The sequence below is a fragment of the Mycolicibacter sinensis genome (genome assembly GCF_001667375.1).
Taxonomy (GTDB): domain Bacteria; phylum Actinomycetota; class Actinomycetes; order Mycobacteriales; family Mycobacteriaceae; genus Mycobacterium; species Mycobacterium sinense_A.
Map to the genome: position 1 here is coordinate 1 of NZ_LZIN01000105.1, position 56,213 is coordinate 56,213.

54 protein-coding genes and 2 tRNA genes (1 of these 56 running past the window's edge) are annotated in these 56,213 nt (G+C 68.9%); 22 read left to right on the top strand and 34 right to left on the bottom strand.

The window, feature by feature from the left end; genetic code table 11:
• Positions 1-1,172 (bottom strand): DUF7159 family protein (locus tag A5771_RS20705; RefSeq protein WP_131808960.1); only part of this gene is annotated, 1,172 nt, incomplete at its 3' end.
• Between the two features lie 110 nt (positions 1,173-1,282).
• Positions 1,283-1,855: a dCTP deaminase gene (gene dcd / locus A5771_RS20710; RefSeq protein ID WP_064857075.1), complete on the bottom strand. Its 573-nt coding sequence runs from the start codon at positions 1,853-1,855 to the stop codon at positions 1,283-1,285.
• A 149-nt stretch (positions 1,856-2,004) separates the two neighbouring features.
• Here dcd and A5771_RS20715 point away from each other — a divergent pair.
• Positions 2,005-2,078 (top strand) — tRNA-Gly (locus A5771_RS20715).
• A 12-nt stretch (positions 2,079-2,090) separates the two neighbouring features.
• Entirely contained in the window at positions 2,091-2,921 is an 831-nt protein-coding gene (locus tag A5771_RS22895; protein ID WP_234783148.1) for a hypothetical protein, read from the top strand.
• Here A5771_RS22895 and A5771_RS20725 read toward each other — a convergent pair.
• The 5 genes from A5771_RS20725 to A5771_RS20745 form a co-directional block, all read right to left on the bottom strand.
• Complete coding sequence (locus tag A5771_RS20725) at positions 2,918-3,730, bottom strand: glycoside hydrolase family 16 protein (protein WP_428844428.1); 813 nt, start codon at positions 3,728-3,730, stop codon at positions 2,918-2,920. The genes A5771_RS22895 and A5771_RS20725 overlap by 4 nt on opposite strands.
• Positions 3,731-3,775: 45 nt before the next feature.
• Positions 3,776-4,669: a glycoside hydrolase family 16 protein gene (locus tag A5771_RS20730; RefSeq protein WP_064857164.1), complete on the bottom strand. Its 894-nt coding sequence runs from the start codon at positions 4,667-4,669 to the stop codon at positions 3,776-3,778.
• A gap of 75 nt (positions 4,670-4,744) precedes the next feature.
• On the bottom strand, positions 4,745-5,131 hold the full coding sequence (locus tag A5771_RS20735; RefSeq protein ID WP_064857077.1) for a hypothetical protein: 387 nt from the start codon (positions 5,129-5,131) through the stop codon (positions 4,745-4,747).
• A 93-nt stretch (positions 5,132-5,224) separates the two neighbouring features.
• Complete coding sequence (locus A5771_RS23550) at positions 5,225-5,941, bottom strand: hypothetical protein (protein ID WP_064857078.1); 717 nt, start codon at positions 5,939-5,941, stop codon at positions 5,225-5,227.
• Between the two features lie 89 nt (positions 5,942-6,030).
• Positions 6,031-7,257: a hypothetical protein gene (locus A5771_RS20745; RefSeq protein WP_064857079.1), complete on the bottom strand. Its 1,227-nt coding sequence runs from the start codon at positions 7,255-7,257 to the stop codon at positions 6,031-6,033.
• A gap of 38 nt (positions 7,258-7,295) precedes the next feature.
• Here A5771_RS20745 and A5771_RS20750 point away from each other — a divergent pair, with 38 nt between their 5' ends.
• A complete protein-coding gene (locus A5771_RS20750; RefSeq protein WP_064857080.1) occupies positions 7,296-7,910 on the top strand; it encodes a TetR/AcrR family transcriptional regulator in 615 nt (204 codons plus the stop codon).
• A 10-nt stretch (positions 7,911-7,920) separates the two neighbouring features.
• Here A5771_RS20750 and A5771_RS20755 read toward each other — a convergent pair whose 3' ends face one another.
• The 4 genes from A5771_RS20755 to A5771_RS20770 all read right to left on the bottom strand — a co-directional run bounded on the left by A5771_RS20755 (position 7,921) and on the right by A5771_RS20770 (position 9,871).
• Positions 7,921-8,577, bottom strand: a complete 657-nt coding sequence (locus A5771_RS20755) for a L,D-transpeptidase family protein (protein ID WP_064857081.1) — start codon at positions 8,575-8,577, stop codon at positions 7,921-7,923.
• A gap of 61 nt (positions 8,578-8,638) precedes the next feature.
• A complete protein-coding gene (locus tag A5771_RS20760; RefSeq protein WP_064857082.1) occupies positions 8,639-8,875 on the bottom strand; it encodes a hypothetical protein in 237 nt (78 codons plus the stop codon).
• Positions 8,862-9,539, bottom strand: coding sequence for a phosphatase PAP2 family protein (locus A5771_RS20765; RefSeq protein ID WP_064857083.1), 678 nt, complete (start codon positions 9,537-9,539; stop codon positions 8,862-8,864). The genes A5771_RS20760 and A5771_RS20765 overlap by 14 nt, the downstream gene beginning before the upstream one ends.
• Positions 9,536-9,871, bottom strand: coding sequence for a hypothetical protein (locus A5771_RS20770; RefSeq protein ID WP_064857084.1), 336 nt, complete (start codon positions 9,869-9,871; stop codon positions 9,536-9,538). The genes A5771_RS20765 and A5771_RS20770 overlap by 4 nt, the downstream gene beginning before the upstream one ends.
• On the opposite strand from A5771_RS20770, the gene bluB reads away from it, so the two are divergent.
• Genes bluB through A5771_RS20785 form a run of 3 tightly spaced genes read left to right on the top strand, consistent with a single transcriptional unit; the run spans position 9,870 to position 12,701 of the window.
• Positions 9,870-10,559, top strand: a complete 690-nt coding sequence (gene bluB / locus A5771_RS20775; protein ID WP_064857085.1) for a 5,6-dimethylbenzimidazole synthase — start codon at positions 9,870-9,872, stop codon at positions 10,557-10,559. The two genes, A5771_RS20770 and bluB, sit on opposite strands and share 2 nt — an antisense overlap.
• Positions 10,556-11,455, top strand: coding sequence for an amidohydrolase family protein (locus A5771_RS20780; protein WP_064857086.1), 900 nt, complete (start codon positions 10,556-10,558; stop codon positions 11,453-11,455). Before bluB ends, A5771_RS20780 begins: the two co-directional genes overlap by 4 nt.
• 52 nt (positions 11,456-11,507) lie before the next feature.
• A complete protein-coding gene (locus A5771_RS20785) occupies positions 11,508-12,701 on the top strand; it encodes an alpha/beta hydrolase family protein (RefSeq protein ID WP_082947367.1) in 1,194 nt (397 codons plus the stop codon).
• A gap of 9 nt (positions 12,702-12,710) precedes the next feature.
• On the opposite strand, the gene eccE is transcribed toward A5771_RS20785, so the two are convergent.
• The 15 genes from eccE to fdhD all read right to left on the bottom strand — a co-directional run bounded on the left by eccE (position 12,711) and on the right by fdhD (position 30,204).
• On the bottom strand, positions 12,711-13,697 hold the full coding sequence (gene eccE, locus A5771_RS20790) for a type VII secretion protein EccE (protein ID WP_064857087.1): 987 nt from the start codon (positions 13,695-13,697) through the stop codon (positions 12,711-12,713).
• Complete coding sequence (gene mycP / locus A5771_RS20795) at positions 13,694-15,094, bottom strand: type VII secretion-associated serine protease mycosin (protein ID WP_064857088.1); 1,401 nt, start codon at positions 15,092-15,094, stop codon at positions 13,694-13,696. The genes eccE and mycP overlap by 4 nt, the downstream gene beginning before the upstream one ends.
• Positions 15,095-15,195: 101 nt before the next feature.
• Entirely contained in the window at positions 15,196-16,629 is a 1,434-nt protein-coding gene (gene eccD, locus A5771_RS20800) for a type VII secretion integral membrane protein EccD (RefSeq protein ID WP_275084982.1), read from the bottom strand.
• Between the two features lie 24 nt (positions 16,630-16,653).
• Positions 16,654-17,535, bottom strand: coding sequence for an ESX secretion-associated protein EspG (locus tag A5771_RS20805; protein ID WP_064857089.1), 882 nt, complete (start codon positions 17,533-17,535; stop codon positions 16,654-16,656).
• A 37-nt stretch (positions 17,536-17,572) separates the two neighbouring features.
• On the bottom strand, positions 17,573-17,860 hold the full coding sequence (locus A5771_RS20810) for a WXG100 family type VII secretion target (protein WP_064857090.1): 288 nt from the start codon (positions 17,858-17,860) through the stop codon (positions 17,573-17,575).
• A gap of 14 nt (positions 17,861-17,874) precedes the next feature.
• Positions 17,875-18,168 carry a hypothetical protein gene (locus A5771_RS20815; protein WP_064857096.1) on the bottom strand — a complete coding sequence of 98 codons (294 nt, stop codon included), beginning with the start codon at positions 18,166-18,168 and terminating at the stop codon, positions 17,875-17,877.
• On the bottom strand, positions 18,168-19,628 hold the full coding sequence (locus A5771_RS20820; RefSeq protein WP_064857167.1) for a PPE family protein: 1,461 nt from the start codon (positions 19,626-19,628) through the stop codon (positions 18,168-18,170). The genes A5771_RS20815 and A5771_RS20820 overlap by 1 nt, the downstream gene beginning before the upstream one ends.
• Before the next feature lie 2 nt (positions 19,629-19,630).
• The gene (locus tag A5771_RS20825) at positions 19,631-19,945 is read right to left on the bottom strand and encodes a PE family protein (protein WP_064857091.1); all 315 of its coding nucleotides are present in this window, start codon (positions 19,943-19,945) and stop codon (positions 19,631-19,633) included.
• Positions 19,946-19,985: 40 nt separating this feature from the next.
• Positions 19,986-23,939, bottom strand: coding sequence for a type VII secretion protein EccCa (gene eccCa, locus A5771_RS20830; RefSeq protein ID WP_064857092.1), 3,954 nt, complete (start codon positions 23,937-23,939; stop codon positions 19,986-19,988).
• On the bottom strand, positions 23,936-25,552 hold the full coding sequence (eccB, locus tag A5771_RS20835) for a type VII secretion protein EccB (RefSeq protein WP_064857093.1): 1,617 nt from the start codon (positions 25,550-25,552) through the stop codon (positions 23,936-23,938). The genes eccCa and eccB overlap by 4 nt, the downstream gene beginning before the upstream one ends.
• The gene (gene eccA / locus A5771_RS20840; protein WP_064857094.1) at positions 25,549-27,381 is read right to left on the bottom strand and encodes a type VII secretion AAA-ATPase EccA; all 1,833 of its coding nucleotides are present in this window, start codon (positions 27,379-27,381) and stop codon (positions 25,549-25,551) included. Before eccA ends, eccB begins: the two co-directional genes overlap by 4 nt.
• 252 nt (positions 27,382-27,633) lie before the next feature.
• A complete protein-coding gene (locus A5771_RS20845; RefSeq protein ID WP_064857095.1) occupies positions 27,634-28,533 on the bottom strand; it encodes a class I SAM-dependent methyltransferase in 900 nt (299 codons plus the stop codon).
• Between the two features lie 72 nt (positions 28,534-28,605).
• Entirely contained in the window at positions 28,606-28,893 is a 288-nt protein-coding gene (locus A5771_RS20850) for a WXG100 family type VII secretion target (RefSeq protein ID WP_064857090.1), read from the bottom strand.
• A 14-nt stretch (positions 28,894-28,907) separates the two neighbouring features.
• Positions 28,908-29,201 carry a hypothetical protein gene (locus A5771_RS20855; RefSeq protein ID WP_064857096.1) on the bottom strand — a complete coding sequence of 98 codons (294 nt, stop codon included), beginning with the start codon at positions 29,199-29,201 and terminating at the stop codon, positions 28,908-28,910.
• A 178-nt stretch (positions 29,202-29,379) separates the two neighbouring features.
• On the bottom strand, positions 29,380-30,204 hold the full coding sequence (fdhD, locus tag A5771_RS20860; protein ID WP_064857097.1) for a formate dehydrogenase accessory sulfurtransferase FdhD: 825 nt from the start codon (positions 30,202-30,204) through the stop codon (positions 29,380-29,382).
• 88 nt (positions 30,205-30,292) lie between these two features.
• Between fdhD and fdh the strand changes: the two genes are divergently transcribed.
• The 3 genes from fdh (at position 30,293) to nrfD (ending at position 35,582) form a co-directional block, all read left to right on the top strand.
• On the top strand, positions 30,293-33,571 hold the full coding sequence (gene fdh / locus A5771_RS20870) for a formate dehydrogenase (RefSeq protein WP_234783149.1): 3,279 nt from the start codon (positions 30,293-30,295) through the stop codon (positions 33,569-33,571).
• Entirely contained in the window at positions 33,571-34,530 is a 960-nt protein-coding gene (locus A5771_RS20875; RefSeq protein WP_064857100.1) for a 4Fe-4S dicluster domain-containing protein, read from the top strand. The genes fdh and A5771_RS20875 overlap by 1 nt, the downstream gene beginning before the upstream one ends.
• Positions 34,531-34,604: 74 nt before the next feature.
• Positions 34,605-35,582 (top strand): NrfD/PsrC family molybdoenzyme membrane anchor subunit, encoded by a 978-nt coding sequence (gene nrfD / locus A5771_RS20880; protein ID WP_234783152.1) that lies wholly within the window; start codon positions 34,605-34,607, stop codon positions 35,580-35,582.
• A gap of 7 nt (positions 35,583-35,589) precedes the next feature.
• On the opposite strand, the gene A5771_RS20885 is transcribed toward nrfD, so the two are convergent.
• Complete coding sequence (locus tag A5771_RS20885) at positions 35,590-35,802, bottom strand: DUF2945 domain-containing protein (RefSeq protein WP_064857102.1); 213 nt, start codon at positions 35,800-35,802, stop codon at positions 35,590-35,592.
• Positions 35,799-36,785: a selenide, water dikinase SelD gene (selD, locus tag A5771_RS20890; protein ID WP_064857103.1), complete on the bottom strand. Its 987-nt coding sequence runs from the start codon at positions 36,783-36,785 to the stop codon at positions 35,799-35,801. Before selD ends, A5771_RS20885 begins: the two co-directional genes overlap by 4 nt.
• Positions 36,786-36,946: 161 nt before the next feature.
• Here selD and A5771_RS20895 point away from each other — a divergent pair.
• The 3 genes from A5771_RS20895 to selB all read left to right on the top strand — a co-directional run bounded on the left by A5771_RS20895 (position 36,947) and on the right by selB (position 40,171).
• Positions 36,947-37,041: transfer RNA gene (locus A5771_RS20895), tRNA-Sec, on the top strand.
• Positions 37,042-37,053: 12 nt separating this feature from the next.
• Complete coding sequence (gene selA / locus A5771_RS20900; protein WP_064857104.1) at positions 37,054-38,361, top strand: L-seryl-tRNA(Sec) selenium transferase; 1,308 nt, start codon at positions 37,054-37,056, stop codon at positions 38,359-38,361.
• Positions 38,362-38,374: 13 nt separating this feature from the next.
• Entirely contained in the window at positions 38,375-40,171 is a 1,797-nt protein-coding gene (selB, locus tag A5771_RS20905; RefSeq protein WP_064857105.1) for a selenocysteine-specific translation elongation factor, read from the top strand.
• Positions 40,172-40,234: 63 nt separating this feature from the next.
• Here selB and A5771_RS20910 read toward each other — a convergent pair whose 3' ends face one another.
• Positions 40,235-41,200: a hypothetical protein gene (locus A5771_RS20910; protein WP_064857106.1), complete on the bottom strand. Its 966-nt coding sequence runs from the start codon at positions 41,198-41,200 to the stop codon at positions 40,235-40,237.
• 236 nt (positions 41,201-41,436) lie between these two features.
• On the opposite strand from A5771_RS20910, the gene A5771_RS20915 reads away from it, so the two are divergent.
• Positions 41,437-42,558 (top strand): acyl-CoA dehydrogenase family protein, encoded by a 1,122-nt coding sequence (locus A5771_RS20915; protein WP_064857107.1) that lies wholly within the window; start codon positions 41,437-41,439, stop codon positions 42,556-42,558.
• Between the two features lie 27 nt (positions 42,559-42,585).
• Here the strand turns inward: A5771_RS20915 and A5771_RS20920 are convergent, their stop codons facing one another.
• Positions 42,586-43,293: a TetR/AcrR family transcriptional regulator gene (locus A5771_RS20920; RefSeq protein ID WP_082947369.1), complete on the bottom strand. Its 708-nt coding sequence runs from the start codon at positions 43,291-43,293 to the stop codon at positions 42,586-42,588.
• 89 nt (positions 43,294-43,382) lie between these two features.
• Here A5771_RS20920 and A5771_RS20925 point away from each other — a divergent pair, with 89 nt between their 5' ends.
• From A5771_RS20925 to A5771_RS20935, 3 genes are read left to right on the top strand one after another with little or no spacing between them, the layout of a single operon-like run.
• A complete protein-coding gene (locus tag A5771_RS20925; protein ID WP_234783150.1) occupies positions 43,383-43,721 on the top strand; it encodes a DUF2563 family protein in 339 nt (112 codons plus the stop codon).
• A gap of 11 nt (positions 43,722-43,732) precedes the next feature.
• Entirely contained in the window at positions 43,733-45,205 is a 1,473-nt protein-coding gene (locus A5771_RS20930; RefSeq protein ID WP_131808962.1) for a hypothetical protein, read from the top strand.
• Complete coding sequence (locus A5771_RS20935; protein WP_064857109.1) at positions 45,206-45,850, top strand: hypothetical protein; 645 nt, start codon at positions 45,206-45,208, stop codon at positions 45,848-45,850. It begins immediately after the preceding gene.
• 5 nt (positions 45,851-45,855) lie between these two features.
• Here A5771_RS20935 and A5771_RS20940 read toward each other — a convergent pair whose 3' ends face one another.
• A complete protein-coding gene (locus A5771_RS20940; RefSeq protein ID WP_064857170.1) occupies positions 45,856-46,764 on the bottom strand; it encodes an oxygenase MpaB family protein in 909 nt (302 codons plus the stop codon).
• 67 nt (positions 46,765-46,831) lie between these two features.
• Between A5771_RS20940 and A5771_RS20945 the strand changes: the two genes are divergently transcribed.
• The gene (locus A5771_RS20945) at positions 46,832-47,479 is read left to right on the top strand and encodes a TetR/AcrR family transcriptional regulator (RefSeq protein WP_064857110.1); all 648 of its coding nucleotides are present in this window, start codon (positions 46,832-46,834) and stop codon (positions 47,477-47,479) included.
• Here A5771_RS20945 and A5771_RS20950 read toward each other — a convergent pair.
• A complete protein-coding gene (locus A5771_RS20950) occupies positions 47,476-48,051 on the bottom strand; it encodes a VOC family protein (RefSeq protein ID WP_064857111.1) in 576 nt (191 codons plus the stop codon). The genes A5771_RS20945 and A5771_RS20950 overlap by 4 nt on opposite strands.
• Positions 48,052-48,140: 89 nt before the next feature.
• Here A5771_RS20950 and A5771_RS20955 point away from each other — a divergent pair, with 89 nt between their 5' ends.
• The 4 genes from A5771_RS20955 to A5771_RS20970 all read left to right on the top strand — a co-directional run bounded on the left by A5771_RS20955 (position 48,141) and on the right by A5771_RS20970 (position 52,797).
• Positions 48,141-48,800, top strand: coding sequence for a TetR/AcrR family transcriptional regulator (locus A5771_RS20955; protein WP_207545489.1), 660 nt, complete (start codon positions 48,141-48,143; stop codon positions 48,798-48,800).
• Entirely contained in the window at positions 48,797-49,753 is a 957-nt protein-coding gene (locus A5771_RS20960) for a 2-hydroxyacid dehydrogenase (RefSeq protein WP_234783151.1), read from the top strand. Before A5771_RS20955 ends, A5771_RS20960 begins: the two co-directional genes overlap by 4 nt.
• Before the next feature lie 32 nt (positions 49,754-49,785).
• A complete protein-coding gene (locus A5771_RS20965; RefSeq protein ID WP_064857112.1) occupies positions 49,786-51,987 on the top strand; it encodes an acyl-CoA dehydrogenase in 2,202 nt (733 codons plus the stop codon).
• A gap of 99 nt (positions 51,988-52,086) precedes the next feature.
• The gene (locus tag A5771_RS20970; RefSeq protein ID WP_082947370.1) at positions 52,087-52,797 is read left to right on the top strand and encodes a TQO small subunit DoxA domain-containing protein; all 711 of its coding nucleotides are present in this window, start codon (positions 52,087-52,089) and stop codon (positions 52,795-52,797) included.
• Between the two features lie 84 nt (positions 52,798-52,881).
• Here the strand turns inward: A5771_RS20970 and fadD2 are convergent, their stop codons facing one another.
• Positions 52,882-54,552: a long-chain-fatty-acid--CoA ligase FadD2 gene (fadD2, locus tag A5771_RS20975; RefSeq protein WP_064857113.1), complete on the bottom strand. Its 1,671-nt coding sequence runs from the start codon at positions 54,550-54,552 to the stop codon at positions 52,882-52,884.
• A 67-nt stretch (positions 54,553-54,619) separates the two neighbouring features.
• On the opposite strand from fadD2, the gene A5771_RS20980 reads away from it, so the two are divergent.
• Positions 54,620-55,849 (top strand): DNA polymerase domain-containing protein, encoded by a 1,230-nt coding sequence (locus A5771_RS20980; protein WP_064857114.1) that lies wholly within the window; start codon positions 54,620-54,622, stop codon positions 55,847-55,849.
• On the opposite strand, the gene A5771_RS20985 is transcribed toward A5771_RS20980, so the two are convergent.
• Positions 55,846-56,213: the 3' portion of an AMP-binding protein gene (locus A5771_RS20985; RefSeq protein WP_064857115.1), read on the bottom strand. 1,294 nt of this gene lie beyond the right edge of the window; the window shows 368 of its 1,662 coding nt (coding positions 1,295-1,662); the start codon falls outside the window, past its right edge; the stop codon is at positions 55,846-55,848. The genes A5771_RS20980 and A5771_RS20985 overlap by 4 nt on opposite strands.

The window sequence follows — 56,213 nt, forward strand, 5'->3', positions numbered from 1 at the left end:
TGCTCGGGCCGGGCAGGCTCGGCGGCCGGTGCCGGCGGCGCCGAGGGTGGCGGCGCCGGGGGCGGAACAGCGGCCTTGGGTGGCGGGGGCTGGTGAGTGACGACGTTGGCCCGCACGTCCGGGCCCTGGTGGTTGGCCGCCCGCATGCCCACCGCCAGCGCGATCGCCAGGGCCAGCACACCAACCACGAACAATGCCGCCACCCCACCGGTCACCAGCATCGGTTTGCGTTCCCGCTGTTGGATCCCGGTGCTGAAGTCCAGCATTCGGGAGTCGACAAGCTCGGGCTGGTCGACGACGTCCTGGATGCCCGAGGGCAGGTAGCCGCTGTCGGCGAAGTCGGGAACCGCGCTGTAGGCGAGCGGCTCGATGTCCGAGGTGGCGTTGTAATCCACCGCCCCGGGCGGGACGTAGGCGTAGCCGGCACTGACCAGCGCCGGGTCCACTGCGCCGGTGCCGGGATCCTGCGCCCAGGCCAGCGCCCGGGTGGACGAGTTGAACAACGGGGCGTGTGCACTGGCCAGCGCAGCTCCTCGAGCCAGCGCCATGTCCGGTTCTTCGGGGGCGCTGACCGGCAGCGGGCTGGCCTTGTCCAGCTCCGGCTTGATCATGGCGACGTTGACGCCCCCCGATCCGACCACGAACAGCCCGTCGGGACGCGACTCCAGGCGTTGGGCGCCGGCCGCCAGCTCGGTCAGCTCACTGACGGCGCTGGCGTCATCGCTCGACAGCGGCTGCCGGTGGATCTCGGCGATCGAGCCGTCGTCGGAGTTGACCACCGCAAGGGTGGCGGCCTCCGGCTCGACGAACAGCAGTGCCGTCCGGTTGTAGCGGGTCGCGCTGCCGACCGCCTGGGCCAGCGCCGCGGCGGCCAGGAACGCCGACACCAGCATCACGTTCTCGACCTTGTGGCTGACCAGGGCATCGCGCAGCGCGGCGGCCTCGGCGGGATGACTCCAGCTCACCCCGGTCGAGCTGAGCTGATAGCCGCCCTCGCGCGCACCCTCGCGGGTGCCCAGGATCGCCGAAACCACCCGCTCCGGGGCGCCCTCGTTACCGGCGCCGACGTCGAAGTCGTCATGCTCCACCGTCACCCCGTCGGCGGTTTCACCTTCCACCAACACCATGCGGACCGTCGAGGGCGCTACCGACACCCCGAGAACGATGTCCACAAATACCTCCACGCGCTGCTGATCGGCCAGTGATTGAGGGCCAGACCCCCCGCCAAGGCCAGCGGTACCGGCTTCATCCCGGCGGCGCGGCGGCCGTCGCATCCGAAGGGCTAACCGGACTGGATGAAGTTCTGGTACGAGCGGGACGGCGTCGGCCCGCGCTGGCCCTGATATTTCGACCCTACCCGCGTGCTGCCGTAAGGGTGCTCCGCCGGACTCGTCAGCCGCAGCAGACACAGCTGGCCGATCTTCATCCCCGGCCACAACGTGATCGGGAGATTCGCCACGTTGGACAGCTCCAACGTGATGTGCCCGGAGAAGCCCGGGTCGATGAAACCCGCGGTCGAATGGGTCAACAATCCCAGCCGGCCCAGGCTCGATTTGCCCTCCAGCCGGCCGGCCAGATCGTCGGGCAGCGTGCAGTACTCCAGGGTGGAGCCCAGCACGAACTCGCCGGGATGCAGCACGAACGGCTCACCGGGATCGGGCTCGAACAGCGTCGTCAGTTCGTCCTGTTGTTTCGCCGGGTCGATGTGGGTGTAGCGGGTGTTATTGAACACCCGGAACAGGCTGTCGAGGCGGACGTCCACGCTGGACGGCTGTACCAGGGCGTCATCGAAGGGGTCGATGCCCAGCCGGCCGGCGGCGATTTCGGCCCGCAGGTCGCGATCGGAGAGCAGCACCGCACGAGCGTATCCGCTGACCGCTTGGATGGGCTGTACCGCGGGGGCGCCGAGCGTGCGGTTTCATCCGCAACACGCCGCGTCCGGCGGATGAAGATGCACTCTCGCAGGCAGCGAGCGCCCAGATGCTAGCCTGCTAGCGCAGCAATGCCGATGTAGTTCAATGGCAGAACATCAGCTTCCCAAGCTGAATACGCGGGTTCGATTCCCGTCATCGGCTCCACGGTGAGCAGCGATGCACGCCACAATCAACACCATGCGCCTGTTTCCCAAGCCGCACACCGCCCTCACCGACGCCGAGGTCGCCGACGCACTCGGTCGCGCCGTGGCCATCATCAACCCACTGCTCGACCTGCTCGCGCAAGCGGATCCAATCGGCCTGCGCGACCGCACCCATCGGCTGCTCACCCCGCCCCGCGGTCTGATCCAGCGGATCCGCCGCTTGCGGCTGCGGCGGCGCCGCCACGAGGCCGGCCGCGGTCCCGGCAACGCCGACCGGGCCCGCAACGCCGGCGCGCAGTTGATGAACGCCGCCGACCTTCCGGGCACCGCCGCCTGGGAGCGGATGAGCCGGGACGAGCGCGTCCATTGGTGGGTGCACCGGGTCGGCGCGCTGAACACCCTGGTGGTGGCCTCACCGCGCGTCTTCGGATGGCTGGCGCGGCTGCTGCCGGTCGGCGAGCTGGCCGGATTCGTCAACCACGCCGTCGTGCTGTGCGCGCTGGCCCGCGAGTACGGCGTCACCGACCGGCGCGGGCAGGTGCGGTTGCTCGCCTCGGTGCTGTGCCGGCGTGAGCTGCCCGAGAACATCGACGTGCCACCACCGCCCGACCCCGAGCCGCTCCCGCAACGCCGGGCGATCCCGCGGACGCTGTGGCGGCTGGCCGGGATCTTGCGGGCGACATTCGAGGAGGCCGCCAAACGCCCGCAGCCCAACAAGCTCTACCGGCGGCTGAGCGTCCTACCCGGAGTCGGGGCGATCGCCGGCTACTTCGGCGAGCGCGACGCGCTGTTTCGATCCGCCGCCGAAGGTGTCACCTGGCTCGACGAGCACGCCGCCGGCTAGGACACCCGGATCCAGTCGACCAGCATCTCCGCCGGGTAGCTGCCCGCCCCGGGGTCGCCACCGCCCGAGCCGGCGACGGCCAGATTCAGCACCGAAAACACTTGGTAGCCGGGGTCGTTGAACGGCCAGTCGGCGATCGAGTTCGCCGGAACGGTGAAGTACGGCGCGGCGCCGTCGACGTAGTCGCGCCAGAACCGGATGCCCTCGTCATCCCAGCGGCACCGCCAGGTGTGCCAGGCGCTGTCCATGGCGATCTGGTGGGTCGCCCACTCGGCCCCGTTCGCCTTGGTGTGGACGGTGGTCGCCGACGGCCAGTTGCCGTTGCCGTACCACTCCAGCACGTCGATCTCGCCGCGATCGTCATTGCCCATCCACCAGGCCGGCCAGGCGCCGGGGGTCAGGCAGTTGAGTTTGATGCGGGCTTCCCAGGTATGGCCGATGCCGCCGGTCCACCGGCTCTGGACCTTGCCGCTGTAGTAGGTGTTGCCGTCTTTGGCGGCGCGCAGCACCAGGTTGGACTTGCCGTCGAGGAACACGTTCTGGCGATCGTCACGGTATTGCCCGACGTTCTCGGGCCGCTCCCAGAACGTCGGGTCCTTCATGGATTCGCGCGCCCGCGCCACCGTCCACTTCGCCGAATCGGGGGCCGACCCGGCGGGACCGTCGAACTCGTCACTGAACAGGTAGGTCTGGCCTGGGGCGGCGGGCAGCGGACCGGCCGGCGCCGGCTGCGCCCAGGCCTGCGGAACGCGCATCGCGGTGGCCAGCATCCCGACCCCGGTGCTCAACATCAGGTTGCGGCGATTCATCTCGGGCACCTTCGCATGGTGCCACCTATTCCCCGCCGCCGCGCTCTAGAAGACCCGCACCCAGTCGATCAGCATGTCCGCCGGGTAGGACCCCTGCCGAGCGTCGCCGCCCCCGGATCCGCCGACGGCCAGGTTCAGGATCGGGAACACCGTGTAGCCGGGGTCGTTGAACGGCCAGACGCGGACCGGTTCTTCGATGTCTTCGATGCCCACGGCCGGGACGGAAAAGTAGGGCTCCATGCCCTCGACGTAGTCCTGCCAGAAGTACATGCCGCTGGCGTTCCAGGTGACCCGCCAGTTGTGCCAGTTGCCGTCGACGGGAAAAGCGAACGTTTCGAACGCGGTGCCGTACGGGTTGGCGTGCACGGTGGTGCCGGACGGCCATTCGCCGTTGCCGTACCACTCCATGATGTCGATTTCGCCTTCGCGGCCCGGGTCGTCGTTGGACAACCACCAGGCGGGCCAGGCGCCCGCGGTCTGGCAGTTCAGCTTGATCCGCGCTTCCCAGGTGGTGCCGATGCCGCCGCGCCAGTTGCCGTGCACCAGGCCGCCGAAGTAGGTGGTGCCTTCCTGGGTGGCCCGGATGACGAGGTTGGACTTCCCGTCCACGAAGACGTTCTTGCGGCTGTCGCGGTACTGGTAGAAGTACTCCGGTCGATCCCAGCCGACCGGGCGGCGGATCGGGGTGCGGTGGTTGGAGATCGTCCACTTGGACGGGTCCGGGGCCGAACCGGCCGGGCCGTCGAATTCGTCATGCCAGATAAAGCCGCCGGGCTTGGCAGCGGCCGGCGGTGCCGCGGGATCGGCCGGGGAGACCGGCTGCTGCGCCGGGTCGCCGGGCGCTCCGGGAGACGCGGGAACGGCTCTGGCCAGCGGATTCGGGGCGGCGGCGGCCAGCGCCCCGGCACCCAGCATCAACATGACTTGGCGGCGGTTCATCTCGGGCACGGTGGCAATGTAACCCACGCCGCAACGGTGTCAAACCAGGCGAGCCGCGCCTGTCAGTGGGCTATCTCACTCGCTCGCGCCGGCACTGTCGTCGAGCACACCGACCGCAATCCCATAGGGCAAAAACCGTACTTTTCGTTTGGGATCGGGGTTGCGCTGGCTGGCGCGCAGGGCGTCGATCTCGGTGGCGAAGACCTGCTCGACGCGAGCCGCGCCGTCGTCGCCGACGGTGTAGATGGCCCACACCCCGTCCCCGGTCTCGCCGGTGGTCGGCGGCCCGGAACGCGCCGCGTGAGCCAGGTCGGCGAAGAGCGCGCCCCAGCCGGCGCGGTTTCCGGGGGAGCCGAACGTGCCGGAGAAGCGGTCGAACGCCGCGCGCAGCCCCTCACCCGCCTCGCGGAGCACCCGGTCCAAGTCCTCGGCGTCGAATCCGAACGCACCGTCGTCGCTCATGGCTAACCACCCTTCCGGCCGCGATGGCCATACCCCAGTGTGCCTGCCGCGAGCAGAGTCCGACCAGCATCAACCGGCACCTCTGATCGGCGATCAGTTCTCCGGAACGGTGATCGGGATCGGGATCGGCACCAGCGGGATGCGCAGGTACTCGGTCGTCATCGGCACCGTCGTGGTCGGTGGCACCGTGGTAGTCGGCGGCGCCGTGGGCGCCGGGGGTGCGGTGGTGGTCGTCGGCGGCGCCGTCGTCGTCGTGGTACTCGGCGGCGCGATGGTGCTCGTGGTGGGCGGCGCCGTCGTGGTGGTGGTGACCGGAGCCTCGGTGGTGGTCACCGGCGGCGCCGTGGTGGTGGCCACCGGCGGCGGCGGTGGCGCGGGCGTGCTGGGCGCCGGGGGTGGCGGCAATGCACTGGACGCCGGCGGCACCACGACGGCGCTGGTCTCCGGCTGCACCGGTGCCTCGTCCTCGGTGGAGCGCGCCAGGCTGTAGAGGGCGCCGGCGACGGCGATCAGCGCCACCAGGATGCCGATACCGAGCGCGTAGCGCGGCCACTGCGACGGGTGCCGACGGGCCGGGATCGGCGCCGGGGGCGGTGGCGCGACCGGGCGGCGGCCAGTGCCCGGCGCCGGGTCGTAGAAGTCGTCGACGTAGGGCACCGGTTCGGCGCTGGCGCTGCCGTCCTCCTGCGACCAGGCCAGGGCGTCCACCACGGAACCGGTTCCGGGGGCAGACGTCACCGTCGGTGCCATCTCGGTTGCTCCGATTGCGTCGGCTTCCCGGGTGACCTCGTCGCCCTGCGGGTCATACATATGCGGCTTACCTTGGGTCGACAACGGCGGGGAATCGTCACCACGGTAGAGGCAGGTCGGGGTGCGCCGCCACCGCCGAGACCATAGGGTTACACAACCGTTAGCGGCAACGATTTCCGGGGCCGGAACTGGAAGTTCGCCCCGCCACTGACCTTGGTCACCATCACCTCGGGCAGCTCGGACGCCGCGGTGTCAGTCTCGGTCAGCCGGGCTGTCCAGTCGGTGTCCGACCCGTCGACCGTCACCCGCAGGTGCGGGTTGACCGCGGTCGCGATGGCCTGCAGCGGATTGACCTCGGCCGGCGAACACAGCGCGAGCCAAGCGCCGTCATCGTGTGCCGGCGAGTGGCGCACCGCGATCCGGCCCTCGCCGATCTCGGCGCGCACGTAGCCGACCGGGTTGAGCAGCGGGTGCAGCTCAAAGGTGCGCAGCGCCCCGTCGATGTCCTCGGAGAGCCGCAGGGCGTTCTTGATGCGCATCGCGCCCAGCCCGGCGAGCCCGGTGAGCTGGCGCCGGCCCACCGAGGCGGCCAGTTCGTCGGTGGCGGCGCGGGCGCGCACCGCCAGCGCGAAGGACAGGTACAGCAGGTGCATCTGCAGGCACACCTCGTCGGCCAGCCGGACCAGCGCCGAGTGCGAGAACGCGGCGAAGTCGACGTCGGACAGCAGGGGCCCGGTGTAGTCGGCCAGACCGTCGTCGGTGCGGTCGACGTCCGCGAGTTCCCAAGTAGCGGCCCGTGTTTGACCGACCACCTCCAGGGCCGGGATCGGTTGGGCCGGCGGGTAGGACTCGTCGATGATGACGGTCCAGCAGCAGTGCGGCTGCCGGTCCGACGGGGCGCGCGGCGGCCGGTGCACCGGGCGGCACTGCGCCTTGACATTGGTGGCCACCGCGGTGGCGTCGAACGTCGGGTCCTCGATGGTGTGACACATGCCGAAGACGTAGTCGTCACCCATCGGCTCCACGTCGAGCAGCGCACCGCAGCTGGCCAGCTCGAACTCGCCGTGCCAGCGGTCGTGGACGGTGAAGCGGAAGTCCATGAACTGCGGCGGTGAGCCGATGTCGAACTGGATGCCCTTGAAGATGGTCGGCACGTCGTCGCCGACGAAGTTCAGCGCCCGCTGCATCCGCCTGGTGTAGATCGGACTGGAGCCCGCCCACTCCTCGATGGCGATCTGCAGCATCTCCTCGCGGCCGAATTCCTGGATGCACCATGCCATCCCGGAGCGGTCGATCATGTGCCCGATCAGCAGCAGTTCGGGTACTAGCACGGCCAACTCGTCGCGCGACAGCGACGCATACCTGGATTCGGTCACAGAGAAAAAATAGACCGGTCTATGTTATAAAGTCAACAATGGTTATTTCTCCAGGCCCCAGCCCCACTCGACGAACCAGCGCGCCCCGCAAGCGCGGCGACGACACGCGGGCCCGGATCATCGACGAGACGGTGCGCTGCATCCTGGAAGAGGGCTTCGGCGCCGCGAACGCCAAGCACGTCGCCGAACGGGCCGGGGTGACCTGGGGCGTCATCCAGTACCACTTCGGCGATCGCAACGGCCTGCTGATGGCCGTGGTCGACGACGGCGTGGCCCGGTTGTTGGACAGCCTCTCAGCGGTCGATGTCGGCGAACTGAAACTGCGCCAGCGCATCGAGGCCGTCGTCGACACCGCCTGGCGATGCTACGCCAGCCCCACCTCGCTGGCCGCGTTCGAGATCCTGCGGGCCACCCGCGGCAGCCTCGGCGAGCAGTCCCACGAGCACCTGTTGCAGATGAACGACGCGATCAACCGACTGGGCCGGCTGGTCTCCGAGGACCCGGCGGACTCCGGTGTGGCCGAGGTGATTTGGGCATCACTACGGGGAATCGTGTTGGCGCAGATGATCGTCGGCGGCGCCTTCGACTGGCAGGCCGAGCGGCGGACGCTGATCGAGATGGTCAGCTACTACTTGGAACGCGACCGCGGCTAACCCCGGGCGCCTATTGCGCGATGGCCATGACCGCGCCGGGACGCAGCCACTGAATGACCTGCACCAGTTTGGCGTCGTCGATGGCGACGCAGCCCGCGGTCGGGCCGCCGTCGGTGGTGTGAAAGAAGAACGCCGCCCCGTCGCCCGGGGTGCGCGCGGTGTTGACGCCCATCACCACCGCGTGCTTGTACTGCGGGATCTGAAGGTTCTCACTCGCGTTGGTATCGAACGCGCACTGCGCCTTTTTGCAGACCTGCATGGTGTTGAAGGTGGGGCTGTGGTCGTCGCCGTCCCACCAGTGGTCCGGACCGACCTGGACATATTGCAGTCCCCCACCGGGATTCGGTGCGGTGCCGAACGCGTACGGCAGTGTGAAGACGCCCATCGGTGTCGCCGGATAGCCACTCTTGGCCTTCTGCGCCATCCCGGCCGAGCCGACGAAGGTGGGAATTCCCGCGGCGACCGGCTGCCAACCCGTCGCGCTGCGCTGGTAGACGTCCATCTTGGCGTTTGAACCGCCAACTCCGACAACGGAGATCACCTGGTTCGCGTTGCCGACCGACCGGGCGAACCAAGGAGTGACATCGGCTAGGGCGCCCGGCGAAGCACCGAGTGCCGTACCGGCGGCGCATACCGCAGCGCACAACAAGCTCAGCAGTCGGCGCATGGACTCATGATCGGTGCAGACCGGGGTCGGGTCAAACACCGCTCACGGCGTGCCGGGGCTTTTAGGGTTCTGCGCGCCGCTGCAGCTGCTCGACCGGCGTCTCGTCCTTGAGCAGGCCCCGCGACGACAGATAACCGCGGAAGTACTCCCGGTGCTCGGGACAGGTCAGCCAGACCTTGCGCCGTTCGGGGGTGTGCAGCTTCGGGTTGTTCCACAGCATGCCGAAGGTCGCCGCGGCGCTGCAGCCCTTGCGCGAGCAGACGAGCTCCCCTACCGGGTCGGGTTCACAACTGGTCATCAAGATCATCCTGCGGCGCGGACCCGGACCGGTCAACCCGCCACGGTCTCAGCAGCATCGCCCAGAGCGCCAGATAGGCCCAGCCCAGCGCCCAGCCGGCCAGCACATCGGAGGGGTGGTGCACGCCCAGCGCCACCCGGGCGATCCCGACTGCGGCCACCACCAGCACGCCGGCACCCACCGCAGCCACCCGGGCCCGGCGCCGCAGCAACGGCAGCGTCAGTGCCAGCAGCGCGCCGACCGCGACCATCACCCCCAACGCGTGGCCGGAGGGAAACGACGACGACGATGCCGTGGCCAACGCGGTACCCGGACGGGGCCGGTCGACCGAACCCTTGGCCACCACGGTGAGCAGCCAGCTCATCTCGACGGTCACCAGCAGGAACAGCGCCGGCCGCAACCGGCGACGCGCCAGCGCGACCACCAGCGCCACCATCGCCAGCAGCCGGAACACCGCCGGTGCGAAGATCGTGGACAACCCGTCCCAGAACCGAACCCAGCCCCGATGCTTGATCCCGATGTCGTAGCTCGCGTCCAGCGCGGCGGCGTCGGCGGTGGCCAGCCAACCCCAATGCTGCCAATAGCCCACCAGCATCAGCACATACACCGACGCGGCGGCCAGTACCGAGACCAGCGCGGTCGCCCGCATGCTCGACGGCGTCATGAGCCCTCGTCGCCGCGAGCACCGATGGCCCGCAGGTCTGGCCACGGCGGGCGACGCAGCACCGCCAGCGACGCGATCACCGCCGACAGCAGACCGGTGAGCACCCCCACCAACGCGATCCGGTCCGCATCGACCGTGGGCACCCACTTGGCCCGGTCACCGCGGATCACCACCACGCCCAGCGGCGTGGCGGTCATCCCGGAATCGCCCGCGGCCTTCACGCGGGCGGCGGTGATGACCGTGGCGCCGTCGGGGGTCTGGTGAGGTTCGCCGTAGACCAGGCTTCCGGCGGAGTCGGTGGACAGGCGGTCGAGCGGTTCCGAACGTTTCATGGCGGGCGTCCCTTCTCCTGACTCCTACCATGATCGCGTGGCCGATCCTTCCTTCACCGCTCAGGAGCGTCAAGCCGTGTACCGGGTGATCGCCGAACGCCGCGATATGCGCCGGTTCGTTCCCGGCAGCACCGTCGAGCCCGGCGTCCTGGCGCGCCTGCTGGCCGCGGCCCATGCCGCACCTAGCGTGGGGCTCATGCAGCCGTGGCGATTCGTCCGCATCACCGACGAGGACCTGCGGCATCGCATCCACGCGCTGGTCGACGAGGAGCGCCATCGCACCGCCCGGGCGCTCGGGCGGCGCGAACAGGAGTTCCTGGCGCTCAAGGTGGAAGGCATCCGCGACTGCGCCGAGCTGTTGGTGGTGGCGTTGCGCGAGGGCAGGCAGGCGCACATCTTCGGTCGCCGTACCTTGCCGCAGATGGATCTGGCATCGGTGTCGTGCGCGATCCAGAACCTGTGGCTGGCCGCCCGCGCCGAGGGACTGGGCATGGGATGGGTGTCCCTGTTCGAACCACAGCCGCTGGCGGCGCTATTGGGTATGCCCGCCGATGCCGAGCCGGTGGCGATCCTGTGCCTGGGCCCGGTGCCAGAGTTTCCGGACCGGCCGGCGCTGGAACTCGATGACTGGGCCTATCGGAAACCCTTGAGCGAGTTCGTCTCCGAGAACAGCTGGGGACGTTCGTGAGATACGATGACGAAGCCGCCGCGGTGCGGCAGATCTGGTCCAGTCTCGGGCTGCCGGGGATCATCGACGTGCACACGCATTTCATGCCGAAGCCGGTGATGGACAAGGTATGGAACTACTTCGACTCGGCCGGCCCGATGGTGGGACGCAGCTGGCCGATCACCTACCGCACCGAGGAATCCGATCGGGTCGCCACGCTGCGGGCGTTCGGGATCCGGCGATTCACCTCGCTGGTCTACCCGCACAAACCGGAGATGGCCGCCTGGCTGAACCAGTGGTCGGCCGAATTCGCCCGGCAGACACCGGATTGCCTGGCCACCGCGACGTTCTATCCCGAGCCGGGCGCGGCCGACTACGTGGCTGCGGCGATCCGGTCAGGCGCCCAGGTCTTCAAGGCGCACATCCAGGTCGGCGACTACGATCCGAACGACCCGATGCTCGAAGGGGTTTGGGGCGCGCTCGAGGACGCCGGCATTCCGGCCGTCGTCCACTGCGGCTCCGGACCGCAGCCCGGACGCTTCACCGGTCCCGAGCCGATTCGGCGGCTGCTGCGCCGTCACCCGCGGCTGGCCCTCATCGTCGCGCACATGGGCATGCCGGAGTACGGCGAGTTCCTCGACATCTGCCTGAATTCGGCTGCCGTGTACCTGGACACCACGATGGCGTTCACCGCGTTCGTCGACGAGATGATGCCCTTTCCGGCCGGTGCAGAGCCGCGGCTGCGCGCCGCCGGCGAGCGGATCCTGTTCGGCAGCGACTTTCCGAACATCCCGTACGGCTACGGCGACGCGCTGAACGCCATCGCCGCAGTTCCCGGTGTCGACGACGCCTGGCTGCGGGGCGTTCTGCACGACAACGCGGCGCGGCTGTTCGCCATCGGGCTACCATCGGATTGACGGCGCCCCGCGCCACTACGGGGGCGATCTCACCCGAGAAAGGCCGGCGACCGTGAGTTCTGACGTGACCCCGCTGACGCCGCCCATCCCGGTCCCCGACGTCCCGGGCGAGGACGCCGGCGCCCACGGCCTGCCGGATCGCAGCGAGTTGTCGTTGCGGGACAAGCTGATCGTCGACGCCTCGGCGTGGGCGGACATCGGCTTGCGCACCGCGGTCGCGTCCATGGTCGCGGCGGCGATGGTCCCCTCGGTGCTGACCACCGCGGTCGGGCGCGACCAGTCGCGCCGGGAACGGGAACGGCTGGCGTTCTACGCCGAGCTGGCCGCCGAGCGCGACCCGGCCCGCTCGTTTCCCGCCCCCACAGCGCTGCCCAGAATCTCCTCGCGGCGGGCCAATCCGCTCGCTGAACGGGTGGCGCGTGGCGTGGTGGAAAACGTGGCGTTCCACAGCAGTTTCGAGGCGGTCAACCCCGCCATGCGGGATTCCTGGAACGGCCTGGCCCTGAACAACACCGCCCGGTTCCAGCACTGGCGGCACGAGGACGGGCCCCGGCCGACACTGTGCGTCATCCATGGGTTCATGGGGTCGGCCTATCTGTTCAACGGCCTGTTCTTCGCGCTGCCCTGGTTCTACCGGTCCGGCTACGACGTCGTGTTGTACACCCTGCCCTTCCACGGTCGGCGCGCCGAAAAGTATTCGCCCTTCAGCGGATACGGCATCTTCTCGCACGGCATGTCGGGATTCGCCGAGGCGATGGCCCAAGCCGTGCACGACTTCCGTTCGGTGGTCGACTATCTGGAGTTCACCGGTGTCGACCGCATCGCGTTGACCGGCCTGTCGCTGGGCGGCTACACCAGCGCGCTGCTGGCCGCCGTCGAACCCCGACTGCAGGCGGTGATCCCGAACGTTCCGGTGGTCTCGGTGGACGCCGAGATCAGGGACTGGTTCCCGGCCAACATGGTGCTACAGGCCGGACAACTGCTGGGCCGGGTCGATCACGGCGACTTCACCTCCGCCACGGCGTATCACTCCCCGCTGAACTACCCGCCACTGGTGGCCAAGGACCGGCGGCTGATCATCACCGGCCTGGGCGATCGGCTGGCGCCGCCGGAGCAGTCCGAAATGCTGTGGCATCACTGGGATCGTTGCGCGCTGCACTGGTTCCCCGGCAACCACATACTGCACGTCAGCCAGCCGACCTACCTACGCCGGATGACCGCATTCCTGCGCGGGTACATGTTCTAGCCCGATCGCCTATTGCGCGGCGACACCGGCCGCTGCGACCGGCCAGCGCAGGCCGGCGAGGTCATCGTCTGACAGCGCAGTGTGGCCGACGAGACGGCTGCCCGACAGCGGGTGCAAGCCCAGCAGCGCGTCGCGGTGATTGCCCTGCTCGGGCACCAGGCCGACCAGCGGCGCCGCGCCGTCGGGTGCCGACCCGGTGCGCAGAGCGCACGCCGCAGCGACGCTCAGTTGACCGCCGTCGTCGGCGAATTCCACTGCCGTCCAGGTCTCCCCGGCGTTCGCGGCGCGGATCCGGCTCAGCGTGTCCGCCAGCGCCGCGTCGATGGCGACCTGATAGGCGGCGACGTGGTCGCCCGAGCCGTCGACCACCGAGCGCCAGGTTTCCCGGGCACCGGCGTCGAGCAGTGCGGGCACCTCGTCGGCGGCGACCAGAGCGGTATCCCAGCCCAGCTCCCGCAGATGGTCGGCGAGGCGCCGGACCGCGATGTCAGCGGTCCGCTGCAGCGGGATCTGCGACGAACGGGCTTGCAGCGCAGCCAGATTAGGCGCGGCCGAATAGGTCAGGCCGATCCAGGTGTCGGAGGCGGCCGTACCGCCGTCCGGCCGGGTACCGCGGCTGGTGATGCGCACCGCGTCGGCTCGCAGGCCGTAGCGGTTGAGGTAGCCGGCGATCAGCGACAGCGGCAACGCCTCCCCGGCCGCCGACGCCGAGATCCGCAGCGCCGACGTGGCCCGGGCCCCGGAGACCGCTCGCCGGTCGGTGTGCGCGCCGCGCCGCGAGCGCATCATGGCGAGCCGGCGGCGGACGATCGTGGTCAGATGCAGGCCATGCCACCAGCTCAGCAGCAGGATGGCGACGACGACCGCCACGCCGAGCACCCAGCGGTCCCGAGTGGTCGGCCACGGGTAGGCCAGCAGCGCCGGCACGACGGCCAACAGCACCAGGGTGATCCGGGCCGGCCCGGGCCGGGGGATGGTGGAACGGAGCGGGCTCACAGCTGGTTTTCCTTTCGTCGGCGGGCGGCCGCCGCGGCGCCGACGGCGACGACGAGTCCGGCCAGCAGCGCGGTTCCGGCGAAGGCCACGATCCGCGGCGCCGGGTCCTCGGGTTGGGGGGCCGGCGGTGGCGAGAGTTTCTTCGACGGCGGGTCGGCCGGATCGGCGGCCGGCGCCAGTTCCCAGGTCAGGGCGGCTACCGCGTCGACGGCCCCGGCGCCCACCAGGCCCGACGGAGCGCGGGCGCCGTTGTGGGCGGTGGAGACGATCCGGTGGGCCGCCTGCATGGCATTGAGGTCGGGGTAGCGGCTGCGGACCAGCGCGGCGACCCCTGCGACGTAGCCGGCGGCGTAGCCGGTGCCGGTGAGCGGGACCAGCCGGCCCTGGTTGCCGGGCAGCCCGTTGGCCAGACCACCGTCGTCGCGGTTGCTGACCGAGACGATGCCTTCACCCGGTGCGGCGACACCCACCCACGGCCCGGCCATGGTGAATGCCGACGGCTGCCCGGTCGGCGACAGCGATGCCACCGACAGCACGTAGGGCTGCCACCACGACGGCACCGACAGCGAGGTGACCCCTGTCCAGTTACGCGGGTCGTGCGGCCGGCTGAGATCGGTGAGCGGATTGGATTCGCACGCCTCGCTGCCGCCGCCGACCGATCCGGTCTGCCCGCTGTCGCCGGCGGCGGCCACGATCAGCGCGTCCTTTTCCACCGCCGCGTAGCGCAGCGCCGCGCCCAGGGCGGTCTGGTCGACGTCGCGGTCGGCCGGCAGGCAGGTCGTGGTGGAAATGGTGATGACCCGCGCGCCCAGGTCGGCGGCGCGCACGATGGCCCGCGACAGGGCGGTGATGTCGGTGACCACGCGGGTGGTGCGGGGGTCGTCCCCAGCCAGCCGCGGCGAGATGGTCGAAGAGGCGGTGCGCAGTGACAGCAGGCGCGCCGCCGGGGCCACCCCGGTGAAACCGTCCTGGCCGTCCGGCGCGGACTGGCCCGCGATGATCCCGGCGACCAGCGTGCCGTGCCCGTCGCAGTCGGTCAGCCCGTCGGTGGTGCCCAGATAGTCGCCGCCCGGGTCCACCGCCGGCAGCCGCGGACCCGGGCGTACGCCGGTGTCGATGACGGCCACGGTCTGGCCCTCGCCGCGGGAGAACTGCCATGCGGTGGGCAGGTCGAGCATCCGCTGCCCGCCGGTCGGGGCGCTGAGGTCGCTGCCGGGCAGCAAACCCGAACTTGCGCACTCGGAGCGCTGCTCCATCGCGGCGACGGGCCCGGGCGCCCCGTTGGGCGGCGGCACCGTCGGGTCGATCTTGGGCGGGGTGATCGCCAGCGCCGGTGCACTGGTCAGCAGCGCGATCAGCGCCGCGATCCCGGCCCCACGGACCGCACGCCCCCGCATCCCGGCTCCCGGCCTCCCGGCTCCCCGCCGAGTGTGCGGTTTTGTCCGCGACCCGCCGGGCCGGGGGAATGAAACCGCACACTGGCGGATGTCAGGCAACGTCATCGAGACAGAACCCAGGCGAAGATGCCCACCAGGTAGGCCATGACCGGGATCAGGGTGGCGTCCACGCCGGAGGCCAGGAAACCCACCAACCGCCGCACCGGCAGCGAGTAGCTGTCCGGCGACGCAACGGCCGGGCTCAGGGCGACTACCGCCCACACCGCCACCAGCGCGGCCAGCACCAGCACCGCACCGAAGGCGGCCGCGTAGCGGCCCGTCGCGGCGTAGCAGACCAGCAGCACGACGGCGGTCAGGTGCGGCTGGGCCAGCAGCCAGGCCTTGCACCACGCCGAATCCCATACCCGGGCGCGCAGCACCGAGGCCACCCCGATACCGGCGACCACGTACCACGCCCACCCCGAAAGACCCTCGGGCCGGGTGGCGATCGCCACCGAGCCGAGCACGGCCAGCAACACGGCACCGGCGATGAAACCGGTCTGGTGGGCGTCGGTGACGCGAACGCGGCGCGGCAGGTCTTCGAGCACGCTTTGCGGCAGCGCCGACGGGGTCGGGTCACCCGGTGCCGGGATCACCGGCAGCGGCAGTCGCGCCCACAACGCCGAGACCTGCGGAGCGGCAACGGTGAGCAGCAGCGACGCGGTGATCAGCCCGCAGCCAAGGCTGAGCGCCGGCAGCTCCCAGAAGGTCTTGACGGCGGCGGCAGCCAGCACCCCCACCCCGGCGACCACCGCTGCGGTAAAGAAGGCGATCCCGCGCTCGCCGCGCCCAGCCGGCGGCAGAATCAGGCAGATCAACGACCACGCGCTGACCGCGGCCGCGCCCAGCACCAGGTGCGCCGGGCTGAACACCCCGGGTACCGCCAGGATGCCTGCGGCAGCGACCGGTACCAACGCCGCGATCGCCAGGGTCAGCCCCGCGTCGGCCGAACGCGTCCGGGTCGCCAGCGCCGCCACGATGGTGACCAGCGCGACGGCAGCCACCGCGAACAGGCCGGCCGGTTCGCCGGTGAGCGCGCGATGCGCGGTGGCCAGCCCGGTGGCCGCGAGGATCAGCCCCACCCCGGCCGCCAGCGCGGCGCGCTGAATGTGCTGCGCTCCCCACGGTTTACGCCGCGATGCCGAGAAGATGACGGCCGCGTCGGCGATGTCTTCGACGATGCCGGGCGCCGCCGGTCCGACCGGCACCGGGCGCAGCGCCAGCAGGTCGCCGTCGACCACGCCGACCGTGTCCAGGCTGGCGTCCAGGCTGAACGGGGCACCGCCGACCGGCGCCAGGCTCAGGCGGGCCGTCGCGCCGTCGGCGGGCTCGGCGTCCTCGCCGGCGTCCGGGGCCACCAGACGTTGCACGGCGGGCAGGATTTCGCGCAGCGGCAGCTCCGCGGGCACGGCGATCTCGGTCAGCCGACTGTCGGCCAGCACCGCGATGCGCACGATCGGCATGACGGCGCTGGTCAGCACCGGGGCTTCGGTCATGGGTGTTCCCTATTCTTTTCGGTACTAGGTCAGCTGGGTGGTGAAATCTCGGGACAGTCGCTGACCGGGGAACCACTGCCCGTCGGGCAGCGTGGCGGTCAGCTGTTCGATCGCGACTGCGGTCGCGAAATCGGTTCCGGGCCGGAAGGTCGACACCCACTCGCCGTCGAATGCCTGCGATGGGGTGACCAGGATCCGGCCCTCGTCGGTGTCGACCAGGCTCATGCCCACCTCGGTGGTGGCGTGCCGGCCATGGTGGGCACAGCCCGCGACCACCTCGACGTAGCTGCGCGGACCGGAGAACACCGATTCCACGACCGGTCGGGCGGAGGCCGGAATGCCCAGGTATTCAAGGACTTCGGCGAGCGGGGCGCCGGCACGCAGCCGCTCGTCGGCGCGCACCCCGACCCGGGCGGGCAGGGTGAACTCGTCGAACTTCGCCGGCGGGCGCTGGCGCAACCCGGCCGCGAGCACCGGGACCAGCAGCCGTGGGTCGTCGATGTCCATCGCGGTGAAGGTGACCAGTTGGGCGTTGCGCAGTGCCACCACAGTCCGGGTGCGCTTACCGGCGTCCGGGTCGCGGCGAGCTACGATGCCGCGCAACATCTCGGTCGCCCCGCCGGACGGTGAACCCACATAACGCAGGTCCAGCCACCGGTCCGGGAAGCACACCACCCGGATCCATTCGGCCACAGCCGGATTGACCGTGCCGTCCGGCGAGACGACGCCCATCCGAGTGAGCTCGTCGCGCTGGCGCGCCATGAACGCACCGCGTTCCCCGGCGTCGGTGTAGGGCATGGTGATCGCCAATACCCACGGGAAGGACCCGGCGCCAATGGTTTCCGCGATGTACCAGGCCTGCTCGACGGTCAGTTCAGCGGCGTTAGGTCCAGCACCCCTGTTCATGGGGAGCTGTGTTCTCTCGTCGAGCGGATCACCTGGCTCAGCCCCACTTGGCCGCTTCGGCGGTGTCGCGGGCGTTCATCATCATGGTGTTGGTCTCATGCGTGCTCGCCATCGCACGATAAGCCAGCACCAACTCCTCCATCGCCTGATTCCACTGCACCTGCCAGGCCTGATACGTCATCCCCGTATCGCCCTGCCACGCCGCCGACAACGCCGCCTGCTCACTGGCAATATCCGCGCCCACCGCCTGCAACGTGCCCGCATACCCATTCATCTCAGCCGCATGGGCCAACATCGCCGGGTAGTTGTACATAATCTGCGACATCGAACAAAACCTCCCTAAACCCCGGTGTAACCAGAAGCCGCAGCCGCATCAGCCGCAACATACGTACTGCCGGCATCCGCCAAATTCGCCTGCGCCATATCCAGCAACGCATTCACCCGCGCCGCCATCGCCACAAACCGCGCATGCGACCCCTGAAACGCCGCCGCCGCCTCACCGAGGTGAAACGCCTGCGCCGACAACGCCGCCTGCTCGGCCTGCGCCATCGTCGACCGCATCAACGCCGCCTTAGCCCCAAACGCCGACTCCGAGGCCACCAACTGCGGAATATGGGCATCCAACAAACTCATCACCGCACTCCTTTCTCTTCCTTTGATACTTCGACTGGCGATTCCGAGTCCGGATCGCCACGATCGCTCTCACTCCAGGTGTCAGGCAACATCGGCACGCTCGGGCCACCACCGAATCCGTCGTCGGCCAGCGTGGCCAGCCCCGACGCGGTCGCGGTGCTGCGCTTGCCCACCGTTCCGGTGAAGCCCAGGGCCCCGGCCCCGCGATCCGAACCGGAAGCAGCCGGCTGCTCCACCGGACCGGCCGGACGCGAATCCATGTCCATGTACTCGTCAGCGTGGTCGTGCAACACCGCACGCCGGCGCCGTCGCGCCCGGACCTTGTCACGGGCCGACGCAGCCACCCCCGCCGCGGCCGCCGGCACCCGAGAGGCCGGTGCCTGCGCCTTGTTGCGGTCGGTGAGGATCGGCCCCAGACCAGTGCCCGGGTCGGTGCCCCCCACCAGGTAGCCGAACCCCAGCACTCCGGCCGCCGGTGGCGGCGGCGCCACCGCCGAGGTGGCCGGGGCCGCCGGCACCGCGGGCGCACCGGGTGTGGCGATGCCGGAGGCGAAACCGCTCACCACCGCGATCGGCCGGTCACCCGAGGGGGTGAACGCGAGCGGCGTCGGCACGATTTCGTCGTCGCCGGCAGCCGGCTCACCCAAGGTGGGCAGCTGGCTCAACGCCGCGCCCAGAATGATCGGCAGAAATGCCGGGGCGGACAGCATCACGCCCCAAAAGGTGAAACCGAACGGGATGAAGAACGCCTCGTAGGCGATGAAGAACAGCAGCGGGAACCAGGCCGCCAGCGCCGCGGGGCCGCCGCCCAGGATCTCCCGCATCACCCCGACCGGATCCTGCAGCAGCTGGCCGAGTTGGTTGAACAGCTGGGTGAAGAAATCCCCGCCCCCGGCGGCATCGGCGGGCTGCGCCGAGTCAGCCTTGACCACCGGCGGTGCTGCCACGGCCCGCGGCGCCGACGCCAGCGCCGCACCCGACACCGCGTGATAGGTGCCCATGGTGGTGGCCGCCTGAACCCACATCCGGACGTAGTCGGCTTCGTTAAGCGCGATCGGGATCGCGTTGATGCCAAAGAAATTGGTGGCGACCAAAACTCCGTGCGTCATGTGGTTGGCGGCCAATTCGGCCAGCGTCGGCATCGACGCCAGCGCACTGGTGTAGGCCGAGGCCGCCACCTCATGCTGGGCGGCCACTCCGGCGCTGTCCGCGCTGGCCTTGCCCAGCCAGGCCAGGTAGGGCACGTGCGCCGCCAGATACTGCTCGGCGCTGGGACCCTGCCAGCCACCGCTCTGCACCGCACCGAGCAGCGCGGTCAATTCATCTGCGACGGTGGCGTACTCGACGCTCAGCGCATTCCACACCCCGGCAGCGCTCAGCAGCGGACCCGCTCCGGGACCGCTGCTCAGCAATGCTGAATGCACCTCCGGCGGGGAGGCGATCCAGACCGGGGCGGCAATCATCAGGCGCTCGCGCCCCTCGCCACATAGGTCGAGGCGGCCGCGGCGTCGCCGACGGCGTAGTTGACGCCGGATTCACCGACGCCCACACCGGCGCGGCCGAGCTCGGTGGCGCCCTGCGCCCCCACCGCGGCGTGCTCGCTGCCCTGCGCGCTGAAACCGGCGGCGGTCTGCAGCGACACCGGGTCGGCCGCCGGCGGCACCACCGCGGTGATCAGCGGGGCGGCACTGGCCTGTGCGGCCGCCAGCCGGGCGGTCAGTGCCTCGACCGCTGCGCTGGCGGCGGCGAGACCTTCCGGAACCACATTGAGTGTCATGGCTGTTCCTCCTCCTTATCGCTTCGTACTTCGTTGCGCGTCAGCGCGTCAGACTCTGGCTGAACAATGGATTGACCAGCTGCAGATAAGTGGGTTCGTCGCTGTCGCCGAGCAGCATCGCCCGGCCCGCCGGCAACCTGCCGAACCGCTGGCCGCGGATCTTGCCGGAATCGGCCGGGTTGCCCGACAACATCAGGGTGGTCGCCTGCAGGTCGTTGAGGCGACGCAGCAGCGGGTTGGTCATCAGCGCGTGGGCCGACCCGGTGGCCCGGCCGGTCACGATCACCCGCAGCCCCAGATCACCGGCTTGGGACAGCAGCCCGATCAGGTTGGTCCACGGCCGCTGACCGGCGTACGGCCCGGTCAGCGCCGGGGAGTCCGGGATCGAGTCGACGTCGTCGATGATCAGGTAGTGGGTGTGCCCCTGGTAGGTCCACCCGGCCAGGTCGGCGGTCGACAGCCCGGCCGGCGGCCGGCGCGAGCCGATCAGCGCGGACAGGCCGAGCATCGCCGGGATCACCCGGTCGACGTTGGCGGTGTACTCGTTGTCTGCGAACAGCGGTTCGTCGACCAGGTGCAGCCGGCGATCCAGCACGGTGAACGCCACCTGCTCGGCGGTGCTGTTCTCCCGCACGGTGCGGATGATGTGCCGCAGCAGGGTGGTCTTGCCGGACTTGCTGTCCCCGAGCACCATCACCAACGGGTTGTCGGTGAAGTCCAACTCCACCGGTGCCAGGTCCTCTTCGCGCTGACCGATGACGATCCGCTCCGAGCCCGGCCACAGCGTCCCGACCTCTTCGGGCGCCAGGTTCGTCGGCAGCAGTCGCACCGGCGGCGCGGCCAGCCCGGGGTGGCGGGCATTGATGTCGGCGATCTGGCTCAGATCCGGTTGGGCGATCAGGAAGTGCTCGGCGGCCACGGTCAGGCCGCGGCCCGGCTGATTGGCCGGCACCGCCTCGGCGGGACGGGTCAGGGCCCCGGCCACCCGGACGTTGCTGTCGCGCGGGTCGTGCAGCTTGAGCTCGAGGCGCAACCCCAGCCCGTCGCGCATCGCCAGCGGTATCTCGAGCCAGCTCGGGGTGGTGACGATTACGTGGATGCCATAGGCCAGACCGACATTGACCAGCTCGGTCACCTTGGCCAGCAACGGGTTACGGGTGTTGAACTGGTCGGTGTTGTCCCGGCTGAACGCGTACAGGTTGTCGATGACCAGGAAGACCTCGCCGTACCCGTCGTTGAGCGAGCCGATACTGCCGTCCCGGAACGCCTCCCGCTGCTGGCGGGCGGTCAGCAACTGCTCGAGTTCGCCGAACGTGCGGCGGATCCGCTCGGGCTCCAGCCCGGACGCGACACTGCCCACGTGGGCCAGGTCCTCGAGCGCACGCAGCTGCCCGCCGCCGTAGTCCAGGCAGTAGAAGGTGACTTCACGCGGCGAGTGCAGACTGGCCGCCGACATGATGAACGTCTGCAGCGCAGTCGTTTTCCCGGACTTGGGCCCGCCGTGGATGAGCATGTTGCCACTGGCCGAGCGGGCGTCGAAAACCAGCGGGTCGCGGCGCATGTCGAACGGCTTGTCGATCTCGCCCAGCGGCCAGCGCAGCTGCCGCTCGCCGATTCCAGCGCGAGCCAAGGTCTCGGCCAGCGGGATGGTGTCGTCCAGCGGAGGCAGCCACAGCACCGGAGCCTGCGGGCCGTAGTGCGCCAGCTGGTCACCGATCGTCGCGATCAGCTTGCGCGGCGGCGCGTACGTCTCCTCGTCGTTCTCGGCCACGATAGTGGTCTCCGCACCGGAGGCCACCGCACCGGCGGTGAACAGCTTGGGTTCCGGAATCGCGTGCATCACCACGGCTCGCGATTGCCGCGGCGGGTCGTAGATGCCGTCGACGTAGGTGCTGCGGAATTTGATTGGCGCCGCGCCCGGGGCGGGCACCAGGAAGCCTTCGCCCTTGTGCTCCTTGCCGGATTCGATGTGGTAGGCGTCCTCCACCCCGATGATCTGCCGAGAGACGCTGGGGCTGGCCACCTTCAGACCGATCCGGTAGGAGGTGTTCTTGTCGATGTCCTTGATCTTGCCGACGTCCAGGGTCTGCGAGGCGAACAGGATGTGGATCCTAAACGAACGGCCCTTGCGGGCAACGTAATCGAACAGCTCGGCGTACTCGGGGTGATCGGCGAGCATCAAGGTGAACTCGTCGGCGACGATGAACAGCGTCGGGATCGGGGCCAGATCGTGGCCCGCGGCGATCGCGGCCTCGTACTCGGTCACCGAGTTGAACGCGCTGCCCTGCACCTGGCGGCCGGCCTCGCGCAGCAGCAGCTCACGCCGGGCCACCTCGCCGCGCAGGGTGTCGGCGAACCGGTCGGCCAGCGACTTCTTCTCGGCCATGTTGGAGATGACCGCGACGACCTGCGGGAAGTGCCGGAAGATGTCGGCGCCGGCCTCACCCTTGAAGTCGGCGTAGATCACGATGAGCCGGTCCGCGGGGTGCGTGGTCAGCAGCGCCAGCAGGATCGCCATCAGCGTCTGCGACTTGCCGGAGCCGGTCATGCCGATCATCAGGCCGTGCGGGCCCATCCCGCCCTCGGCCTCGTCCTTGAGGTCGAAGATCAGCGGCTCGCCGGTCGCGGTGACCCCGATCGGAACCCGCAGTTCCTCGTCGCGGCTCCGCGGCGCCCACAGCGCGGGCACGTCGAGGCGGGAGGCGTCGGGGATGTTCAGCAAGGTGGTGAAAGTCGCCCCGCGGGTGCTCGCCGAACGCAGCCCGGCGTGCGTCGGGTTGGAGTCCCAACGGGACAGCCGCCGCGCCAGATGGGCGGCCTCCTCGGCGCCGAGGGCGTCGGCCTGATCCACATAGCGCTGCCAGCCGCCGGTCTGCCAGCGGTCGATGGACTCCCCGTCAGCGCTGATCCGCAGGATCGGGCGCTCGGGGTCGGAGTACTGTTCGCGGTTCGGTGCGACGCTGCTGCGCTGCACGATGGTGACCCCGGCCCGGGCGGCGCCCAGCGAGGAGGCGGCCAGGTCGAAGTCCGGGTCGTCGATGATCACCAGCAGGTGCCGCGCCGTCTCGGCCGGCTCCCCGGTGAACGGCGGACGCTCGGCCAGCGCCGGAGCCAGCAGCACGGCCAGCTCCTCGGCGCTGCTCGCCAGGTAGCGGGCCGGGCCGACGCCGTCGATGGCGCCGGGAATGTCGATGTGCGGCAACCACTTCAGCCAGGACCAGGCCGGGCTTTCCAGCTCGGGGCTGGCCAGCGCCACCCCGAGCATGGTGGGGTCGTGCCAGGTGACGGCCTGAGCGACCCAGGCCCGCACCGCACCGGCCACGTCGTCAGCCGAATCGGCCAGCACGGTGATCCGGGACACCTTCGTCAGGTCCAGGCCGACGGGCACGTCGCGCACCGTGCGCTGGGTGTCGAGCAGGCTGCGTAATGCGCTGTGCGACACCGGCTCCAGGTCGATCTCGTCGGCGGTGTCGGTGACCCGCACCGCGCTGGCCAGCGGCACCGAGTGCCGCCCGGTGCGCACCACCAGGAAGTCCTCGTCGTGCGGGTCGCGCTCCCACTGCCGCCGCGAGCCGGGAACCGCGGCCAGATCCGACGGCTCCGGGTGCGACCACTCCGCGGCGGCGCGCTGCTTGGCGGCCGAACCCCGGATGTTGTCCCGCACTACCGACAGGTAGCGCAGGTAGTCGGCCCGTTCGGCGTCGACCTCGACGGTGCGGGCCTTCTTGTCGCCGCCGCGGTAGATGCCGGCCGCCGCCACCAGCAGGGCGAACGGGAAGAACAGCATCACCGGGGAGATCAACCGCATACCGGTGGCGACCATGGCGATCACCATGCCGACGATCAGGATCACGATCACCACCGGCAGCGCCCGCTGCAGGAACGACGCCGGCACCACCCTGGGCAACTCGGGAGGCGGCTCGATGGTGATGGTGCCCTTGTCGGTGGGCGGCGCCGGCAGCCGGCGCCGCGCCTCGAAGATCAGTCGGCTCATCGGGTCTCTCCCCCGTCGGTGGCACCCAGCTCGGTGGTAGCGCGGCGGACGGGCCGTTGATCCGGCGCCAGTGCGTCGTGGGCCAGCAGCGCGTCGGCGCGCGACAAGGTGGGCCCGAGGGCGAACTGCGCCAGCACCGACCACGGGATGGGCAGCGCGGGCTGGCTCAGCCCGAGCGCCGACACGGTGTCCCCGTCGCCACCGGTGGTACCGGCCTCGGTGTCGACCCCGTAGCGCACCCCGGTGTCAGAGATCCAGAACAGCGGGCCCCCAGCCGGATTGGCGGTCGGGTCGCCGCTGACACTCTGGGTGAAGTAGCCGGTTCCCGGGGCCAGGGCGACCCGGGCGGCGGTGCCGCCGACTCCGGCGCCGACCAGATCCAGGGTGCGGACTCCGTCGCGCAGCGGCAGCGAGGAGCCGGACAGCAGCGTCAGCGAGCTGGTGCTGGCCCCCGCCGCTCTGCTCCAGTGCGCACACGTGAGCGGGGCGGCCACCGAATCGGTGATGCTGACCGGCTGCTCGGGGAAGCGGGAGGTGTCCAGGGCGCGCGAGACCGGCAACCGCGCGACGTCGTCGGCGCCGAGAAGCGGCGGCCGCTCCAGCCCGTGCGAGTCGGTGTTGCGCAGCACGGCGGCGAGCACACCGGAGATCGGCTGCAGGCCGTCGGGCAGCACCGCGTAGTAGCGCAGCGTCCCTTGCGCGTTGCCCTCCAGGGCGTGCGCCGCCACCACCGCCGGCACCGGTGCGGCCCCCGGCAGGTCGTACGACGGCTGGTCGCCGGCGCCGGGGATCACCGGCGCGGTCAGCGCGGGCGCCTCCGGGATCACGTTGAACAGGCCGGTCGAGATCGACCGCGGCGTGGGGACTGCCGTGCCTCGCTCACCGAGCCCGAGCGCGCCGGTGACGGCCCGGTCGGACAGATCGATCCGGCTGCGTTTTCCCTCCCACAGCAGCCAGGCGCCGGCACCATTGTCTGCCAGCACGGCATGCTGTGCATCAAGCGCGCCGGCCCGGGATCCGCCGTCGCCCAGCGGCCCGGCGATCACCGTCGTCCCGGCGGCCGTACCGGCCACCGAGTCGCACACCGTCCAGTCCGCGTCACGGCTGGTGTTCTGCACCATCCGCTCCGGGGCACCGGGGATACCGATCAGGTTGCCACGCGGAATCTTGTCCAGCCCAGCGCTTTTCACCGCGGTCGGGTTGACCGGGCGGCCGGCGATCAGCCGCGCGGAAGTCAGGTTCAACACCGGGTGCAGCTGGTCGCCGACCCGCACGTACAGCGCCGAGGTCGACTTGTCCGCCAGCACCGGGTCATTGGCCGCGGCACTGTTGGGCCAGATCAGGGTGAACACGAAGCAGCCGCCGGCCACGGTGGCCAGCACGAGCAGACCCATCAGCACCGCACGCGCCTGAGAGCGCAGCGGCTCCACCAGCATCCGGGTGTCATGCAGAGCCACGCCGGAGGCGATCCGCCGCATCACGAACCGCCAGCCGCTGACCTGGTGCTTGGTGACGAAACCCCTTCGGTACTCGACCCGGTCGGGGTTCTCGTTGATCGGGGTGCGGGATGCGAACGAGCGCCGCTCCTCCGGGTCTTGGGAAGTGGCGCTCACGCGTTGGCCTCCAGACCCAGGCCACGCAGCAACGGCGTCACCGAGTAACGGACATCTTCGGTCGTGATGGTCATGAGCTCCTCATCGGTGAACACACCGGTACCGGACTGTTCGGAATGGTCGAGCCGGAACTCGCGCTCCTCCTCGGAGCGTTCGACGAGGTTCCGGACGAACCGGCCGTTGCCGGCGATGTCGAGGCTGCGCCGGGCGATCCCATTGGCGTCGGGGTGCGACGCCTCGGCCAGCTGGCCGAACAGTGCCTGCATCTCCTCGAGCGCGGACTGCTCGAAGCGACTGTCGCGCTGCTCGGCCATCTTGTAGGCGATCTCGACCAGTTCCGGCGGCTGGTAGGACGGGAAGTCGATGCTGCGGGTGAAGCGCGACCGCAGACCTTCGTTGGTGTCCAGGAACCGGTCCAGGTCGGCGCGGTAGCCGGCGACGATCACCACCAGGCGGTCCCGGTCGTTCTCCATCCGCGCCAGCAGGGTGTCGATGGCGACCAGGCCGAAGTCGTTCTTGGCGCCGGTGGCCACCAGCGCGTAGGCCTCGTCGAGGAACAGCACGCCGTCCAGCGCGCTGTCGATGATCGCGTTGGTCTTGGCCTCGGTCTCGCCGATGTGCTGACCGATCAGGTCGGCACGGTGCACCTCTTTGATGTTCTCTTTCTTCAGCAGCCCCAGGCCGCAATAGATCTTGGCCACCACGCGGGCGATGGTGGTTTTACCCGTTCCGGGCGGTCCGGCGAACACCAGGTGGTGGGTGCGCTGCCCCACGGCCAGGCCGTGCTGCTTGCGCACCACCTCCATGGCCACCGAGCTCTTGAGCCGCTGCACCTGGTTCTTGACCTCGGACAGGCCGATGAACTCGCCGAGCTCACGTTCGGCCTCGGCCAGCAGCTCGGCCTTGCGCTCATGAGCGGCCGGGTCGATGAAGTCCTCGGCGCTCGGCTCGGTCTCGGGGTCCCAGGGATCGGTCCGGGCCTCGATCCGCGCGGCGGTGGTCGTGACGATCCCGAAACTGTGGTCCAGCAGGGCGTGCTGGACCTGTTCGTTCTCCGGGTTGGCGGCGTAGAGGTCCTGCAGCACCTCTTCGGCCGTCTCGTCGTCGCCCTGCGCCCGCAGGATCAGCCCTTTGGCCAGCGCCCCGTCGGTGGCGGCGACGGCGATCGGCCCGTCCGGCTCCTCGAGGTAGGACAGCGCCGGGGCGTACATGCCGAGTCGGGCCAGGGCGATGCCGAGGGCAATCTTGGCGGCGTGGGTGAACAGCTCGTCGCGGTCGGCGTCGTTGACGATCGGGGTCAGCAGTTTGACCATGTCCGACCAGCGCCCGGCGTGGTGGTTCACCGCGATCGCCAGCCAGCGCGCGTCGTTCCACCCCGGACGCCGCTGGGTGATCTCGGCGACCAGCTCGTTGGCCTCCGCGCAGCGACCGGCCATCGCCAGCTGGGCGGCGTGGGCCAGGTGGAAGTCATCGGCGTCGGTGGCGCGCAGCTTCAAATACAGCCCGGTGTCGTAGTGGAAGCCCAGCGCGCCGGCCGGCAGGTCCAGTCGCCGCTGCAGCGCCCCGGCACTGGCGGCGGTCGCCGACACGGCGGCCAACACCCGCGGTGACTGGTCGCCGGCGGCGGCCAGGCCGGCCCAGGCGTCGCACTGCTCGTGCGCGATTCGGGTCAGCGCGGCGAAGCCGGCGCGGGCCGCAGTCAGGTCCGCGGGGCGTTGCCGCTGGTGAACCGGGATGCCCAGGGCACGGCAGCAGGTGGCGAACCTGCTGAGGGTTTCCTCGTCGACCCGTGGTTGCGGTGTCAATAGAGCCGCGTCACCGTTGGTCATGCGTGGCTCGCCCCTTCGCAAGTGTTGCCTAAGCTAACTCGGCTGAAGTTAGCATTGCATAAGCTAACTGTCGAGGTGGGTCGAGGCGATCGCCGGGTGGCTTGCGTCACCGTTATCCGCGCCTTGCGGGCGCCCGGACCCGGGCCGAGCGCGCGGCCACCGTTCCACCCCATACCAGACTCCTTATTGAAAATCATTTTCGTTATCACGGCACGGTACCGCACCGAGTTCTCCGGCAACAGCCGACCTCTCCTACTTTTTGACCGCCCGGACCAGTGAGTTCCGCGCGACCATCGGCCCGGCCTCGGTACCCGGCCCCGGGACGGGCCGGCCCAGCTCGCGCAGGTAATCCGCCAGCGGCGTCGCCACTGCGGTCCAGCCCCGCGCGCCGAACCACTCATCGGCCGGCGCGCAGCGTTCGTTGTAGATCAACCGGTGGAAAGTGCGAGTGTCGTCGTCGGCCGCCACTTCGGCCTCCACCGCGGCGGCGAAGTCCTCGTCGGACAGCGGAGCGCCGTCCTCGACCGCTACCTGGCTGCCCGGAGCGGCCAGGCCGTCGATGCCGGTGAACAACTGCTCCTGCGCGTCGGCCGGAAGGTAAATCAGCAGGCCCTCGGCGATCCACGCCGAGGGCTGGGCCCGATCGAAGCCACTGGCGACAAGCGCCGCGGGCCAGTCCTCACGAAGGTCGACGGCGACCTCGCGCCGCTCCGCTGTCGGCCGGATGCCGCGCTGAGAGAGCACGTAGCTTTTGTAGGCCAGCACCTGGGGCTGGTCCAGTTCGTAGATCGTCGTCCCGTCCGGCCAGTCCAATCGGTAGGCGCGAGAATCCAGCCCGGCCGCCAGGATGACCACCTGGCGCACCCCGGCGTCGGCGGCGCGGCGGAAGTAGTCGTCGAAGTAGCGGGTGCGCGCACCCTGGAAGTTGACGAAGTGCTCCCCGAAATCGCTGGTCAACAACTGATGGTCGAGGAGGTTGCCCTCGACCACAGCTTGCCAGTCCCCGCCGGCCGCGCGGCAGAACAACTCGGCATAGGGATCGACCGCCAACGGTTCGGGTTTGCGGGCTTCCAAGGCCCGGGCGGTGGCCACGAACAAGGCGGTCGAACCGACGCTCGTGTTGATGTCCCAGCTATCACCGTCACTACGCATTACAGGCATTCCAGTGACCCTACGCCGCAGTAACCAGCGTGGAATCCCCGATTACTACGGGCTGCCGACCACTCAGCCCCACTTGGCCGCTTCGGCGGTGTCGCGGGCGTTCATCATCATGGTGTTGGTCTCATGCGTGCTCGCCATCGCACGATAAGCCAGCACCAACTCCTCCATCGCCTGATTCCACTGCACCTGCCAGGCCTGATACGTCATCCCCGTATCGCCCTGCCACGCCGCCGACAACGCCGCCTGCTCACTGGCGATATCCGCGCCCACCGCCTGCAACGTGCCCGCATACCCATTCATCTCAGCCGCATGGGCCAACATCGCCGGGTAGTTGTACATAATCTGCGACATCGAACAAAACCTCCCTAAACCCCGGTGTAACCAGAAGCCGCAGCCGCATCAGCCGCAACATACGTACTGCCGGCATCCGCCAAATTCGCCTGCGCCATATCCAGCAACGCATTCACCCGCGCCGCCATCGCCACAAACCGCGCATGCGACCCCTGAAACGCCGCCGCCGCCTCACCGAGGTGAAACGCCTGCGCCGACAACGCCGCCTGCTCGGCCTGCGCCATCGTCGACCGCATCAACGCCGCCTTAGCCCCAAACGCCGACTCCGAGGCCACCAACTGCGGAATATGGGCATCCAACAAACTCATCACCGCACTCCTTTCTCTACTACCGGTTAGTCGCGAACCACCCCGGTCCGGTTCCCGAGAGGCACGCAACGACGGTACGCCCGGGGGAGCCGGTCTGCTCAATATTTGAGGACCGACTGTCCGGAATCTAACAGGATCTACGAATCGTTGACCGGGGTTATCTCCGCGATTGCGGTGTTCAGCCGATGATGCGGTCGGGGCGGCTGTAGACGTTCATCGACGACCCCCGCAGAAACGCCACCAGGGTCAGTCCGCAGTCGGCGGCCAGGTCGACGGCCAGGGATGACGGCGCGGAGAGCGCAGCCAGGACCGGAATCCCGGCCATCACCGCCTTCTGGGTCAGCTCGAATGACGCCCGCCCGCTGACCAGCAGCACAGCCCCGGTCAGCGGCACGTGGCCGTTCTCGAGGGCCCACCCGATCACTTTGTCGACGGCGTTGTGCCGGCCGACGTCCTCGCGAACCACCCGCATGGTGCCGCCGTCGGTGAAGTCGAACAGCGCCGCGGCATGCAGACCGCCGGTGGTGGCGAAGACGTCCTGTGCGGCCCGCAGCTGATCCGGCATCGCTGTCAGTGCCGCCGCGGTGACGCGCACCGGGTCGTCGCCCGGGTCGTGGCGACTGGCGAGTCGCACCGCTTCCAGTGAGGCTTTGCCGCAGATACCGCACGACGAGGTGGTGTAGAAGTTGCGGGTGACGTCCACCGCGGGCGCGGGAACGCCCGGGGCCAGCGTCACGTCCAGCACGTTGTAGGTGTTCGTTCCGTCCGGCCGGCCGCAATATCGGGCGCTGAGCACGTCATCGCGACCCGAGATGATCCCCTCGGTGAGCAAAAAGCCCTGCGCCAGCTCGATATCCGAGCCGGGCGTGCGCATCGTGACCGTGAGCGGCGTGCCGCCCAGCCGGATTTCCAGCGGTTCCTCGACCGCCAAGGTCTCGGACCGCTGGGTCGCGTCACCGGCGACAAGGTGGCTGACCCGCCGGCGCTGGGTTATCCGACTCATCGCTCCATCATCCCGGCTCGGGTTCTCATCGGCCTCGGTTGCCGCCGAACAGCGCGTCGCTCGCGCACACCGGGACTACTCTGCAGGGATGGTTCAGCGAAAATTCCTGGAGTGGCCGGTAATCCGGCAACTGCGCACCGGTGACCTGCTCGGCCGCGGGCCGGCCGTCACCTCCGAACGCACCCGTGCCATCGCGCCGCGAACCGCGACCGCCGACCGGGTGGTGCAAAGCGTCTGCCCGTATTGCGCGGTCGGATGCGGCCAGCGCGTCTACGTCAAAGACGAGAAGGTCGTACAGATCGAAGGCGATCCGGACTCGCCGATCTCCAGGGGGCGCCTGTGTCCCAAAGGCGCCGCGAGCGAGCAGCTGGTCAACTCCCCCGGCCGGCAGATCAGCGTGCTGTATCGGGCGCCGCGCGCCACGCAATGGCAGCCGCTGGAGCTGGACACCGCGATCGACATGGTGGCAGACCGGTTCATCGCGTCACGCCGGAACAAGTGGCAAGACACCGACGCCGACGGCCGGCCGCTGCGGCGCACCATGGGGATCGCTTCGCTGGGCGGCGCCACGCTGGACAACGAAGAGAACTACGTCATCAAGAAGCTCCTCACCGCCGCCGGCGCGGTACAGATCGACAACCAAGCTCGTATTTGACACTCCTCCACGGTTCCCGGTCTGGGAGCCTCTTTCGGTCGCGGTGGCGCGACGCAAAGCCTGCAAGACATGGCGAATGCCGACTGCATCGTCATCCAGGGTTCCAACATGGCCGAGTGCCATCCGGTGGGTTTCCAGTGGGTGGAGGAGGCGCGGGCCCGCGGCGCGGTGGTGATCCACGTCGACCCGCGGTTCACCCGAACCTCGGCGGTGTGCGACAAGCACGTCCCGATCCGGGCCGGCTCGGATGTGGTGCTACTGGGCGCCCTGATCAACCATGTGCTCACCCACGACCTGTGGTTCCGTGAGTACGTGCTCGCCTACACCAACGCCGCGACGTTGGTCAGTGAAGACTTCCGCGACACCGAAGATCTGGGCGGGCTGTTTTCCGGCTTCGATCCCAAGACCGGCCAGTACGACCCGTCGAGTTGGGCGTACCAGAGCCGCGAGGCCGGCGACGACGACATCGGCTCGCCAGGGGGCGGCCATGAGCACGGCACCAGCGCATCGGCGCGCGCGGTCGGCGAGACGTTCGGCAGCGGCGGCCCGGCACTCGAACACCATCGAGTGCAGCGCGACGAAACTCTGCAGCACCCGCGCACGGTCTTCCAGATCCTCAAGCGGCACTACGCGCGCTATACCCCCGAGATGGTCCAGGAGGTCTGCGGCATCGACCCCGAGACGTTCGGATACCTGGCCCACGCGGTCACGGCCAACTCGGGGCGCGAGCGCACCACCTGTTTCGCCTACGCGGTGGGCTGGACGCAGCACACCCTGGGCGCGCAGTACATCCGCACCGCGGCGATCCTGCAACTGCTGCTGGGCAACGTCGGCCGGCCGGGTGGCGGGATCATGGCGCTGCGCGGGCACGCCAGCATTCAGGGCTCCACCGATATCCCGACGCTCTACGACATGCTGCCCGGCTATCTGCCGATGCCCAAGGCCGGGCGCGACGACACCCTGGGCAAGTACCTGGACCGGGTCGGATCCAAGAGCCAGAAGGGATTCTGGGCGAGCGCCGACGCGTATCTGGTCAGTCTGCTCAAGGCGTGGTGGGGCGACGCCGCGACCGCCGAAAATGACTGGGCATTCGACTACTTGCCCCGGCTGACCGGACCGCACGGGACCTATCAAGCCGTGACCGGAATGCTCGCCGACGAAGTGGAGGGCTACTTCCTGCTCGGCCAGAACCCGGCCGTCGGCTCGGCCAACGGCCGCCAGCAGCGGATGGGAATGTCGCACCTGAAGTGGCTGGTGGTGCGCGACCTCAACCTGATCGAGTCGGCCACCTGGTGGAAGGACGGCCCCGAGATCGCCTCCGGGGAGCTGCGCACCGAAGACATCGAGACCGAGGTGTTCTTCCTGCCGGCCGCCGGCCACGTCGAGAAAGCCGGGACGTTCACCCAGACTCAACGGCTGTTGCAATGGCGCCACCAGGCGGTCGCCCCACCGGGGGACTGCATCAGCGAATTGCAGTTCTTTGTCGAGTTGGGCAACCGGATTCGCGCCAAGCTGGCCGGGTCGACCGATCCGCGGGATCGGCCGCTGCTGGATCTGGTCTGGGATTACCCGGTCGATGACCACGGTGACCCCGATCCGGAGTCCGTGCTGGCCGAGATCAACGGCCATGGCGCGGAAGGCGTCCCGCTGTCGTCCTACACCGAGCTGCGCGCCGACGGATCCACCGCCGCCGGCTGCTGGATCTACACCGGGGTGTACGCCGACGGCGTCAACCAGGCTGCCCGCCGCGCGCCGGGCGGCGGTCCCAGTCGCAGTCAGTCGCAGTGGGGCTGGGCCTGGCCGGCCGACCGGCGGATCCTGTACAACCGCGCCTCGGCCGACCCCGATGGGGTGCCGTGGAGTGAGCGCAAACGCTATATCTGGTGGGATGCCGAGTCGGGCCGCTGGACCGGCGACGATGTTCCCGACTTCGTCATCGATCGCGCGCCGGGTACCCGGCCGGACCCGGCGCTGGGCGGGCCCGACGCATTGGCCGGCGACGACCCGTTCGTGATGCAGTCCGACGGCAAGGGCTGGCTATTCGCCCCGAAGGGCGTGGTGGACGGTCCGCTGCCGACCCACTACGAGCCGCAGGAGTCCCCGATCGCCAACCCGGTGTATCGGCAACAGCGCAATCCCGCGCGAATCACGTTCCCCCGCAAGGATAATCTGTCGGCTCCGAGCGCCGGCGAGCCGGGCGCCGACGTCTACCCGTACGTGTTCACCACCTACCGCCTCACCGAGCACCACACTGCCGGCGGGATGAGCCGCTGGCTGCCCTATCTGGCCGAGCTGCAGCCGGAGATGTTCTGCGAGGTCTCCCCCGCGCTGGCCGCCGAGCGGGGTCTGGAGAACTACGGCTGGGCAACCATCATTTCGCCGCGGGCGGCGATTGAGGCGCGGGTGCTGGTGACCGACCGGATGACGCCGCTGATCGTGGGCGGGCATACCGTGCACCAGATCGGGCTGCCGTATCACTGGGGTGTCGGCGGCGACGCGGTGGTCAGCGGCGATGCCGCCAACGATCTGCTCGGGGTGACCCTGGACCCCAACGTGCAGATCCAGGAGTCCAAGGCCGGTTCCTGTGACATCCGGCCGGGCCGGCGGCCGCACGGCGCGGAACTGCTGCGCCTGATCGCCGAGTACCAAAGCCGTTCCGGCGCAACGCCAGAGACCGGCAACACCGATATCGACCCGGAAAGGCGGGGCTGATGGGCCAACTGTCCGGACCTTCCGACCCTGTCGCCGACGCCCGGTGGTCGCCGCAGCATCCGCGCAAGGGGTTCCTCACCGACACCTCGATCTGCATCGGCTGTAAGGCCTGTGAGGTGGCCTGCAAGGAGTGGAACCACAACCCCGCCGACGGCGAGCTGGAGCTGCTCGGGTCGTCCTATGACAACACCGGCGCGCTGGGCGCCAACACCTGGCGACACGTCGCGTTCATCGAACAGGGCCGCGACGCGATCGAGGAGGCTCGCGAGTCGGGCCGGCAGCTGATCAGCCTCGGCATGCCGAAAATGCCGGGCGGCGAAGAGAATACCGCACCTCCGGACACAGATCAGTTCCGCTGGCTGATGTCCTCGGACGTGTGTAAGCACTGCACGCACGCGGGGTGTCTGGATGTCTGCCCGACGGGCGCGCTGTTTCGCACCGAGTTCGGAACGGTCGTGGTGCAGGACGACGTCTGCAACGGCTGCGGCAACTGCGTGCCGGCGTGCCCGTTCGGGGTGATCGAGCGCCGCACCGACGGCACCGCGGCGCCGAAGACCGCCCGCGGCGCCGAGCCGGTGTCCAAGTCAGGGGTCGCCCAGAAGTGCACGCTCTGCTATGACCGGCTCCTCGACGGGCAGATCCCGGCGTGCGCCCAGACCTGCCCGACTGAATCGATCAAGTTCGGCGACCACGACGATCTCGTCGCCGAGGGCCGGGAACGGGTGGCCCGACTCCACGCGCTGGGCCGCACCGAAGCCCGGCTCTACGGCGCCAATGAACACGACGGAGTCGGCGGCACCGGGTCGGTCTTCCTGCTGCTCGACGAGCCAGAGGTCTACGGCCTGCCCCCGGACCCGCGGGTGGGCACCGCGGACCTGCCGGCGATGTTCAAACGGTCCGCAGTGGCTGCGGCCGGGATGCTGGCCGCCGCCGCCGTGGCGTTCCTGGGACGCTCGTGAGCACGGCAGCGAGCGGTTCGCGGCGTGGCGGCGGCAGACGCCGGCGACGGGGCGGCGGTGACGGTGGCCGCGAGATGCCGATGGTGCCCGACGTGCAGTTCACCTCCTACTACGGGCGCCCGGTGGTCAAGCCCGCGCCGTGGTCGCATGAGATCGCCGCCTATCTGTTTCTCGGCGGCCTGGCCGGCGGCTCGGGTCTGCTGGCTGCCGGCGCCCAGCTCACCGACCGAAAGATGTTGCGCCGCAACTCCCGGCTGGCCGCGCTGGTGGCGATCGTGTTGAGCGCGGCGGCGCTGATCAGCGACCTGGGTCGCCCGGAGCGCTTCGTCAACATGCTGCGCACCATCAAGCTGACCTCACCGATGAACCTGGGCTCCTGGATCCTGTCCTTGTTCGGTGCCGGCGCCGGGGTGGCGGCCGTCGCCGAGGTCGACCGGATGACCGGTGAGCGGCTGCCGCTGGGCCAGCTGCGCGGGGTGCTGCGCGCCGTCGAGGGCCCGGCCGGGCTGGAGGCCGCCGTGTTCGCCGCGCCGCTGGCCGTCTACACCGCGGCGTTGCTGGGCGACACCGCCACCCCGACCTGGCACGGCGCGCACCGCGACCTGCCGTTCGTGTTCGTCAGCTCGGCGAGCCTGGCGTCCGGAGGCCTGGCGATGCTGACCACGCCGGTGGGCGAGGCCGGCCCGGCGCGCCGGCTGGCGGTGCTGGGAGTGCTCGGTGATGTGATCGCCACCCGCGCGATGGAGCACCGGATGGACCCGATCGCCGCCGAACCGCTGCGCCAGGGCCGGGCGGGGGCGATGCTGCGCGCCAGCGAACTGCTGGCTGTGGCCGGCGGTATCGGGACGCTGCTGGGCGGGCGGAACCGGGCGGTGGCGGCGGTGTCGGGGCTGGCGCTGCTGGCAGCGTCCGCGCTGACCCGGTTCGGGGTGTTCGAGGCCGGGATGGAATCGGCGAAGGACCCGCGCTACACCATCGAGCCGCAAAAGCGCCGACTGGCGGAACGCCGGGCCGCGGGCATCACCGGGGATTCGATCACCACGGCGGGCTGAGCGGACTTCAGTCCTTCAGTTTCTCCAGCGCCGATCCCTTGTGCATGGCGATGTGGTCGGTCTTGTCGCTTCTGATCTCGTACTGCGGCTCATCGGGGCTGGCGCGTCGGGTGTGGCCCTTGTATTCGGTGTCTTTGGTATGGACCTTGGTGATCTTGCCGGTCACGTGCCCGGCCTCGGAGTTCCACCGCACGTGATCGCCGACTTTGAACTTGCTCATCGCACCTCGATTCCGCCTCCGGTCACGGTATGCCCGATCACCGGATACCCGGGAAGCTCCCCGACAACCAGCAGACCGCCGGAGGTCTGGGCGTCGGCCAGCAGCAGCAGCGCATCCTCGCTGATTCCGGGGCCGGGGCGCAGGTGCGGACGCACCCAGTCCAGGTTGCGCCGGCTGCCGCCGGAGACGTAGCCGTCACGCAACGCCGCGCGGGCGTCCTCGATGACCGGTACCGCCGCATGGTCGATCACCGCACCCACGCCCGAGGCCCGACACATCTTGTGGAGGTGACCCAGCAGTCCGAAGCCGGTGACGTCGGTGGCCGCCCGGACACCGTGCGACAACGCGGCCTGCGCGGCGTCGCGGTTCAGCTCGATCATCACCGACACCGCCTCGGCGCACACCTCACCGGTGCGTTTGTGCCGGTTGTTGAGCAGCCCCACTCCGATCGGTTTGGTCAACGTCAGCGGCAGCCCGGGTTCCGCGGCGTCGTTGCGCAGCAACCGGTTCGGATCGGCCACCCCGGTGACCGCCATGCCGTACTTCGGCTCCGGGTCGTCGATGGAGTGCCCGCCGATCACCGGGCAGCCCGCCTGCTGCGCCACCGCCAGTCCGCCGCGCAGCACCTCGGTCATCAGCTCGAGGGGAAGCGTCTCTCGCGGCCACCCGACCAGGTTGATCGCGACCACCGGCGTCCCCCCCATCGCATAGATGTCGGAAAGCGCGTTGGCGGCGGCGATTCGGCCCCAGTCGTAGGCGTCGTCGACGACGGGAGTGAAGAAGTCCGCCGTCGAGAGCACCGCGAGGTCGTCACGCACCAGCACGGCGGCCGCGTCGTCGCCGTCGTCGAGACCGACCAGGACGCGGTCGTGCGCCTGCCCGGTCAGGCCGCGCACCGCGTCCTCCAGCTCGCCGGGCGGGATCTTGCAGGCACAGCCGCCGCCGTGCGCGTAGCCGGTCAGCCGGACGACATCTGGATTCATCCGTTCAGTGTCCCCTGACGCAGCACCAGGCAGGTGAGGGCGTCGGAAAGCGATACCGCATGCGATATCCAATTCGAAAGACCCCCATGGTCCCGCCACGGGACGCCCGAGACGGATGTGACTTGCCGCACGTGGGCACCTCAGCCGATAGGTTGATCCCCGGAGGCGTTTGGGTCCTGGTGGGCTCCCCGGTCTTCAAAACCGGTGAGGCCGAGTAGCTCGGCCTGGCGGGTTCGATTCCCGTCCGCCTCCGCCATAGGAGGCGCCAGTGAGCCAGATCGATCCGCGTCGCGGCATTCCGCGCACCGACGCGCTGCTGGCGCTGCCCGAAGTCCTTTCAGCACGCACCCGGCTGGGCGACCACGTCGTCCACGCCCTGGTGCGCGACGCCCAGGAGCGGGCGCGGCGCGGCGATCTTGATCCTGAGCAGGTGAAATCCTCGTTGCTGGAGCAGCTTTCACACAGTTCGGCAACCAGCCTGCGGCCGGTGCTCAACGCCACCGGCGTAGTGGTACACACCAACCTCGGTCGCGCCCCGCTATCGAAGGCGGCAGTCGACGCGCTGGTGGCGGCCAGCGGCTATGTGGACGTCGAACTCGACCTGACCACCGGCGCCCGGTCCAAGCGCGGTGTCGCCACCCGGGCCGCGCTGCTGACCGCCTGCCCGGCCGCCGAGGACGCGCTGGTGGTCAACAACGGTGCCGCCGCCCTGGTGTTGGCCACCACCGCGCTGGCCGCCGGCAAAGAGGTAGTGGTCAGCCGGGGTGAGCTGATCGAGATCGGCGCCGGCTTCCGGCTGCCGGACCTGATCGCCTCGACCGGCGCGACGCTGCGCGAAGTGGGCACCACCAACCGCACCCACCTGCGCGACTACGCCGAAGCCCTCGGGCCGCAGACCGGCTGCATCCTCAAGGTCCATCCCAGCAACTTCGTCGTGCACGGCTTCACCGCCGCCGTCGGGCTGCGCGAATTACGGCCGCTGGCAAACCAACACGAGGTGCCGCTGGTGGCCGATCTGGGTAGCGGACTGCTGGGGCCCGACCCGCTGCTGCCCGACGAGCCGGATGCGGCCACCGCGCTCTCCGACGGCGCCGATGTCGTCACTGCCAGCGGCGACAAGCTGCTCGGCGGGCCGCAGGCCGGAATGGTGTTGGGCCGCGCCGAGATTCTCACCCGGCTGGCGCGGCACCCGCTGGCCCGCGCGGTCCGCGCCGACAAACTCACCCTGGCCGCACTCGAGGCCACCGTCGCCGGTGCCGCTCCCCCGGTGACCCGGGCCCTGCACGCCGATCCCGGCCAGCTGCGCGCCCGCGCCGAGCGGTTGGCCGCCGCGGTGGGAGCGACCGTGATCGCCCACGACGGCCGCGTCGGGGGCGGCGGCGCCCCCGGGGTGCCACTGGCGGGCTGGGCGGTCCGGCTGCCCGAGGCCGCCGCCGCCGCGCTGCGCACCGGCGAGCCCGCGGTACTGCCCCGGGTGCACGACGCCGCCTGCCTGCTCGATCTGCGGTGTGTGCCCGAAGCCGACGACGAGCGGCTGCTGGCCGCGGTGCGCACCGCCCTCGACCGGATCGGCTGAGCGTGTTCCGACCATGTTCGTAGTCGCCACCGCCGGCCACGTCGATCACGGCAAATCCACCCTGGTGCGGGCACTCACCGGCATGGAGCCCGATCGCTGGGCCGAAGAGCGCCGCCGCGGGCTGACCATCGATCTGGGCTTCGCCTGGACCAGGCTGCCGTCCGGCCGGCAGGTCGCTTTCGTCGACGTGCCGGGCCACGAACGGTTTCTACCCAACACGCTGGCCGGGCTCGGGCCCGCGCCGGTGGTGTGCTTCGTGGTCGCCGCCGACGAGGGCTGGTGTGCGCAGTCCGATGATCACCGCGACGCCGTTGCCGCCCTGGGTGTTTCGCACGGCCTGGTGGTGCTCACCCGCGCCGATCGGGCCACCGCGCAACGTGTCGATGAAGTCTCGGAGCAAGCCCGAATCGAACTGGCCCGAACCGGCCTGTGCGATGCCCCGGTCGTCGCCGTGTCGGCGGTCGGCGGCACCGGGCTGGACCAGCTACGCACCGCCCTCGATGACGTACTGGCCGGCGTGCCGGCGCCTCGAGCCGACGGGCGGGTGCGGCTGTGGGTGGATCGGGTGTTTCCGGTCAGCGGGGCCGGGACGGTCGTGACCGGCACGCTGACTTCCGGCACGTTGACCCGTGGCGACCATCTGGACCTGCTCGCCGGGGAACGACCGACGCCGGTCGCCATCCGAGCTCTGCAGTGCTGCGGTGAACCGATGACCAGTGTTGCGCCCACGGCCCGGGTCGCGGTCAACCTGCGCGGCATCGCCGTCGATGCTGTGCATCGCGGTGCCGCGCTGACCACGCCGGACAGTTGGCGCAGCACCGGGATCATCGACGTGCGGCGCAGCACCGGAGCTGGGCTGGGCACGGCGCCGGAGCAGCTCACGGTGCACATCGGAACCGCGGCGGTACCAGCCAGATTGCGGTGTTTCGACGACGACCATGCCCGGCTCACCCTGCAGCGCCCGCTGCCACTGATCCCCGGCGACCGACTGCTGCTGCGCAACCCCGGCAGCCGCCGAATCCTCGGCGGGGTGCTGGTTCTTGACGCCGACCCGCCCGTCCTGCACCGGCGCGGCGATGCGGGCCGGCGGTCTGCCGCACTGGCCTGCCTGGATCTGGACGATCACGCCGGCCGGGCGCACGCCGAGGTGGCGCGGCGTGGCGCGGTCACCCGACAACGATTGCACATTCTGGGCTGCGACTGCACCACGGTGCCCGCCGGCGTCCGGGTGATCGGCGACTGGTGGGTGCATGCCCCCACCTACGACGCCTGGCGGGAGCGCCTGCAGGCCGAAGTGCGCGAACTGCGGCAGCGGGATCCGTTGGCCGCCGGGCTGTCCCGGGGCGCAGCCGTTGACACGTTGGCCCTCCCCGATCCGGTCCTGCTCGACGACGTCGTCGCCAGCGCCGGGCTGGAGCAGCACCACGGGCTGATCCGGCTGCCCGGCCTGCCCGGCGATCTGGGCCCGGCCGACGCCGCGATCGCCGAGCTCGAATCGCGGCTGGCCGCCGATCCGTTCCGTGCACCGGAAGCCGACGACCTGGCCGCCCTGCACCTGGGCACCCGTGAGCTGGCGGCGGCCGAACGGGTCGGGCGGCTGTTGCGGCTCACCGATCACCTGGTGCTGCTGCCGACCGCGCCCGCCCTGGCGATGCGGGAGCTTGCTCGGCTGGATCAGCCGTTCACCGCCAGCCAGGCCCGACAAGCGCTGCACACCACCCGGCGGGTGATGATCCCGCTACTGGAGTACCTCGACGCTCGCGGCTGGACCCGGCGGATCGATGCGGTCCAACGCGAAGTGGTGCGCTAACAGGTCCCGCAAACACGAAATGCCCCGGCGAACCGGGGCATTCGTGCGTGCTGTTGTGGTCGGTTACGCGTCCGGCGTCAGCAAGCCGAGGTCGAGCGCGCTGTACAGACCGGCGGCTGCCAGGTCGGCGTCGGGCGTGATCACGTCGACGTCGGAGTAGTCGGCCGGCGCGAACCACGACGCCGCCCACGACATGTCGAAGTTGCCGAACGGCGTCTTCAGGAAGTCGACGGCGGCAGTGTCGTCACCGGCGGCGTTGTAGTAGAGGTTGGTGAAGCCGAAGCCCAGCTGGTTCTGGGCGTAGACGTCCCCATCGTCGGTGACGAACACGTTGTTGATCCCGGCGCCGAACAGCGACTCCGTGAGGTAGTTGGTGCCAACCAGCGTGTCGCCCTCACTGGGAACGAAGGTGGCATCCAGCTTCCAGGTCTGCGAGAACGGATCCTTGTCGACGAGCAACTGCGCGTCATCGGTGCCGTACACCGGCGTCCAGGTCAGGTTCTCCGGAATGTCCTTGCCATACGCCAGGTTCAGCGCGCTGTACAGTCCGGCGTTCTCCAGCGCCTTGTCCGGCGAGGCCTCGTGCAGCTTTGAGATGTCTTCCGGGGTGAACAGCCACGCCATCGAGGACATGTTGATGTTTCCGAACGGCGTCTTCAGGATGTCGACGACGTCCTTGCCGTCACCGTCGGCGTCGTAGTACAGGTTGGTGAATCCCAGACCCAACTGATTCTGGTTGTAGACGTCCTTGGTGGCCTCGTCGATGAACAGGGTGTTGAGCCCACCGGTCGACGGCGTGAGGTACGTGGTTCCTACCAGCGTGGTGTCGCCGTTGACGAAAGTGGACCCGACGGCCCAGGTGTTGATGAACGAGTTCGCCTGCTGCAGGACCTCCGCGGTGTCGGTCTGGTAGACCGGCGTCCACGTCGGCGCCGGCGTTTCGGCCGTATCGGCGTTGGCAGTCCCGGCCGCCAGGAACGCCGCTGCCGCAGCGCCACCTACCGCCACACCCAGTGCACGGAACTTCATGACATCCTCCCTTGTTAGAAACCGTCGCTCTTTTTCTTTTGACGGTAGCGTCATTGTAGGGCTGTCCCGATCTGACGTCAAGTTTTTTCACAGGTTTTTTTTGGGAACGAATCGTTCCTCTTGATCCCGGCGCTGCGGTCGAGTACCTTGAACCAATTTGATGGGACCGTACGTCTCGGTAAATCACCGGGACCTTTCGATAAGGAACCGCCGTGTCCAACCGCCGCTCCCCCTGGATGACCGACGACCTCGACGCGCTGCGCGAGCTGGCTCGCGCCTTCTGCGAAAAGGAGATCGCCCCCAACATCGAGAAGTTCATCGGACAGCACCAGGTCGACCGCGACCTGTGGAACAATGCCGGCGAGCTGGGGTTGCTGTGCCTCTCAATTCCTGAGGAGTACGGCGGCGGCGGCGGCACGTTCGCCCACGAAGCGGTGCTGATGGAGGAGCAGGCGCGCGTCTGCGACACCGCCTGGGGTGTCAGCGTGCACAGCACCATCGTCGCCCACTACCTGCTGGCCTACGGGACCGAGGAACAGAAGAAGACCTGGCTGCCGAAGATGGCCAGCGGCGAGGTCGTCGGCGCTATCGCGATGACCGAGCCGGGCACCGGCTCGGACTTGCAGAACGTCAGGGCCCGCGCCACCCGCGACGGCGACGAGTACGTGGTCAACGGCTCCAAGACGTTCATCACCAATGGCCAGCAGGCGGATCTGATCATTACGGTGGTCAAGACCGAGACCGCCGAAGGCGCCGGCGGCATCTCCCTGGTGCTGGTCGAGGCGGACCGCGCGGGCTTCCGGCGCGGCCGGTCGCTGGACAAGATCGGCCAGCGCGGCCAGGACACCTCCGAACTGTTCTACGACGACGTCCGGATCCCGGTCTCCAACCTGCTCGGCACCGTGGAGGGCCAGGGGTTCATCCAGCTCATGCAACAACTTCCCCAGGAACGGCTGGTCATCGCGGTCGGCTCGGTGGCCGGGATGGAGACCGCGCTGGAGCACACGCTGCGTTACACCAAGGAACGTCAGGCGTTTGGGCGGCCGATCTTCGGATTTCAGAACACCAAGTTCAAGCTAGCTGAGGTGGCCACCGAGGCAAAGATCGCCCGGGTGTTCATCGACGACTGCATCGAACAGCACATCCGCGGCGAACTCGACATCCCCACCGTGGCGATGGCCAAGTGGTGGACCACCGACCGCGCCATGCACGTCGCCGACGAGTGCCTGCAACTATTCGGCGGGTACGGCTACATGACCGAGTACCCGATCTCGCGGATGTGGACCGACCAGCGAGTCCAGAAAATCTACGCCGGCACCAACGAAATCATGAAGGAGATCATCGCGCGCGCCCTGTGAAAGCCGCTGCGCCCCAAGGGTAGTTCCTCAGGACCGTTGCAGGGCCTCGATCACCGCGGTCAGCTCCTCGTCCGGGTCCAGCGCCACCCCGATCGAGCGGGCCGCGCCGTCGAGGATGAACCAGATGATGTCGGTCAGTGTTTCAGCCATCTGAGTGCGGGACCGGGTCGGCGGGGACTCCGACAACCAACTCGCCAGTGTCGCATCGACCATGGTGACGACCACGAACGGCACCGACTCGAATACCTCGCCGCCCATCCCGATGGCTTCGGCGAGCGAAGAGATGGCGTCCGCCCCCCGCAGCGCGATGCGGCGCTTGAGCTCTTCGGTGGCGTCCTGCGAACCTTCCAAAGCCGGTCCGCGACGGGCGAATTCGTTCAGCGATTGGTGGTCGACCATCCAGTCGGCCACCGCCAGTAGCGAGCGGTTGAGGATCTCCCGCAGCGACCCGCTGGAGACGTCGAGCTTGGCGTCGAGCACCGCGGCGAAGTCGTCGATCAGATACGAGCGGATCCGGCGCTCCAATTCGTCTTTGCCGCTGAACTGTCGATAGACCACCGACTTGGCGACACCGGCGCGTTTGGCGATGGCCTGCACCGAGATATCCGCGCCGGCGGGACTGTCCTCGATCACCTGCACCGCCGCCCGCAGGATCTGCGTGCGGCGTTCGGCGTTGTGCTGCTGCCAGCGCGCCTCATAGCCGCTCAGCGCGGCGGGCGTCGTGGCTGATGACATGGGGATGAGCGTACCGGCGGACAGGCGCGCATCAGCCCGATCATCGCCGGGTGAATTGACGCTGGCGGGGCCGGCTGCCAGAGTTGTCGATGACTGAGCTGAGAGGGGTTGCGGTGTTTGTCGATCCGGCGATGCTGAAAGCGGGAGCGTCGGATTCTCACAGTGCTGCACAGCATGCCCGGGCCGGGGCAGCGTCACTGGGACAGGACGGCGTCGCTACAGGCATTTTCGGGAGCTTCGGAGCCGCCGACGTCTTCCACCAGGCGCTCTCGGCCAGCCACACCGAGCACATCTCCACCCTCAACGACCACCACCGGACGCTGGCCGATCTCGCCGACAAAGCCCACCTGGCCAGGCGCGGATTCACCGACATGGACCAGGCAAACGCGGCCGAACTTCGCGCGGTGCGGTGCAACTCCAATACCTGAACCTGCCGTGGGTGATCGCGGCTGCCGGTGGGGATCCATGGCAGGTCAACCTCACGCTACAAAGCGGCAACCCGGCCGTCGTCGACGAACTGGCGCAGGCCTTCCACAACGCGGGCTCATGCACCGCCGAGTCCAGCGCCGCGTTCGCGGAAGCTCGCCGCCGGTTCCAGGCCGCCTGGAACCGGGAGAACGGTGAACATCCGATCAACGACTCCGCCGAAGTGCAACGCGCCACGACCACCTTGCACCTGCAGCAAATCCAGCTCGCCGCGATCGGCACCGACTTGGAAGGCATCGCCGCGGCGCTGGCCGAGGCCCAGAAATCGGCGGCTGAAAAAATCAATGCTCTGGAGGCCCAGCTTCAGGCGATCGATGACCGCATCGGGATTCTGTTGGCGCACGAGGCCGACACCGACGTCTCGGAGTTGCTTGAGATCGCGGTCGACGATACCGCCGGAATCCTGCATCAACTCGAAAAGCTGCGCGACGACTACGCCACCGTCCTGCAAGAGGCCACCACCAAACTGCTCTCCGCTGGTTACGATCCGGCACCTTTGCACGGCTATGACGGCGACGGCCAACCGAACCAAGACCAGCAGGCCGATCAGGCTGCCGGGAGCTACGGCACCACCCAGCGTGGTCGCGATCAGGAGTTGGTGGACAGCCCCGGCGAGATGACGCCGGAGAAGGCGGCCGCCGCGGCGCGGTTGCGCGACTATGCCACCGTCACCGATCCGGCCGCCGATCCTCAGGCTCGACGCCTGGCGGGTGACCGACTTGAGGACTACCGCATGGCCCACTTCATCGGCCCGCTGCCGATGGACCCGGTGCTGGGCGGTGACGCACGGAGCAATGCCGCCAACCGACTGGACCTACAACGCCGGCTGGAATCCGGGGCGCTGCACCCCGACCTTCCGCCAATGACACCGGACCAGGCCACCCGGGCCCTCGACGACGCCGAAGCGGCCGCCCGCGCGTTGGCGATCAACAGCTTCGCCGACCGCCTTCGCAATAACGGTGTCTCCTCCGGAGGTGTCCAACAGGCCATCACCGCCATCAAGAACGGGACACCGCCCAGGGAGTTCTTCAACCAGCTTTCGAATGCAACTTCCGCTGTGGGCGGAGGCTTGGAGACGCGCGGCGCGACTCTGCCTACCGGACGGCACACGCTCGACGGTCACGTGTTCTCGAAAGCCGATGCCGATGCGCTGACGAAAGTCGGCAATGACTTGGGGCACGCGGCAATAGGACTCGATGGAGCACTATCCCTCCTGGACATAAAGGCAGGCGAGATCTCGGCCCAACAAGGGATCGCGGAATTCGGCGGCCGTTTTGTGGGCGGTGAAGCCGGTGCGTGGGGCGCTGGACTGGCGATGTCCTTCGTGGCCGCCCCTGAGATCGTCGTGCCCGTCGTAGTGATCGCCGGAATAATCGGGGGCTCACAAGCGGGACAGGAAATAGTCGATCGGATTTTGGGATACTAAATGAGCAATGGGTTCATAGTTGCGGCTTGTGTGTGCATCGTGGCTGGAATCAGCGTGGACCGATTGAAAATGCCCCTGGAATCGCGGCGTCGTATTTACTGGTATCTTTCAGCCCTCGCCGCGATATTCGTAATCCTTGGCTCTTACAACGACTTGCAAATGCTCCTCGCGCTACTTTTCATCGTCACGCTGACGACCGTGGGCTCAGCATACGCCTTTACTCCTTACATTCGGATTCGCGGCCGAATCTACGCCTTCCAACCAGTTCACATCAATGCCGAGTCCAAAGATGCAAACGCCAAACTTCAGCGTCACGAACTGATCGCCACCCCTCCGAAGATGTGGTGGATAGTCGCTGGTTTCGCCCTGGCGTTCGATGCCGCGTTATGCAGTTCATTGCTCCCTGGGCGCGAAAGAATCAATTTTCAAGACGATCGAGAGCTGATTCTGCTGGCGCTCGCTTTCTGCCTATTGTTCAGCGTCGGTCTCGGCTACGGCGAAGCGAAGTTCGGCTATCCGATCGCCCAACGGCAGCGCCTGCAGTTCGTCATCGCGACGATCTCGTCGGCCGGCCTGTTCGCCATGCTCTACCTGACGTCCTACTACCTGACGGCGCTAACCAGGGGACGCAGCAGCGGCAGCTGACCGCCTCAGACCAGCGGCCGGCCCGTCCGCATCCGCCACCGCATGTCGGCCATCAGAGCGTTGAACGGGAAGCGCCGTAGCGGCCCCGGTGTCACGTTGTTGACAATCCGCAGCAGGGCGATTAGGGCGTCGAACTGTCGCTGCTTGTCGGCATCCCACGACAGCCGCATCTCATCGCGAAACCGTTGCGGCAGAAAGCCAGTCGTGATGAACAGCATCGGCCCCTCGACCAGCTTGTGCAGCGGGCCGGGCAGCGTCACGCCTCGCATCCGGACCGCGGCGATGCGGTACAGGTAATCGCGGATCGGGCCGTCGATGTGGATGTTGGTGTTCAACTGATCCTGCCAGTACTTGTCGAACGCCTCCCGGTCCGCCGGCCACATCTCCTCTTTCATCTGCAACGCGGTGCCGAAGATTTTGGCCTCTTGGTAGTGGCGTTCGGCCGCCTCGTCGTCCATCTCGCCATAGAACATCCGGTAGAGGTCGACCGAGCCTTTGTACAAACACGCCGCCACCCACAGCTGCAGTTCGGGGTCAAAGGCGTTGTACTTGACCGGGCTGCCCTTAGTGGAGCGGACCTGCCGATGGGCCCCGTCGACCGCGTCCTTGAACGCCTGCCGTTCGGCCGCACTGCCCAAGGCCACCACCGCCAGATAGCCGATCGTGGTGCGGGCCCGCTTGAACGGGTGCAGATCCGCGCGGCCGCTGTCGACTTTGCTCTCCAGCACCCCGTAGCCCACGCCCGGGCGCGCCAACTGCATGATCACGTTGGCCGAGCCGGCCATCAACGACAAGCCGAACATGCCGTCGGACATGTCCACGCCGTGTTGCTGCTGGGGGGCGCGCCGGCGGGTCGGGTCCGGCGGCGCGCTGACCGGCCGCTCCACCTGCTCAAGCCCTGCGCCTGTCGTCATCGCCACCACCCCATTTCTGAGAACGCCTGTTTCCTGATATTGGTCCGCGTTTGGCCTCGGTGTCAAGATGGTGGGCATGGTTTCCACGAACGCCCCGGGGGCGCGCCCGTACGGCGGTATCGACGCCGCCGACCGGCTCGCGTCGCGCCGCGCCAAACTTCTCGAGGCCGGACTCGACCTACTCGGCGCCGACGTTCCGCAGGCTGTCGAGTTGACCGTGCGGGGCATCTGCCGGCAGGCCGGCCTGACCGCACGCTACTTCTACGAAAGCTTCGCCGACAAGGACGAATTCGTCAGCGCGGTCTTCGATACCGTGATCGCCGACCTGGCCGCGAAGACCCAGGCGGTCGTACAGTCGGCGCCGCCCGACCAGCAGACCCGGGCCGGCATCGCCAACATCGTGCGAACGATCGCCGGCGACGCCCGGATCGGGCGGCTGCTGTTCGGCGTGCATCTGAGCAACGCGGTCGTCGTACGCAAGCGGGTGGAATCCACTGCGCTGCTGGCGATGCTGTCGGGTCAGCACGCCGGCACCGCGCTGCGCTTGCCCGAAAACGACCGGATCAAGGCGGCCGGTCACTTCGTCGTCGGCGGGGTGGCCCAGACGATCAGCGCCTGGCTGGCCGGTGAAGTGCGGTTCAAACCGGAACGGTTGATCGAGCAATTGGCCGCACTGCTGGACAAACTCGGCGATCCTGGGCTGTATCGGGACTAGGTCGCCGCCGCGACCCGCCGGTCGGCCTGGGTCTTCGGGGTGGCGTGTTCCTCGTCTGCCGTGAATTCTTTTGTCCAACAGGCGAATTCCAACGTAATTCCATCCGGGTCGAAGAAGTAGAATGACCGCACGTAGACGCCGGGGTGCAGGGTTGCGCTGACCTGGTAGTCGGACATGTCGTGATTGAGGACGGGGCCGACCCGCACGCCCTTGTCCTTGAGGCGCTGGCGATAAGCATCGAATTTCTCGGCAGGCACGTGGAACGCGAGGTGGTTCATACTGCTCACCGCGCTGGTGATCTCACCGACGCCGGGGATCGCGGCCGGCGAGGAGATGCCCGGTACGCGGTCGGGGGCGTCGGCGAACCAGAAGAACGCGACGCAGTCACCGTTGCCGGCATCGAAGAAGAAGTGCTGACCCATCCCGCCGGGCAGGTCCAGTGACTTGACCAGCGGCATGCCGAGCACATTGCTGTAGAAGTCGACCGTGCGCGCCATGTCGGCGCAGACCAGCGCGACGTGATTGATTCCGCTGATCTCGAACTCGGTGTTGACACCGCGCGGTTTGATCATGGCGACTCCTCTGGTCAAGACCCGGATCTGAATCTAACATCAGATTCAGTTCTTATCCAGACTCTCCAGTGACAGGAATCGGTGATTCGGTGGCGACCCTTTCCGAGCAGCCCGCTCCTCGCGCCCCATTGCCCACCCACCGGGGCCGGCGCACTCAGGCCGCGATCGACGCGGCCGCGCGCGCGGTGATCGCCCGCAAAGGGGTGCTGGCCACCACCATCGCCGACATCGCCGCCGAGGCCGGCCGGTCGGCGGCGTCGTTCTACAACTACTACGACTCCAAAGAGGCCATGGTCCGGGAGTGGGCACTGCGCTTTCGCGACGAGGCCGGCGAGCGGGCATCCGGCGCGGTGCGCCACGGGCTGTCCAACCGGGAGCGGATCGAGCAGGCTGCCGCCGCACACTGGTACACCTACCGCAACCGGCTGGCCGAGATGGTCGGGGTCTCCCAGCTGGCGATGGTCAACGACGACTTCGCCCGGTACTGGGCCGAGATCTGCGCGGTGCCGGCAACTTTCATCACCGAGATGGTGAAGCGCGCCCAAGCCGACGGCTATTGTGCCGATGACGACCCGGAACTGCTCGCGGTGGCGATCGTGTCGATGCTCAACCAGTTCTGCTACGTCCAACTGGCCACCGCGCGTCCAGCGGGCTCCGAGCCGGATGACCTGGACGACGAAGCGTGCATCCGCACCCTGGCCAATGTCTTCTATCGGGCCATCTACGCCGAGCCGATGGACCAGCAGTGAGCCTGCGCGTCCTGGCGCACTTCGTCCCCGGCCCCAAGGTCAGTGATTTCGTTGCACCCGAGTCTGATTGGCTGGACATCCGGTGGTGCGCCGCCGACGACGACACCACCTTCCGCCGCGAGCTGACCGATGCCGAGGTGATCTGGCATGTGCTGCGGCCGCTGACCGGGGAGGAGCTGCGCAGCGCGCCCTGGCTGCGGCTGGTGCACAAGTTCGGCGTCGGGATCAACACCATCGACGTCGACGCCGCCACCGCATGCGGTGTCGCAGTAGCCAATATGCCTGGCGCCAACGCGGCCTCGGTGGCCGAAGGCACCGTCCTGCTGATGCTGGCCGTGTTGCGCCGGCTGCTGCCGCTGGATCGCGCGACCCGGCAGGGCCGCGGCTGGCCCACCGATCCCGCGCTGGGCGAGCACTGCCGCGACATCGGCGGCTGCACCGTCGGTTTGGTCGGGTACGGCAGCATCGCCCAACGGGTGGCCGGGATGGTGAGCGCGATGGGCGCCCGGGTGCTGCACACCAGCACCGGCGACGATGGCCGGCCCGGCTGGCGACCGCTGCCGGATCTGCTGGCCGAAGCCGACGTCGTGTCACTGCATGTGCCGCTCACCGCAGCGACCGAGGGACTGATCGACCGCGCCGGCCTGCAGCGGATGAAACCGGACGCGGTGTTGATCAACACCTCCCGCGGCCAAGTCGTCGACGAACCCGCCCTGGCCGAGGCGCTGGCCGGCGGACAGCTGGCCGGCGCGGGACTCGACGTGTTCGCCGTCGAACCGGTCGGCGCCGACAACCCTTTGCTCGGCCTGGACAACGTGGTGCTGACCCCGCACGTCAGCTGGTACACCGCCGACACCATGCGGCGTTATCTGACCGCGGCCGTCGACAACTGCCGTCGACTGCGCGACGGCCAACCCCTGACCCATGTCGTCAACCAACCGTCTGGTTGTTAGTTTGGCCACACGCACAACCCGAAAGGCACATCATGGCGATAGCGATCACCTCTGAGCATCAGGACCTGGCCGATTCCGTGCGGTCCCTGCTGACCCGGGCGGTGCCGTCCGAGATGCTGCACGCGGCGATGGACTCCCCGATCGAGAATCCGCCGCCGTACTGGCGGGCCGCCGCCGAGCAGGGCTTGGCGGGCGTGCACCTGGCCGAGCAGGCCGGCGGGCAGGGTTTCGGCATCCTGGAGCTGGCGGTGGTGCTGGCCGAGTTCGGCTACGGCGCGGTGCCGGGCCCGTTCGTGCCGTCGGCGATCGCCAGCGCCCTGATCGCCGCCCACGACCCGGCCGCCCCCGAGCTGGCCGGCCTGGCCACCGGCGAGGTCATCGCCACCTACACGCTCAGCCCGGGTCTGACCGCCACCGCCCACGGTGACGGGTTGGTGATCCGCGGCGAGGCCCGCGCTGTCGCGGCGGCCGCCGAGGCGTCGGTGCTGGTGCTGCCTGTGGCGATCGACAGTGGTGTGGCGTGGGTGGTGCTGACCGCCGACCAACTCGAGATCGAGCCGGTGACCAGCGTGGACCCGCTGCGTCCGATCGCCCACGTGCGGGCCAACGGCGTCGAGGTCGCCCAGGCGGCCGTCCTGAACAACCTGAGCCAGGTGCGGGCCCAGGCGCTGATCTCAACCCTGCTGTCCGCGGAAGCGGTCGGCGTGGCCCGTTGGGCCACCGACACCGCCGCCGAGTACGCCAAGATCCGCGAGCAGTTCGGCCGGCCGATCGGCCAGTTCCAGGCCATCAAGCACAAGTGCGCCGAGATGATCGCCACCACCGAGCGGGCCACCGCCGCGGTCTGGGACGCCGCCCGGGCGATCGACGAGGCCGACCAAAACAGTTGGGACGAGACCGCGAGCTCGACGGTGCAGTTCGCCACGGCAGTGGCGGCCACCCTGGCGCCGGAGGCAGCGCAACATTGCACCCAGGACTGCATCCAGGTGCACGGCGGGATCGGCTTCACCTGGGAGCACGACGCGGGCGTCTATTACCGCCGGGCGCTGATCCTGGCCGCCTCGTTCGGCCGCCGCGCCGACTATCCCCAGCAGGTCCTGGACACCGCCACCGCCGGTGGCATGCGCAAGATCGACATCGACCTGGATCCCGAAACCGAGAAGCTGCGCGCCGAGATCCGCGCCGAGGTGGCCGCCCTCAAGGCCTTGCCGCACGAGGAGCGCACCGTGGCGATCGCCGAGGGCGGCTGGGTGCTGCCCTATTTGCCGAAGCCTTGGGGACGGGCCGCCGAACCGATCGAGCAGATCATCATCGAGCAGGAGTTCGCCGCCGGGCGGGTACGCCGGCAGGCGATGGGCATCGCAGCGTGGCTCATCCCGTCGATCGTGGCGTTCGGCACCGACGAACAGAAGCAGCGTTTCCTGCCGCCCACCTTCCGCGGGGAAATGGTGTGGTGCCAACTGTTTTCCGAGCCCGGAGCGGGCTCGGACCTGGCCAGCCTGACCACCAAGGCCACCAAGGTCGACGGCGGCTGGCGGATCAGCGGGCAGAAGATCTGGACGTCGGCCGCGCAGTTCTCCGCCTGGGGCGCCCTGCTGGCCCGGACCGACTCTTCGGTTCCCAAACACGATGGCATCACTTACTTCCTGCTGGACATGAAAAGCGAAGGGGTAACCATCAGCCCGCTGCGTGAACTCTCCGGCGGGGCGATGTTCAACACGGTGTTCATCGACGACGTGTTCGTCCCGGACGAGTTGGTGCTCGGCGAGGTGAACCGGGGCTGGGAAGTCAGCCGCAACACACTGACGGCCGAACGGGTCTCGATCGGCGGCTCGGAGATGCCGTTCCTGGCCAGCCTCGACGGGTTCGTGGAGTTCATGCGCGACGGCCAGTTCGATCAGGGTGAGCACCGCCGGGCCGGGGAGTTGATCGCCGAGGGGCACGCCGCCAAGCTGCTCAATCTGCGCTCGACCCTGCTGACGCTGGCCGGTCGCGACCCGATGCCGGCGGCGGCGGTGTCCAAGCTGCTGTCGATGCGCACCACCCAGGGCTACGCCGAGTTCGCGGTGAGCACGTTCGGGGGCGACGCCGCGATCGGCGACCGCGACCAGCTGCCCGGTAAGTGGACCGAGTATCTGTTAATGAGCCGTGCCACAACGATTTACGGCGGCACGTCGGAGGTTCAGCTCAACATCATCGCCGAGCGGCTGCTGGGGCTGCCCCGCGACCCGTAGTTCCGCGAGCAGACGCGAAAGCCCCCAAATCTACTGGAATTTGGGGGCTTTCGCGTCTGCTCGGCGCAAGGGGATTGCGCTGCTAGCATCACCAGAATCATGAGCTTGGCCGTCTTCGGATTGGCGTTCGGCATCCTGCTCAGTGCCGGTTGGCTGGGCACTACCTGCCTGGACGAGTGGCAAATCGGCATCCTCGGGGCGGCGTGCGGGTTGATGCTGTTTTTGAGCGGTGGCGGACACTATTCGGTCGATCGTGTGCTATGTGAACGCCTTCCGAAACTGGGTCAGCGGAAATCGCTGCGCTGGTTGACTTCCGGTGAAATCAGCGTCCGTGAGCCGGCGGTGCTCGCCGGCTCACTAGCCGTCCTGGCATTGGCGTTGTTTGCCAACCAGCATTTCCACGGCGGGGTATACGGCCCGCTGCACAACAAATCAGTGGCACCGCAAATCGAGATCACCGATGCGCGCATCGACGGCGGCAGTCTGCGGTTTCAGGTGTTCCGCACCGAAGGCGCCGACGTGTACGGCTCCTTCTTGATCGGCGTCAGCGTCCGTAACGACAGCACCGGCGATACCGTCGTGCAGCTGGACGGCACCCAGCTGAGTCGGCTGCCCGAGGCGGCGATAGCCAATCGCTATGTGGCCAAGGTGAAACCGGGCGCGCACAGCCTGGTGGTCCCGTTGGGCGCGAAAGCGCAACTGACGATCCCGACCGAGAAAACCCGGTGGGATGCCACCCACCCATACACGCTCGTACTCACCGATATCAGCGGCGCCACTTGGGAACAGGCAGTCAGCATCGGCGCGTGAGGGGTGCCGTGAGCGTGCGCGGTTGTACACAAACACCGGCGTGGCGGCGAGCAAACACGCACGCTCGCGCCAAAGAACCCGGCCCTATAGCTCGCGGAGTTCGCGCTTGAGAATCTTGCCGGTGGGGTTGCGCGGGAGCTCATCGAGGAACACCACCTCGCGCGGCACCTTGTAGCGGGCCAGGTGCTCCTTGACGTACCCCTTGATGGCGTCCTCGTCGACGCTGGAGCCTTCCTTTTTGACCACGAAGGCGCGCAGCCGCGCACCCCACTCCTTGTCGTCGACGCCCAGAGCGGTCGCCTCGACCACGTCGGGATGGCCGCTGATGAGGTCTTCGACCTCGGCCGGGAAGACGTTCTCGCCGCCGGAGACGATCATCTCGTCGTCGCGGCCGCTGACGTAGAGCAGGTTTCGCTCGTCGAAGTAACCGACGTCGCCGGAGGACAGCAGCCCGTCGATGATCTGCTTGCCACCGCCGCCGGTATAGCCCTCGAACGGGAAGAAGTTGCCGACGAAGATCCGCCCCACCTCGCCCTGCGGCAGATCGTGACCGTTGTCGTCGAGGATTCTGACCTTGACACCCTTGACCACCCGTCCCACCGTCGCCGGGTTGTATTGCAGGTCGTCCGGATCGGCGATGGTGGCGAACGCGACCTCGGTGGAGCCGTACATGTTGTAGATCACCGGCCCGAGGTCCTTCATCGCCCGGGTGGCCAACTCGGCCCCGAGCTGCGACCCCGAAACGAACACGATCCGCAGGTGCGACAGGTCCGGTTTGGGGCTGGTCTTCTCCAGCTGGTCGAGGATCCGCGACAGCATGACCGGGACGACGACGATCCCCGTCACTTTGTGCTTTTCCAGGTCCTCCAGCACGGTGGCCGGCTTGAAGCGCCGGCGCAGCACCAACGTCGAGCCGAAGAACATCGCCAGGGTTCCGTGCAGGTAGCCCAGCGCATGGAACATCGGCGAGGGCAACGACGTCACCTCACCGGCGCGGAACGGAACGTGCGACAGGATTCCGCCGATCGGCGCCAGCGTGGGCGGGGTACTGCGGTTGGCGCCTTTGGGGGTGCCGGTGGTGCCCGAGGTCAGGATGATGATCGACGCGTGCTTGGTGACCTTCGGCGCCGGCGCCTTGCTGCTGCGGGCGATCAGCTGGGCCAGCGTCTCGTCGGTGCTGCCCGACGGTTCCTCCGAATCCGGGTTGACGCCCAGCGCCCGCAGTTTGCCCAGCGGTGGGTCGGCCTTCGCGACCGCAGCGGTGTATTCGTCGTCGTAGATGATCAGTTTTGCGCCTTCGCGTTCGGAGACGTCCTTGATCTGCGGGCCGGAGAATTCGCTGTTCAGCAGGATCAGCCGGGCCCCGACCCGGGCGCAGCCGTAGTTGGCGATCAGAAACCAGCGGTGGTTGCGGGCCAGGATCGCCACCCCGTCGCCGCCCCGCACGCCCATCGCCAGCAGGCCGTTGGCTACCGCGTTGGCGGCCGCGTCGAGTTCTTTGAAGGTGATGCTGCCGTCGTCGTCGATGACGGCGAGGCCATTGGGGTTGCGGCGGGCATTGAGGGCCGGAATCATTCCCAGCTCGCCCCACCGGGCCCCGTCGACGAGTGCGTTCGCGATGATGCGCGGCGACTCGAGTCGCAGGGCACCGGATTCGATGACCTTGCGCAGATAGTGCAGCTCGGCGCTACCGCGTTCGAGGTAGCGGCTGAGCGTGGTTACGGCCTGGCCGGGCAGGTCGGTGAGCTTTGCCATGGAGCAACCTTATGTGACACAGGTCGCTGCCGGGCAGCGGATTCGGCCTCATCGTTAGCATGGCTTCATGGCCGGCGGGTTGTCGCTGGAAGTGGCGGGACACCGGGTGGCGGTTACCCACCCGGACAAGGTGGTGTTCCCGGGCCACAACGGCAGCGCCCCGCGCACCAAACTGGACCTGATCCACTACTACCTGGCGGTGGCAGACGGCGCGTTGCGCGGCGTGGCCGGGCGGCCGATGATCCTCAAACGCTTCGTCGACGGCATCGACGCCGAAGCGGTCTTCCAGAAGCGGGCACCGGCCAAACGTCCCGAGTGGGTGTCGGTGGCCGAGCTGCGCTATGCCTCGGGCCGGTCGGCGCAAGAGGTCGTCATCGACGATGCAGCCGGGCTGGCCTGGGTGATCAACCTGGGCTGCGTGGATCTCAACCCGCACCCGGTGCTCGCCGGCGACTTGGACCACCCCGACGAGTTGCGGGTCGACCTCGATCCGATGCCCGGCGTCAGCTGGCCACAGATCGTCGAGGTGGCCATGCTGGCCCGAGATGTACTGTCCGACCACGGGCTGACCGCGTGGCCGAAGACATCCGGCTCGCGGGGCATGCACATCTATGCCCGCATCGCGCCTCGCTGGCAGTTCGGTCAGGTTCGGCTGGCGGCGCAGGCGGTGGCCCGCGAGATCGAGCGGCGCGCCCCCGAGTCGGCCACCAGCCGGTGGTGGAAAGAGGAACGGCACGGCGTCTTCGTGGACTTCAACCAGAACGCCAAGGACCGCACCGTCGCCTCGGCCTACTCGGTGCGCGCCACCGCCGACGCCCGGGTGTCGACACCGCTGTACTGGGACGAGGTCACCGACGTCGACCCGGCAGCATTCACCATCGAAACGGTCCCCGAGCGGTTCGCGCGCGGCGGCGACCCGTGGGAAGCAATGGATGACGCTGTCGGCGACCTCGAGTCGCTGCTGGAGCTGGCCGAAGCGCAGGGCCCAGCGGAGAAGGCCCCGAAAGGGGCCCGCAAGAACGTCGACGGGCGCCGCACCTCACCGCTGCCGCTGATCGAGATCGCCCGCACCAAAACCAAAGACGAGGCAATGGCCGCCCTGGACGTCTGGCGGGAGCGGCACGCCGCGGCTGCCAAACGGCTGGCGCCGGAGGACGTACTCGTCGACGGCATGCGCGGGCCGAGCTCGATCTGGTATCGGATCCGGATCAACCTACAGCACGTCCCGGCCGGGCAGCGCCCGCCGCAGGAGGAGCTGATCGCCGACTACAGCCCTTGGGAGAGCCGGAAAGGCTAGCGGGGGGCGGAGATATAGCGCTGCCGCCCGTAGGACGCGAATTCGGCATCCAGAGACCGCTTGTCGTCCTCGGTCATCCGGGCGTAGACCGGCCCGCTGCGCCCGGCCCAGCGGTAGACCGGATCGTCGGTGTGCCAGCGTTGTTCCTGCAGTTCGCGTTTGAGCACCTTGTTCGAACCCGTGACCGGCAGGCCGGCCGAGATCCGCAGGAACCGGGGTATGCCCTTGCTGCCGAGGTCGGCCTGGGCGGCCAGATACGCCCCGAATTGCGCTACGTCGAAGCCCTCGGGATCGGCGACCTCGATCGCGCCCATCACCTGGTCACCAGAGCGGGGGTCGGGCACCGCGTACACCCCCGCGCTGA

Bases quoted from the DNA above. Each gene is read 5' to 3' on its own strand.
- A5771_RS20750 (WP_064857080.1), top strand. From the start codon at position 7,296: ATGGTTATTTCTCCAGGCCCCAGCCCCACTCGACGAACCAGCGCGCCC.
- fadD2 (WP_064857113.1), bottom strand. From the start codon at position 54,552: ATGGCAAAGCTCACCGACCTGCCCGGCCAGGCCGTAACCACGCTCAGC.
- selB (WP_064857105.1), top strand. From the start codon at position 38,375: ATGTTCGTAGTCGCCACCGCCGGCCACGTCGATCACGGCAAATCCACC.
- selD (WP_064857103.1), bottom strand. From the start codon at position 36,785: ATGAATCCAGATGTCGTCCGGCTGACCGGCTACGCGCACGGCGGCGGC.
- A5771_RS20855 (WP_064857096.1), bottom strand. From the start codon at position 29,201: ATGAGTTTGTTGGATGCCCATATTCCGCAGTTGGTGGCCTCGGAGTCG.
- mycP (WP_064857088.1), bottom strand. From the start codon at position 15,094: ATGCGGGGGCGTGCGGTCCGTGGGGCCGGGATCGCGGCGCTGATCGCG.
- A5771_RS20945 (WP_064857110.1), top strand. From the start codon at position 46,832: ATGGTGGGCATGGTTTCCACGAACGCCCCGGGGGCGCGCCCGTACGGC.
- A5771_RS20770 (WP_064857084.1), bottom strand. From the start codon at position 9,871: ATGAAACGTTCGGAACCGCTCGACCGCCTGTCCACCGACTCCGCCGGA.
- A5771_RS20965 (WP_064857112.1), top strand. From the start codon at position 49,786: ATGGCGATAGCGATCACCTCTGAGCATCAGGACCTGGCCGATTCCGTG.
- A5771_RS20825 (WP_064857091.1), bottom strand. From the start codon at position 19,945: ATGACACTCAATGTGGTTCCGGAAGGTCTCGCCGCCGCCAGCGCAGCG.
- fdhD (WP_064857097.1), bottom strand. From the start codon at position 30,204: ATGAGTCGGATAACCCAGCGCCGGCGGGTCAGCCACCTTGTCGCCGGT.
- eccA (WP_064857094.1), bottom strand. From the start codon at position 27,381: ATGACCAACGGTGACGCGGCTCTATTGACACCGCAACCACGGGTCGAC.
- bluB (WP_064857085.1), top strand. From the start codon at position 9,870: ATGGCGGGCGTCCCTTCTCCTGACTCCTACCATGATCGCGTGGCCGAT.
- A5771_RS20915 (WP_064857107.1), top strand. From the start codon at position 41,437: ATGACCGACGACCTCGACGCGCTGCGCGAGCTGGCTCGCGCCTTCTGC.
- A5771_RS20815 (WP_064857096.1), bottom strand. From the start codon at position 18,168: ATGAGTTTGTTGGATGCCCATATTCCGCAGTTGGTGGCCTCGGAGTCG.
- A5771_RS20730 (WP_064857164.1), bottom strand. From the start codon at position 4,669: ATGAACCGCCGCCAAGTCATGTTGATGCTGGGTGCCGGGGCGCTGGCC.
- A5771_RS20980 (WP_064857114.1), top strand. From the start codon at position 54,620: ATGGCCGGCGGGTTGTCGCTGGAAGTGGCGGGACACCGGGTGGCGGTT.
- nrfD (WP_234783152.1), top strand. From the start codon at position 34,605: ATGCCGATGGTGCCCGACGTGCAGTTCACCTCCTACTACGGGCGCCCG.
- A5771_RS20765 (WP_064857083.1), bottom strand. From the start codon at position 9,539: ATGACGCCGTCGAGCATGCGGGCGACCGCGCTGGTCTCGGTACTGGCC.
- A5771_RS20850 (WP_064857090.1), bottom strand. From the start codon at position 28,893: ATGTCGCAGATTATGTACAACTACCCGGCGATGTTGGCCCATGCGGCT.
- A5771_RS20875 (WP_064857100.1), top strand. From the start codon at position 33,571: ATGGGCCAACTGTCCGGACCTTCCGACCCTGTCGCCGACGCCCGGTGG.
- A5771_RS20935 (WP_064857109.1), top strand. From the start codon at position 45,206: ATGAGCAATGGGTTCATAGTTGCGGCTTGTGTGTGCATCGTGGCTGGA.
- eccCa (WP_064857092.1), bottom strand. From the start codon at position 23,939: ATGAGCCGACTGATCTTCGAGGCGCGGCGCCGGCTGCCGGCGCCGCCC.
- A5771_RS20760 (WP_064857082.1), bottom strand. From the start codon at position 8,875: ATGACCAGTTGTGAACCCGACCCGGTAGGGGAGCTCGTCTGCTCGCGC.
- A5771_RS20950 (WP_064857111.1), bottom strand. From the start codon at position 48,051: ATGATCAAACCGCGCGGTGTCAACACCGAGTTCGAGATCAGCGGAATC.
- A5771_RS20970 (WP_082947370.1), top strand. From the start codon at position 52,087: ATGAGCTTGGCCGTCTTCGGATTGGCGTTCGGCATCCTGCTCAGTGCC.
- A5771_RS20810 (WP_064857090.1), bottom strand. From the start codon at position 17,860: ATGTCGCAGATTATGTACAACTACCCGGCGATGTTGGCCCATGCGGCT.
- A5771_RS20920 (WP_082947369.1), bottom strand. From the start codon at position 43,293: ATGTCATCAGCCACGACGCCCGCCGCGCTGAGCGGCTATGAGGCGCGC.
- A5771_RS20925 (WP_234783150.1), top strand. From the start codon at position 43,383: ATGACTGAGCTGAGAGGGGTTGCGGTGTTTGTCGATCCGGCGATGCTG.
- A5771_RS20725 (WP_428844428.1), bottom strand. From the start codon at position 3,730: ATGAATCGCCGCAACCTGATGTTGAGCACCGGGGTCGGGATGCTGGCC.
- eccD (WP_275084982.1), bottom strand. From the start codon at position 16,629: ATGACCGAAGCCCCGGTGCTGACCAGCGCCGTCATGCCGATCGTGCGC.
- A5771_RS20940 (WP_064857170.1), bottom strand. From the start codon at position 46,764: ATGACGACAGGCGCAGGGCTTGAGCAGGTGGAGCGGCCGGTCAGCGCG.
- A5771_RS20910 (WP_064857106.1), bottom strand. From the start codon at position 41,200: ATGAAGTTCCGTGCACTGGGTGTGGCGGTAGGTGGCGCTGCGGCAGCG.
- A5771_RS20735 (WP_064857077.1), bottom strand. From the start codon at position 5,131: ATGAGCGACGACGGTGCGTTCGGATTCGACGCCGAGGACTTGGACCGG.
- A5771_RS20885 (WP_064857102.1), bottom strand. From the start codon at position 35,802: ATGAGCAAGTTCAAAGTCGGCGATCACGTGCGGTGGAACTCCGAGGCC.
- A5771_RS20845 (WP_064857095.1), bottom strand. From the start codon at position 28,533: ATGCGTAGTGACGGTGATAGCTGGGACATCAACACGAGCGTCGGTTCG.
- A5771_RS20805 (WP_064857089.1), bottom strand. From the start codon at position 17,535: ATGAACAGGGGTGCTGGACCTAACGCCGCTGAACTGACCGTCGAGCAG.
- A5771_RS20755 (WP_064857081.1), bottom strand. From the start codon at position 8,577: ATGCGCCGACTGCTGAGCTTGTTGTGCGCTGCGGTATGCGCCGCCGGT.
- A5771_RS22895 (WP_234783148.1), top strand. From the start codon at position 2,091: ATGCACGCCACAATCAACACCATGCGCCTGTTTCCCAAGCCGCACACC.
- A5771_RS23550 (WP_064857078.1), bottom strand. From the start codon at position 5,941: ATGTATGACCCGCAGGGCGACGAGGTCACCCGGGAAGCCGACGCAATC.